Source organism: Beijerinckia sp. 28-YEA-48, assembly GCF_900104955.1.
Taxonomy (GTDB): domain Bacteria; phylum Pseudomonadota; class Alphaproteobacteria; order Rhizobiales; family Beijerinckiaceae; genus Terripilifer.
Window position 1 is genome coordinate 276541 of sequence record NZ_FNSI01000001.1, and the last position, 57671, is coordinate 334211.

General features: G+C 60.8%; 44 protein-coding genes, 1 tRNA gene and 1 pseudogene (2 of these 46 only partly in view). 22 read left to right on the plus strand and 24 right to left on the minus strand.

What is annotated here, in order from left to right; genetic code table 11:
• A protein-coding gene (gene gltB, locus BLW50_RS01265; RefSeq protein ID WP_090696401.1) for a glutamate synthase large subunit crosses the window boundary here: on the minus strand, nucleotides 1-4335 show its 5' portion. The gene continues 324 nt to the left of window position 1, outside the view; only the first 4335 of its 4659 coding nucleotides appear in the window; it begins with the start codon at nucleotides 4333-4335; the stop codon falls past the left edge of the window.
• A 564-nt stretch (nucleotides 4336-4899) separates the two neighbouring features.
• Nucleotides 4900-6366 (minus strand): sensor domain-containing diguanylate cyclase, encoded by a 1467-nt coding sequence (locus BLW50_RS01270; protein WP_090696403.1) that lies wholly within the window; start codon nucleotides 6364-6366, stop codon nucleotides 4900-4902.
• A gap of 218 nt (nucleotides 6367-6584) precedes the next feature.
• Here BLW50_RS01270 and BLW50_RS01275 point away from each other — a divergent pair, with 218 nt between their 5' ends.
• The 3 genes from BLW50_RS01275 (at nucleotide 6585) to BLW50_RS01285 (ending at nucleotide 9541) form a co-directional block, all read left to right on the plus strand.
• A complete protein-coding gene (locus BLW50_RS01275; RefSeq protein WP_244544101.1) occupies nucleotides 6585-7685 on the plus strand; it encodes a threonine aldolase family protein in 1101 nt (366 codons plus the stop codon).
• Nucleotides 7686-7854: 169 nt separating this feature from the next.
• A complete protein-coding gene (locus BLW50_RS01280) occupies nucleotides 7855-8778 on the plus strand; it encodes a hypothetical protein (protein WP_139267413.1) in 924 nt (307 codons plus the stop codon).
• Between the two features lie 223 nt (nucleotides 8779-9001).
• Nucleotides 9002-9541, plus strand: a complete 540-nt coding sequence (locus BLW50_RS01285) for a L,D-transpeptidase (RefSeq protein WP_090696410.1) — start codon at nucleotides 9002-9004, stop codon at nucleotides 9539-9541.
• 103 nt (nucleotides 9542-9644) lie between these two features.
• On the opposite strand, the gene BLW50_RS01290 is transcribed toward BLW50_RS01285, so the two are convergent.
• On the minus strand, nucleotides 9645-10946 hold the full coding sequence (locus BLW50_RS01290; protein ID WP_090696412.1) for an SAM-dependent methyltransferase: 1302 nt from the start codon (nucleotides 10944-10946) through the stop codon (nucleotides 9645-9647).
• Between the two features lie 224 nt (nucleotides 10947-11170).
• Between BLW50_RS01290 and BLW50_RS01295 the strand changes: the two genes are divergently transcribed.
• A complete protein-coding gene (locus tag BLW50_RS01295; RefSeq protein WP_139267414.1) occupies nucleotides 11171-12379 on the plus strand; it encodes an MFS transporter in 1209 nt (402 codons plus the stop codon).
• Between the two features lie 70 nt (nucleotides 12380-12449).
• Here the strand turns inward: BLW50_RS01295 and BLW50_RS01300 are convergent, their stop codons facing one another.
• From BLW50_RS01300 to BLW50_RS01325, 6 genes are all read right to left on the minus strand, one after another.
• Nucleotides 12450-13349: an ABC transporter substrate-binding protein gene (locus BLW50_RS01300; RefSeq protein WP_090696417.1), complete on the minus strand. Its 900-nt coding sequence runs from the start codon at nucleotides 13347-13349 to the stop codon at nucleotides 12450-12452.
• A complete protein-coding gene (locus tag BLW50_RS01305) occupies nucleotides 13346-14575 on the minus strand; it encodes an FAD-dependent oxidoreductase (RefSeq protein ID WP_090696419.1) in 1230 nt (409 codons plus the stop codon). The genes BLW50_RS01300 and BLW50_RS01305 overlap by 4 nt, the downstream gene beginning before the upstream one ends.
• A complete protein-coding gene (locus BLW50_RS01310; RefSeq protein ID WP_090696422.1) occupies nucleotides 14572-15396 on the minus strand; it encodes a Bug family tripartite tricarboxylate transporter substrate binding protein in 825 nt (274 codons plus the stop codon). The genes BLW50_RS01305 and BLW50_RS01310 overlap by 4 nt, the downstream gene beginning before the upstream one ends.
• 270 nt (nucleotides 15397-15666) lie before the next feature.
• Nucleotides 15667-16053: a cupin domain-containing protein gene (locus tag BLW50_RS01315; protein ID WP_090696424.1), complete on the minus strand. Its 387-nt coding sequence runs from the start codon at nucleotides 16051-16053 to the stop codon at nucleotides 15667-15669.
• Between the two features lie 12 nt (nucleotides 16054-16065).
• Nucleotides 16066-16755 (minus strand): GntR family transcriptional regulator, encoded by a 690-nt coding sequence (locus BLW50_RS01320; RefSeq protein ID WP_210186012.1) that lies wholly within the window; start codon nucleotides 16753-16755, stop codon nucleotides 16066-16068.
• Between the two features lie 7 nt (nucleotides 16756-16762).
• The gene (locus BLW50_RS01325; protein ID WP_090696428.1) at nucleotides 16763-17446 is read right to left on the minus strand and encodes a DUF2848 domain-containing protein; all 684 of its coding nucleotides are present in this window, start codon (nucleotides 17444-17446) and stop codon (nucleotides 16763-16765) included.
• Nucleotides 17447-17503: 57 nt separating this feature from the next.
• Between BLW50_RS01325 and BLW50_RS01330 the strand changes: the two genes are divergently transcribed.
• Entirely contained in the window at nucleotides 17504-18829 is a 1326-nt protein-coding gene (locus BLW50_RS01330) for an amidase (RefSeq protein ID WP_090696430.1), read from the plus strand.
• 83 nt (nucleotides 18830-18912) lie between these two features.
• Here BLW50_RS01330 and BLW50_RS01335 read toward each other — a convergent pair whose 3' ends face one another.
• Entirely contained in the window at nucleotides 18913-19902 is a 990-nt protein-coding gene (locus BLW50_RS01335; RefSeq protein ID WP_090696432.1) for a hypothetical protein, read from the minus strand.
• Between the two features lie 419 nt (nucleotides 19903-20321).
• Between BLW50_RS01335 and BLW50_RS01340 the strand changes: the two genes are divergently transcribed.
• On the plus strand, nucleotides 20322-21911 hold the full coding sequence (locus tag BLW50_RS01340; RefSeq protein ID WP_090696434.1) for a 2-isopropylmalate synthase: 1590 nt from the start codon (nucleotides 20322-20324) through the stop codon (nucleotides 21909-21911).
• 88 nt (nucleotides 21912-21999) lie between these two features.
• Nucleotides 22000-22075 (plus strand) — tRNA-Lys (locus BLW50_RS01345).
• A gap of 709 nt (nucleotides 22076-22784) precedes the next feature.
• Here BLW50_RS01345 and BLW50_RS30565 read toward each other — a convergent pair.
• Both BLW50_RS30565 and BLW50_RS01355 read right to left on the minus strand, forming a co-directional pair.
• The gene (locus tag BLW50_RS30565; RefSeq protein ID WP_170849919.1) at nucleotides 22785-22952 is read right to left on the minus strand and encodes a hypothetical protein; all 168 of its coding nucleotides are present in this window, start codon (nucleotides 22950-22952) and stop codon (nucleotides 22785-22787) included.
• On the minus strand, nucleotides 22945-23448 hold the full coding sequence (locus BLW50_RS01355) for a transcriptional regulator (RefSeq protein WP_244544102.1): 504 nt from the start codon (nucleotides 23446-23448) through the stop codon (nucleotides 22945-22947). Before BLW50_RS01355 ends, BLW50_RS30565 begins: the two co-directional genes overlap by 8 nt.
• 325 nt (nucleotides 23449-23773) lie before the next feature.
• Here BLW50_RS01355 and BLW50_RS01360 point away from each other — a divergent pair, with 325 nt between their 5' ends.
• The 6 genes and pseudogenes from BLW50_RS01360 to BLW50_RS01385 all read left to right on the plus strand — a co-directional run bounded on the left by BLW50_RS01360 (nucleotide 23774) and on the right by BLW50_RS01385 (nucleotide 38101).
• Nucleotides 23774-23953: a hypothetical protein gene (locus BLW50_RS01360; RefSeq protein WP_090696440.1), complete on the plus strand. Its 180-nt coding sequence runs from the start codon at nucleotides 23774-23776 to the stop codon at nucleotides 23951-23953.
• A pseudogene (locus BLW50_RS01365) lies at nucleotides 23941-24324 on the plus strand (helix-turn-helix transcriptional regulator); the annotation flags it as partial. The gene BLW50_RS01360 and the pseudogene BLW50_RS01365, both read left to right, overlap by 13 nt.
• Before the next feature lie 35 nt (nucleotides 24325-24359).
• A complete protein-coding gene (locus BLW50_RS01370) occupies nucleotides 24360-25232 on the plus strand; it encodes a hypothetical protein (protein ID WP_090696442.1) in 873 nt (290 codons plus the stop codon).
• Between the two features lie 352 nt (nucleotides 25233-25584).
• A complete protein-coding gene (locus BLW50_RS01375) occupies nucleotides 25585-27384 on the plus strand; it encodes a ShlB/FhaC/HecB family hemolysin secretion/activation protein (RefSeq protein WP_244544427.1) in 1800 nt (599 codons plus the stop codon).
• A gap of 10 nt (nucleotides 27385-27394) precedes the next feature.
• Nucleotides 27395-37423: an MBG domain-containing protein gene (locus BLW50_RS01380; protein ID WP_090696445.1), complete on the plus strand. Its 10029-nt coding sequence runs from the start codon at nucleotides 27395-27397 to the stop codon at nucleotides 37421-37423.
• A 39-nt stretch (nucleotides 37424-37462) separates the two neighbouring features.
• Entirely contained in the window at nucleotides 37463-38101 is a 639-nt protein-coding gene (locus tag BLW50_RS01385; RefSeq protein WP_244544103.1) for an invasion associated locus B family protein, read from the plus strand.
• 208 nt (nucleotides 38102-38309) lie between these two features.
• Here the strand turns inward: BLW50_RS01385 and BLW50_RS01390 are convergent, their stop codons facing one another.
• The 7 genes from BLW50_RS01390 to BLW50_RS01420 all read right to left on the minus strand — a co-directional run bounded on the left by BLW50_RS01390 (nucleotide 38310) and on the right by BLW50_RS01420 (nucleotide 45025).
• The gene (locus BLW50_RS01390; RefSeq protein WP_090696448.1) at nucleotides 38310-39737 is read right to left on the minus strand and encodes an MFS transporter; all 1428 of its coding nucleotides are present in this window, start codon (nucleotides 39735-39737) and stop codon (nucleotides 38310-38312) included.
• Nucleotides 39734-40060 (minus strand): YciI family protein, encoded by a 327-nt coding sequence (locus BLW50_RS01395; RefSeq protein ID WP_090696450.1) that lies wholly within the window; start codon nucleotides 40058-40060, stop codon nucleotides 39734-39736. The genes BLW50_RS01390 and BLW50_RS01395 overlap by 4 nt, the downstream gene beginning before the upstream one ends.
• Nucleotides 40061-40138: 78 nt before the next feature.
• Nucleotides 40139-41179, minus strand: coding sequence for an aromatic ring-hydroxylating dioxygenase subunit alpha (locus BLW50_RS01400; RefSeq protein WP_170849920.1), 1041 nt, complete (start codon nucleotides 41177-41179; stop codon nucleotides 40139-40141).
• A 148-nt stretch (nucleotides 41180-41327) separates the two neighbouring features.
• The gene (locus BLW50_RS01405) at nucleotides 41328-42095 is read right to left on the minus strand and encodes a glutathione S-transferase family protein (protein ID WP_090696455.1); all 768 of its coding nucleotides are present in this window, start codon (nucleotides 42093-42095) and stop codon (nucleotides 41328-41330) included.
• 96 nt (nucleotides 42096-42191) lie between these two features.
• Nucleotides 42192-42590, minus strand: coding sequence for a YciI family protein (locus tag BLW50_RS01410; protein ID WP_090696457.1), 399 nt, complete (start codon nucleotides 42588-42590; stop codon nucleotides 42192-42194).
• Between the two features lie 213 nt (nucleotides 42591-42803).
• The gene (locus tag BLW50_RS01415; protein ID WP_090696459.1) at nucleotides 42804-44012 is read right to left on the minus strand and encodes a Rieske 2Fe-2S domain-containing protein; all 1209 of its coding nucleotides are present in this window, start codon (nucleotides 44010-44012) and stop codon (nucleotides 42804-42806) included.
• Nucleotides 44009-45025, minus strand: coding sequence for a GlcG/HbpS family heme-binding protein (locus BLW50_RS01420; protein ID WP_090696462.1), 1017 nt, complete (start codon nucleotides 45023-45025; stop codon nucleotides 44009-44011). The genes BLW50_RS01415 and BLW50_RS01420 overlap by 4 nt, the downstream gene beginning before the upstream one ends.
• A gap of 291 nt (nucleotides 45026-45316) precedes the next feature.
• On the opposite strand from BLW50_RS01420, the gene BLW50_RS01425 reads away from it, so the two are divergent.
• Nucleotides 45317-46000 carry a TetR/AcrR family transcriptional regulator gene (locus BLW50_RS01425; RefSeq protein WP_170849921.1) on the plus strand — a complete coding sequence of 228 codons (684 nt, stop codon included), beginning with the start codon at nucleotides 45317-45319 and terminating at the stop codon, nucleotides 45998-46000.
• Between the two features lie 361 nt (nucleotides 46001-46361).
• Here BLW50_RS01425 and BLW50_RS01430 read toward each other — a convergent pair whose 3' ends face one another.
• On the minus strand, nucleotides 46362-46811 hold the full coding sequence (locus BLW50_RS01430; protein ID WP_170849922.1) for a DUF3617 domain-containing protein: 450 nt from the start codon (nucleotides 46809-46811) through the stop codon (nucleotides 46362-46364).
• Between the two features lie 10 nt (nucleotides 46812-46821).
• On the minus strand, nucleotides 46822-47844 hold the full coding sequence (locus BLW50_RS01435; RefSeq protein ID WP_090696470.1) for an OmpA family protein: 1023 nt from the start codon (nucleotides 47842-47844) through the stop codon (nucleotides 46822-46824).
• Nucleotides 47845-47951: 107 nt separating this feature from the next.
• On the opposite strand from BLW50_RS01435, the gene BLW50_RS01440 reads away from it, so the two are divergent.
• From BLW50_RS01440 to BLW50_RS01475, 8 genes are all read left to right on the plus strand, one after another.
• Nucleotides 47952-49001 carry a helix-turn-helix transcriptional regulator gene (locus tag BLW50_RS01440; protein ID WP_090696473.1) on the plus strand — a complete coding sequence of 350 codons (1050 nt, stop codon included), beginning with the start codon at nucleotides 47952-47954 and terminating at the stop codon, nucleotides 48999-49001.
• Nucleotides 49002-49192: 191 nt separating this feature from the next.
• Nucleotides 49193-50071 carry a beta-keto acid cleavage family enzyme gene (locus BLW50_RS01445; RefSeq protein ID WP_090696475.1) on the plus strand — a complete coding sequence of 293 codons (879 nt, stop codon included), beginning with the start codon at nucleotides 49193-49195 and terminating at the stop codon, nucleotides 50069-50071.
• 358 nt (nucleotides 50072-50429) lie between these two features.
• Nucleotides 50430-51857, plus strand: a complete 1428-nt coding sequence (locus BLW50_RS01450; protein WP_090696478.1) for an FAD/NAD(P)-binding protein — start codon at nucleotides 50430-50432, stop codon at nucleotides 51855-51857.
• Nucleotides 51854-52351: an ureidoglycolate lyase gene (locus BLW50_RS01455; RefSeq protein WP_090696481.1), complete on the plus strand. Its 498-nt coding sequence runs from the start codon at nucleotides 51854-51856 to the stop codon at nucleotides 52349-52351. Before BLW50_RS01450 ends, BLW50_RS01455 begins: the two co-directional genes overlap by 4 nt.
• Complete coding sequence (locus BLW50_RS01460) at nucleotides 52352-53011, plus strand: amino acid ABC transporter permease (protein ID WP_090696484.1); 660 nt, start codon at nucleotides 52352-52354, stop codon at nucleotides 53009-53011.
• 161 nt (nucleotides 53012-53172) lie between these two features.
• Nucleotides 53173-54267, plus strand: coding sequence for an amidohydrolase family protein (locus BLW50_RS01465; RefSeq protein ID WP_170849923.1), 1095 nt, complete (start codon nucleotides 53173-53175; stop codon nucleotides 54265-54267).
• Nucleotides 54264-55037 (plus strand): amino acid ABC transporter ATP-binding protein, encoded by a 774-nt coding sequence (locus BLW50_RS01470; RefSeq protein ID WP_090696489.1) that lies wholly within the window; start codon nucleotides 54264-54266, stop codon nucleotides 55035-55037. Before BLW50_RS01465 ends, BLW50_RS01470 begins: the two co-directional genes overlap by 4 nt.
• 22 nt (nucleotides 55038-55059) lie before the next feature.
• Entirely contained in the window at nucleotides 55060-55839 is a 780-nt protein-coding gene (locus BLW50_RS01475) for a substrate-binding periplasmic protein (protein ID WP_090696491.1), read from the plus strand.
• A gap of 95 nt (nucleotides 55840-55934) precedes the next feature.
• Here BLW50_RS01475 and BLW50_RS30570 read toward each other — a convergent pair whose 3' ends face one another.
• From BLW50_RS30570 to BLW50_RS01490, 3 genes are all read right to left on the minus strand, one after another.
• Complete coding sequence (locus tag BLW50_RS30570; RefSeq protein ID WP_170849924.1) at nucleotides 55935-56102, minus strand: hypothetical protein; 168 nt, start codon at nucleotides 56100-56102, stop codon at nucleotides 55935-55937.
• Nucleotides 56103-56240: 138 nt separating this feature from the next.
• The gene (locus BLW50_RS01485; RefSeq protein ID WP_244544104.1) at nucleotides 56241-56948 is read right to left on the minus strand and encodes a TetR/AcrR family transcriptional regulator; all 708 of its coding nucleotides are present in this window, start codon (nucleotides 56946-56948) and stop codon (nucleotides 56241-56243) included.
• Nucleotides 56949-56989: 41 nt separating this feature from the next.
• Nucleotides 56990-57671: the end of a DHA2 family efflux MFS transporter permease subunit gene (locus tag BLW50_RS01490; protein ID WP_090696497.1), read on the minus strand. The gene runs 860 nt beyond the window's last position; only the last 682 of its 1542 coding nucleotides appear in the window; its start codon lies beyond the right edge, outside the window — the gene reads right to left on this strand; it ends in the stop codon at nucleotides 56990-56992.

Consider the following 57671-nt stretch of genomic DNA (forward strand, 5'->3'; position numbering starts at 1 on the left):
CTTGGCGAAGTTGTTGTCCTCGTCGAGCACATAGGCGATGCCACCCGACATGCCGGCGGCGAAGTTGCGACCGGTCTGGCCGATGACGACGACGATGCCGCCCGTCATATATTCGCAGCCGTGATCGCCGGTGCCCTCAACCACGGCGATGGCGCCGGAGTTGCGGACCGCGAAACGCTCGCCGGCAACGCCACGGAAGTAGCATTCACCCGCGATGGCGCCGTAGAGCACGGTATTGCCGACGATGATCGATTCATGCGGCACGATCTTCGTCGATTGCGCTGACGGGTAGATGACGATGCGTCCACCCGATAGGCCCTTGCCGACATAGTCGTTGGCCTGGCCTTCGAGTTCCAGCGTCACGCCGCGCGCCAGCCAGGAGCCGAAGCTCTGTCCGGCCGTGCCGTTCAGTTTCACATGGATCGTTTCGTCGGGCAGGCCATCGTGGCCATACTTCTTGGCGATCTCACCCGAGAGCATGGCACCGGTGGTGCGATCGACGTTGCGGATCGTCTCTTCGATGATGACCGGCTTCATCTCATCGATGGCGCCGCGCGCGGCCGCGATGAGCCGACGATCGAGCACTTTGCTGAGACCGTGATCCTGATCGACCTGCTTGTAGATGCCGTCGCCGGGTCGGGCTTCCGGCTTATGGAACAGCAGGCTGAAATCGAGGCCCTTGGTCTTCCAATGCTCGTCCATATGGGATCGATCCAGCATCTGCATCTGGCCGATCATTTCATTGAACGTGCGATAGCCGAGCGAGGCCATGATCTCGCGCACTTCCTCGGCAACGAAGAAGAAGAAGTTGATGACGTGTTCGGGCTGGCCGACGAAGCGCTTGCGCAGCACCGGGTCCTGGGTGGCGACGCCAACCGGGCAGGTGTTGAGATGGCACTTGCGCATCATGATGCAGCCGGCGGCAACCAGCGGCGCGGTGGCGAAACCGAATTCGTCTGCGCCGAGCAGGGCGCCGACGATGACGTCGCGGCCTGTGCGCAGACCACCGTCGACCTGTACCGTAATGCGCGAGCGCAGTCGGTTCAGAACCAGGGTCTGGTGGGTTTCGGCGAGGCCGATTTCCCACGGGCTGCCGGCATGCTTGATCGAGGTCAGCGGCGAAGCGCCGGTGCCGCCCTCGTAGCCGGAAATCGTGACGTGATCGGCGCGGCCCTTGGAGACGCCGGCAGCGACGGTGCCGACGCCGACTTCAGAGACCAGCTTCACCGAAACAAGTGCATCAGGATTGACGTTCTTGAGATCGTAGATGAGCTGCGCCAGATCCTCGATCGAATAGATGTCGTGGTGTGGCGGCGGCGAGATCAGGCCGACGCCCGGCGTCGAATGGCGCACTTTGGCGATGACGGCGTCGACCTTGTGGCCGGGCAATTGTCCGCCTTCGCCAGGCTTGGCGCCCTGGGCCATCTTGATCTGCATCATATCGGAGTTGACGAGATATTCCGTCGTCACGCCGAAACGGCCGGAAGCCACCTGCTTGATGGCGGAACGCATCGAATCGCCATTGGGCAGCGGCGTGAAGCGATCGGTCTCTTCACCGCCTTCACCCGTGTTCGACTTGCCGCCGATGCGGTTCATGGCAATGGCAAGCGTCGTGTGCGCTTCGCGCGAGATCGAGCCATAGGACATGGCGCCGGTGGCGAAACGCTTGACGATGTCCTTGGCCGACTCCACTTCCTCGAGCGGCACGGGCTTGCGGCCATCTTCTTCCGCCGACTTGACGCGGAACAGGCCACGGATCGTCAGCAGCCGCTCGTCCTGTTCGTTGAGCATTTTGGCATAGGCGCGATATTGATCCTGCGCATTACCGCGCACCGCATGTTGCAGCAGCGACACCGATTGCGGCGACCAGGAGTGGGCCTCGCCACGGAAGCGGAAAGCATAGTCGCCGCCGACATGCAGCATGGTGCGATAGACCGGCGAGTCGCCAAAGGCGTCGGCATGGCGCCGGACACTTTCCTGCGAGATTTCTTCAAGGCCAACGCCGCCAATGCGTGTCGCTGTGCCGGTGAAATAACGGTTGACGAACTGCTGTGACAAGCCGACGGCGTCGAAAATCTGCCCGCCGCAATAGGACTGGTAGGTCGAAATGCCCATCTTCGACATGACCTTCAGAAGGCCCTTGCCGATCGACTTGATGAAGCGCTTGACGACTTCGTCCTCGTCCACTTCCTCGGGGAAATCCTCGGCCATCGCGGCGAGGGTTTCGAAGGCGAGATAGGGGTTGATCGCCTCGGCGCCATAGCCGGCGAGACAGGCGAAGTGATGCACTTCGCGCGCTTCGCCGGTCTCGACGACGAGACCGACCGATGTGCGCAGACCCTTGCGGATCAGGTGATGGTGCACAGCCGCCGTCGCCAGCAGCGCCGGGATCGGAATGCGATCCGGACCGGTCATGCGATCGGACAGAATGATGATGTTGTAGACACCGCGCACCGCGTCTTCGGCGCGTTTGCACAGGCGCTCGAGCATGGCTTCCATCGCCTCGGCGCCGCGATCGGCGGCATAGGTGATGTCGAGCGTGCGCGTGTCGAAAGTGTCCTCAATCATGCCGATGTTGCGGATCTTCTCCAGGTCCTCGTTGGTGAGGATGGGCTGGCGCACTTCGAGACGCTTGCGCTTCGCGGTGCCTTCAAGATCGAGCAGGTTGGGGCGCGGACCGATGAAGGAGACCAGGCTCATGACGAGCTGTTCGCGGATCGGGTCGATCGGCGGGTTCGTCACCTGGGCGAAGTTCTGCTTGAAATAGGTGTAGAGCAGCTTCGACTGGTCCGACATGGCCGAAATCGGTGTGTCGGTGCCCATGGAGCCGGTGGCTTCCTCGCCGGTGATCGCCATCGGTGCGAGCAGGATGGCCAGATCTTCCTGGGTGTAGCCGAACGCCTGCTGGCGATCGAGCAGCGACACGTCGGTGCGCGGTGCGCGCGGCTCCATCGGCGCCAGGTCTTCCAGCACGATCTGGGTGCGGTCGAGCCAAGCCTTGTAAGGATGGGCGCCGGCCATGGCGGCCTTCATCTCGTCGTCGGAGATGATGGTGTGCTTTTCGAGGTCGACGAGCAGCATCTTGCCCGGCTGCAGACGCCACTTGGTGACGATCTTCTCTTCCGGGATCGGCAGCACGCCGACTTCCGATGACATGACCACGAGGCCGTCGTCGGTGACGATGTAGCGGGCCGGACGCAGGCCGTTACGGTCGAGCGTCGCGCCGATCTGGCGGCCATCGGTGAAGGCCATGGCGGCGGGGCCGTCCCACGGTTCCATCAGAGAGGCATGATATTCATAGAAAGCGCGGCGATCCTCATCCATTAGCGGATTGCCGGACCAGGCTTCTGGGATCAGCATCATCGCCGCGTGAGCGAGGGAATAGCCGCCCTGCACGAGGAATTCGAGCGCGTTGTCGAAACAGGCGGTGTCGGACTGGCCTTCGTAAGAGATCGGCCAGAGCTTCGAGATGTTGTTGCCGTAGAGCTTCGATTCGACCGAAGCTTGCCGCGCCGCCATCCAGTTGACGTTGCCGCGCAGGGTGTTGATCTCGCCGTTGTGAGCCACCATGCGATAGGGATGGGCCAGCCGCCAGGACGGGAAAGTGTTGGTGGCGAAGCGCTGGTGCACCAGCGCAAGGGCGCTGCCGTAACGCTTGTCTGTAAGGTCGGTGTAATAGCCGCCAAGCTGCGAGACCAGCACCATGCCCTTATAAACAATGGTGCGGCAGGACATCGATACCGAATAGAATTCAGCCGCGTCCGGGTCGGAGAGCGCGATCGCGACGCCGGAAATCACCTTGCGGGCAATATAGAGCTTGCGTTCGAAATCGTCGTCATCGGTCACGCTGGGACCACGGCCGACGAACACCTGGCGCATCACCGGCTCGACAGCTTTCACCGCCTCGCCAAGGTCGGAGCTGTCGACCGGCACATCGCGCCAGCCGAGCAGGGTCAGGCCTTCTTCTTCGATCGAGCGATTGACGATGGCTTCGATCTCGGTGCGCACGCTCGCATTCTGCGGCATGAAGAACTGGCCGATGCCATAGTGCTGTGCCGCCGGTAGGGTGAAGCCGAGCTTGGCGCATTCGGGCGCGAAGAACTCATGCGGGATCTGGGTGAGAATGCCGCAGCCATCGCCCAACTTCGGATCGGCGCCGACGGCGCCGCGATGGTCGATGTTGAGCAGGATCTGCAAGCCCATGGCGACGACATCGTTCGACTTGATGTTGTCGAGGCGGGCGACAAAGCCGACGCCGCAGGAATCATGTTCCTTCGATGGGTCATAGAGACCCTGGGCGCGGGGGAGGGCGGGGTCAAAGTACTGGCCGTTCATGGCGCTGCTCCGGAAACTGTGCTGGCCAGATCGTTTATCCAGATCGCTTGACAAATCGTCTGCGGGCTAAGCGCAGATCGCTTACTTGCCGGTCACCTGGAAAAATCTTGCCAACGTATAATGGGCGAAATCTGAATTAGACCAATTGCAAAGGGACGCGCGTTCGCGGTCCTCGACCGGCGGGTTTTCGCCGGACGTCGCCGAACCGTTTTCGCCACATACGCCCAATCATCCCCCGCTCCAGACCGGTGATGCCAATTGAATTCTCATTTGCCGGCGGCGGCATGCTGCCGGATGAGATCCCATAAAACCAGCGCGTCCGGCCGGCGTTCGACGCCACCCTTTTCGCCGTAATTTCAAGGGTCGATGCCCTTCTGCCTAAATGGTCAGCATAGCTGTCCTATTCAAGGCGGGCGAACATGGCAGATTTGCCCCCAGCTTACAAGTGGGGGAGGCCGTTGGCACGGGGATAATTATAGCGTCGTCTGGCCGCCAAACGGGCAAATTGGCGTCAAACGCAGCAGGGTTACAACTGGGGAGCCTGAGCGGCTCAGGCGTTCCCGTTTAGGGCGCGAGATGGTCGGAATGGCGCCGGCGGTCATTGCTCGGCTGCGTGTAACGGGTCCGTTTCGTTTCGTACATGCAGTCGTCGGCTCGTTTGATCGTCGCTTCCAGCCGTTCGCCGGGATGGCTGGTCGCGGCGCCCATCGACAGACTCAGGCGCGGCTCACCATAATATTGGTTGTTCAGCTCGACCAGCGCATGGATGTCGTCCATCAGCTTCTGGCCGACTGCTTCGTCAGCGCCCGGCAGCAGAACGGCGAATTCGTCGCCGCCGATGCGCGCCGCATGGCTGGGTTTCTCGACCAGCTTGGATAAGACTTCGCCGATGCGCGCCAGCAGCGTGTCGCCGGCGGAGTGACCCAGCTGGTCATTGATGATCTTCAGGCCATCGAGGTCGATGATGACGATGGTGACGGGCGTAGGCCCCTTGCGCTCCAGCCGGTGCAATTCATCGACATAGAAAGAGCGGTTGTAGAGTTTGGTCAGCACGTCGTGCTTGCCGAGATATTCGAGATAGGCCTCGGCCTTCTTGCGCGCGGTGATGTCGGTGAGCGCGACCTGCACCAGCGACCAGTCTTTCTCGTGACCGGGTAGCACGGAGAACTGCATATAAAAATGTATCTCGGTGCCATCGAGCGCATAGTTCAGCACTTCGCGCTGCTGGAACAGCTTGCCGTCCCACAGATCGATGAGCTGTTCGCGGAAATTCTGCCGCATGTCGTCGCGGAAGACCTCGTCGAGCCGGTGCAGCAAGGTGGTTTTGTCCGGCGCGCCGAAGAGCTGCAACGTCTGCTGATTGATGTCGACGACACGGATTTCGCTCATGCAACGCTCGACGAACTCAGGATGAACGTCGGTGAACACGCGGAAATCGGTGATGCCACGGAAGCGTACTTCTTCCAGAAGCCGGCGGATGGAGCTGAAATCCTCGACCCAGAGCGAAACCGGCGAGTGGGCGAACAGGCCCCGCGCATAGGCTTCGCTTGCGGTCAGATCGCGGCGCGCCGTTTCGCGATCGGTCACGTCTTCGATGGCCACCAGCACACGCTGCCAGCTGTTCTCATAGCCGGGCAGGACCGAACCTTTGAGTTGGATGTCGATGCGGCGGCCGGAAAGCGAATAATTGACGCTGGTGCCATAAAATTGGGGATGGCCATCCCAAAGCTGCGCCAGTTCCTCGACATGGGCGTCGAACATGTCGTCGCGGAAGACACGCTCGATATTGGCCGTCAAAGTGTCGAGATCGGGTGCCTCGAACAGGCTCAAGGTCTTGCGGTTGACTTTGATGATGCGAAGGAGCGCCGAGCAGGCGCGCACATGTTCACGGTCTTGGCGGAGATAGGCGCGTAGATCGCTGATGCCTCGGGCGCGCAAGGCATCGAAATGCAAGCGCAGCCCGGAATAGTCTTCCAGCCACAGCGAAACGGGTGCGAGATCGAACATTTCCGCATCATCGCCCCGCGACATAGTGATGTTTTCTGGCGCCGCTTCGACGTACGGCGTGGCATTTCCGGAGGTGATGTGTACGGCTCCTTTTCCAGGCAGGCGGCGGAATGGAGGTTCTGGCCGCCTTGCCTGCGTAAGGTACGGTAATCTAGCGATATCTGCTACCGGCGCCACAGGAATTCGGTGAAATCCTTCACAAGCCGTTGCTTGGACCGTTGCCTGGAACCGCAATTGTGGGCATGTCAGACGCCATGAAGACCGCCGAGACCTCGTCCCTCGATTTTGCCAGTGACAATGCCAGTGGCGCTTCCCGCAAGGTTTTGGAAGCCCTCGTGGCGGCCAATGACGGGTCGGTGCCGGCCTATGGCGCCGACCCTTTTACCCGCCGGGCCGAGGAGCGCCTGGGCGAAGTGTTCGAGCGCGATTGTATCGTATTTCTCCTTGCCACCGGGACGGCGGCCAATGCATTGGCGCTGGCGGCGCTGACGCCACCTTATGGGGCGATCTTCTGCCATGCCCATGCCCATGTGATGAACGATGAATGCGGCGCGCCGGAGTTTTTCTCCGCCGGCGCCAAGATGATTGGCATCGAAGGGGGCGCCGGCAAGATCACGCCCGCAGCCCTTGCCGCTAGTCTGGCTGCCTATCCAGCGGGTGTCGTTAAACAGGTGCAGCCGGCAGCTTTGTCACTGTCGCAGGCGAGCGAATCGGGCACGCTCTATCGCCCCACTGAGGTCGCCGAGCTGGCGGCTCTCGCCCATGGGCATGGCGTGCGGGTGCATATGGATGGGGCGCGTTTCGCCAATGCCGTGGCGGCACTCGGCTGCGCGCCCGCCGATATCACGTGGCGGGCCGGTGTCGACGTGCTGTCGCTTGGCGCCTCGAAGAATGGCGCCTTTGCCTGCGAGGCTGTGATCTTCTTCGACAAGGCGTTGGCGGCGGACTTCGCCTATCGGCGCAAGCGCGGTGGCCATACCTTATCAAAGGGACGCTTCCTGGCGGTCCAAATGCTGGCCTGGCTTGAGGACGGCCATTGGCTGGAGCTGGCGCGTCATTCCAATGCGCGCGCGGGGCGGCTGGCTGCGGCTCTCGCCGCCATTCCCGGCGTGCGCCTTCCCTGGTCTGTCGAGGCCAATGAAGTGTTTGCTATTCTGCCAAAGGTGGCCGATCTGGCGCTGAAACAGGCCGGGGCGCGCTATTATCCTTGGTCAGCCGATCGTCTGGCAGACAGCGAGAGGCCCGGGCGAGACGAGGTTTTCGTGCGTCTGGTGACCTCTTTTACCACCCGGGAGGCCGATATCGACCGTTTTGGCGGAATCGCCGCCGATGCGCGAAAATGACGGCGAAACGGCGTGGGCGCCTGTCACAGAACTCGGTAAAGCCTCTCAAAAAAGCGCCTCTGGCGTCCTATCCTTGCCGCAATCCCAATCGAAATCTCGGGGTAGGTTCACTCGTTGATGCCGTGCCCGCGATCGGCGGTGCATCGTTGTATCATCACAGGAGGCTTGAATGGCCGCTCTAAAGCGAATGCTTTCCCGCACTGCCGTTATCGGTAGCTTGGCGGCGGCGACCGCGCTGGTCGGCGCGGCGGCACCGGCGCAGGCGCAGGTTTACGGCTATTGGGGCTATGGCACCTATTCCTACCCCTCTTATCCGGTCGAGCCTTATTACAACTACGAAGCGCCGGACTATGCGCCGCGCTATAGGGCGATGGGCATGCTGTCGCCGAGTGAAATCCGCGAGAGCTTGAGCGATGACGGCTATCGCGTCATCGGCCCGATGCAGCGCAGTGGTCGGACTTACATCGTCAACGCGCAGAACCGTCGTGGGCAGCGCTTCCGGTTGGTGGTCGACGGGATCGAGGGGGACATCATCCGTTCGTCCCGGCTGAGCATGACGCCGCGCAATGAGGCGCGGGAGAACGATTATCGCGAGGGGCCGCTTGGAGGTCCGTCTCCTGGTGCTCGTGGAGCGGTCGTGCCGCCGGCCCCACATGTCGTTCCTGGCATCGGTCCGGAATCGAATACCAGGCCACAAGAACGTCCGCCTCGGGCTGCTGCTCGCCCTGACAGCGAAGGGCCGAACATGCGCCCGGGCGAAAGTAATCCGCCGGTCGCACGGCCACAGGGTCGGCCGCAAGCCACGCGTCCCGATGCAGCCCGTCCCGATGGCGTGAAGCCGGAGGTTAGGCCGGTTACGCCTAACGTGGCCAAACCTGAATTGGTCAAGCCGGAGACCGCAAAGCCGGAGACGAAGCCGACTGAGCCGGTGGCGGCTGCACCCCGCGTTGTCTATCCCGGCGGACCGGTGACCACTGCACCAACCGCACCGGCTCCGGCTGTTACGCCGACCGTGCCTGTGGCGCCGCTCGATGCGCCGCCGAGTAAACCTACGCCTGTAACGCCCGACGTTCCTGTGGCGCCGCTGGAATAAGGTTCTCTGGTCGCGATCCGATCCATTGGGGTGACGATCATCGTGCCCCAATCATGAGCGTATCCTTTCACAAACCCGTGTAGCACAGGGTTTTGTTCACCTTTCCAGGAAGGTGTTGCACCACTGCATCGAGCTCGGTGCTATAGTCCACCCCGTTCAGTCAACACTATCCGGCTTGCCGTTCTTCTCCCACGGCTGGCCGGTCACGACGGGGTTTGGGGTTATGGTCGGTCTTGTGTCCAGCGCGCTGTCGCGTCGCGGTTTTTTACAACTTGGTGGTGGCGTTGCTGCCGTGGCCGCCTTCGCAACGCCGGCGCTTGCCGCGCGTGATGTTGTGCCTTTTCCGGCCGAATATCCGCCGGGCACGATGGTGATCTCGCTGCGTCAGCGCAAACTCTTCCTGGTGGTTGGCGATGGTCAGGCGATCCGTTATCCGGTCGCCGTCGGCAAGGCCGGTAAGGCTTGGTCCGGCTGGGCCCATGTGGAAGGCAAATTCGTCAATCCGGATTGGGCGCCGCCAGCTGTCGTCAAACACGACAACCCGCGTATTCCCGATCTTATTCCCGGTGGCGCCCCCAACAATCCGATGGGTCCGCGCGCCATTACCCTCGATCGCAGCGAGATCGCTATCCACGGCACGACGCGCACTATGCGCGGCTCGGTCGGCAGCGCTGCGTCCTATGGCTGCATCCGCATGTATAATGAGGACGTGATCGACCTGTTTGATCGCGTGCGCGTTGGCATGCCGGTGGTCGCCATCTAGAGCAAACTGCGTTTCGATCGCCCCCAAATAAAAAGCCCCATCGGTTGATGGGGCTTTTTTAGTGTCGGTCCTTGGACTTGTTCCGATTCGGCGCTGACTGCGCTCACGCATACATATAAGTGCGGGTCGGCGGCATGTCGGTGGGGGTCTTCAGGCGTTTGACCGACAGGGTCTGGTAAAGGCCGCAATTGTTGCGCTCGAAAGTGATCGAGCAGGCGGCGAGATAGACGAGCCACGTGCGCGCCGTCGCTTCGCCAACTTCCTTTACCGCCGCATCCCAATTGGCGACGAGCCGGTCATGCCAGTGCCGGCAGGTGACCATGTAATGTTCGCGCCAGCATTCGACATCACGGACCTCGAAGCCATGCAGCTCGAGATTGGTGACGGTGCGGCCGATGTAATCGAGTTCGCCGCCGGGGAAGATGTAGCGGGTCAGCGCCGCGAATTCGGGGCGGCGCTTCTTGGTGCGCGCGGCTTCGCTTTTGCCGGGGCGGGTGATGGCGTGATGCAGGAACAGGCCACCGGGACGCAGGGAGCGCGCGGCGGTCTTGTAATAGGTGGGGAAGTTATCGATGCCGACATGCTCCAGCATGCCGATCGCCGCCACCTTGTCGTAGGCGCCTTCGGCCAGCGCATAATCCTTGCACTCGATGCGCACCTGATCCTGCAGGCCGAGACGTTTGATCTTTTCGTTGGCATAAGCGACCTGCTGTTCCGACAGGGTCACGCCATAGGCTTTCACGCCATAATATTTCGCCGCATGCATCGACAGGGCGCCCCAGCCGCAGCCCATGTCGAGCAGGGTCTCGCCCGGCTTGAGGCGCAGCTTCTTGCAAACCATGTCGAGCTTGTCGAACTGCGACTGGTCGATGGAGTTGTTCCAGTCGGTGAAATAAGAGCAGGTGTAGACCATCTCCTTGTCGAGCCACAGTTCGTAGAAGGCGTTCGACACGTCGTAGTGATAGGAGATGTTCTTCTTGTTTTCGCCGGCGCTGCCGTCGCTTTGCTTCTCCGTGCCCACGCTTTCCAGCGGCCAGGGGCCACCGCGCGGTACGAACAGGAATTTGGCCGCCAGTTTGGCGATCTGCATCTTGCTGAGCGATTTGACAAAGTGCTTCGTGCGCACTTTCGGCTTCTTGGCGACGAGGTCGAAAATCGTGCCATTGCGGATGTCGACGCGTGCGGCCGCCCACAGATTGGCCATGGTCTCCGGCTTGGGCTTGCGCAACATGGCGGCGACGACGCCTTCGTCGGCGATCGCTACGGCCAGGCCATCGGCCGGGTAATCCTTGGGAATGCGCGAGCCATCCCAGAGTTCAATGCCGAATTCCAGGCCCAGCTTCTGATGCGCCACCGTCAGGAACTCACGCAGGAGTTCGAGCCGCTTCTGCTTCTTCGTGTCCATTGAAAACTCCGGGCGGGACGGACTTCCGCCAATTCCGGGGCTTACATCCGGCAAAACCCCCGCTAAGTCCAGCACAGATGCCCGGTCCGGAAAGGTTGAACACCGCTTCCGGGCCCTGCATGCAGGGCAGCCCTGCGTCTAAATCGCGGGATTTCGCTGATTGAACGGTCGCCTTACTGCGGTTTAGTGGCTAATCCTTGGGCAATAATTTCTTTGGAAACACCGTGCCCAAGCCCAGTAAATTGTCCATGGCGGCCGTTCTCGTGCTCGCCGCCGGTTTCTTCGCGCTGTTCGTCAATGGCAGTGGCCGGCTGGCCGTGGGTCTGACCCTGCGTCCGATGGTTGAGGATCTGAAATGGAACCGGGCCGATATCGGCTCGGCGGTAGCTGTATTTCAGGTGGTATCGGCCATCGCCATGTTCTTTGCCGGCAAGCTGGCTGACCGGATGAGTCTGCGGTTTCTGATCGCCTCCGGCGTGGTCGTCTGCGCCTTTGGCATCGGGATGATGGGTTTTGTCACCGAGCCCTGGCATGTGCTGCTGCTGTTCGGCCTGATCTACGGCGTGGGCAATGCCGGCTGTTCGACCACCACGGTCGGTGTGATGGTGGCGCGGACTTTCCCGGGCAAAACCGGCTTTGCCAATGGTTTCGTGACTTCAGGTATGAGCCTGGGGCAACTGTTGATCGTCGCCGTGCTGGCAGCGGTACTGGTGCAGATCGGCTGGCGCTCGGTGTATTTCTGGGTGGCGGCGGCCCATCTGGCCTTGCTGCCGTTGATCTATTTCGCTGTTCCGGCCCATGCGGCCAACGGCTCGCTTATGGCCCAGGTGCCGCGCGAAGGCATGAGCTTGCGCGAGGCCATGCGCACCCGCCGTTTCTGGGTGCTGATCGGCGTGTTCGCCGTGTGTGGCCTCGATGATTTCTTCGTCACCACCCATCTCGTCGCCTATGCGGAAGATAGCGGCGTCAGCCAGCTTTTCGCCGGCAATCTTCTGGCGGTGATGGGGCTTGCTGCCTTGATCGGCGTGCTGCTGGCAGGTGCCTTCGGCGACAAGACAGGCCCGGTGATGCCGACGATCGCGTCTTTCGTTCTGCGGATCGCTTGTTTCGGCCTTGTTCTGATCGATCAGTCGACCGCATCGATCGCCATTTTCACTCTGGCGTTCGGCCTGACCTTCCTTGTCACCGCGCCTCTGACCATTCTGTTCGTGCGCGATGCCTTCGGCATGAAGCATCTGGGTGCCATCAGTGGCCTCATCACCATGGTGCATCATGCGTTCGGCGGCATCGGTGCCTATCTCGGCGCCGTCATCTTCGACAAGAACGGCTCCTATGCCATCGCTTTCGCGATCATGCTGGCATCGAGTGTCCTGGCGGTGGCCCTGATGCTGCTGTACCAGCCGCGCCCGACGCAAAGTGCCGTGGCGGCGTAGAAAAGCACAAGCTGGCAAAAGAAAAGGCCCGGTGAGAACCGGGCCTTGAGACATTTACCGCAATTGCCGCTTACTGCGCGACGACAGCTTCATAGGCGGGGTCGCCCTTGAGAATGCCGACGTCGCGACCGAAAGCGTTCATGCCACGCACGAAGTCCGGGCTGATATCGGTCGAATAATAGGGCAGGTCGCGTTCGACGATGCCAGCGATGAGGGCGGCTTGCTCGGCCGGAAAGACCTTTTGGCCAATCTCGGTAGCAAGCGCGAGATTCTGCTTCAACGTCTGATGGGCGCCCGCGATCGCCTGTTTCAACGCCATGGCTTCGTCACGGCGCTCAGCGAGGAACTTGTCGGTGACGGCAACGGACGCCATCGTGAAGTTGAACGCTTCCTTCGGGCCGTCGCCGCGCCGAATGTCGAGCACGATCTTGCCGGCGCCGCTGCGCACCGCAACTTCCGCTCCCATGCCATTGGCCCAGAAGCCGTCGATCAAACCATCCTGAAGCGCCTTGGCCGCCGTCAGGCCGAAATTGGTGCTGGGCGCACCGGTGTTGGGCACGGGCGCGATGGTGACGTTATCGCGCTTCTCGTCGATGCCGGCGGCGTGCAGCAGACCGCGCAGGCCAAGGTCAACCCAAGGCGCCGCGCCGATGGTGCGGCCCTTGACCACGCTGACGTCGCCGCGCTCGCAGGGAATGTCCGCGCGCATGACGAGGAACCAATACATGCCTTGGCCCTGAGCGCAGAGCAATTTAACGCCCTGCCACTCTGGGAAAGCATGCAACGCCGAATGGGCGGAGCCTGCCACCGCATCGACGGTGCCGTCGCGCAAGGCTTCATAGGCTTTATTGACGGGGAAGATCAGCTCGACCGTCGCGTCAATACCCTGCGCCGCCAGCATGCCGCCGTGGACCGCCGTGACTGCTGGAAAGTACGAGTTCGAGATCAAATCCGGGACGGCGATCTTCATTCTGCTGCTGCCTTTATCTTTCTGACGCTTTCGATCAGCGATGTTCTTAACAGGAAGGCCCGGTGTGCAACGGGATCGGCCGCCATCTTGCGCAGGGCTTCGAAGTTCGCTTCGCGCGCTGCCGGATCGCGTTCTTCCAGTCGCTTCTTATTGGCGATGGTCTGCTGCTGGACATATTCGATATTGGTCGGGCGGCGGATCGCGTCATAGCTCTCGAACACGCTGTCGGGACGGCTGCCGGCGAGCACGTCACCGATCAGCTCGGCCAGATGTGTCGCGTCGTGAATGCCGCTGTTGAGGCCGAGGCCGCCGATGGGATTGTTCACATGGGCGGAGTCGCCGGCCAGGAACACGCGCCCCTCGCGGAAGCGCACGGCGACGCGCTGGTGCACGCGATAAATATTGCGGTGGAAGATGTCGTAGCGGCCGGCTTTCGGGAAGAACTTCTGCAGGCGCGCTTCGCTAGCTTCGTCGCTCATCACCTCTTCGTCGGTCTGTCCCGGTACTGTCGGGAAAACGGCGCGCCAGCGGCCTTTGCCGTCGTCGCCCGCGACCTTGAACAGATTGGCCCATTCATCGGGATCGGAGAAATAGGCGCGGAAGGCGACGCCGTGTTCCGTACCGAAATCAAACGGCGTCGTCAGAACCAGGAAGCGCTCGGGGAATGTGTAACCATCGAAGGCTATGTTCAACGCCTTGCGCACCAGGGAGCGGCCGCCATCGGCGCCGACCAGATAGGAACCTACGATCCGCTCTGTGCCGCCGGCCCGCGCTACGGTGATGGCGACGCCGTCCGCATTGGCCTCGACGCTTTCGACGGGCGTGGCGAAGGAAACGCTGGCATGCGGATAAGCGGCGAGCTTATCGATGCACATTTTCACGATCTTGTGCTGCTCGCATTGCACCACATAGGGGCAGCTCGTGTCCTGCGCCAGAACCGCGTGATCGAATTCCGCCACAAGCCGGCGTGCCGGGCGATCCCAGAATTGGAATGTGCGCGCGACCAAACCCTTGGTCGTGACCTCTTCAAGCAATCCAAGGTCGGCCAGCATTTCGAGGGTCGCGGGATGCAGGGTCGAGGCGCGCGGCGCGTCGTTAATCTCGGCTTGCGCCTCGAAGACCTGCACGGGGATGCCGCGCTTTGCCAATGCCAGTGCCGTCACCACGCCAACTGGCCCTCCGCCTGCGATCAGGACGGGGCGGGTATCTGCTTTCATTTTGCTCATTGTTGTTTCACACCGGCGATATCGACAGCTTCTTTCCAGATGACCATGTCACTTGCGAGCGTGGCGGCGAATTCCGCCGGCCGTGCTGCAACTGGATCGACGCCATAGTCGGAGAGTTGCTTCCTGAAAGGTTCGTCCTTGATGGCCGCGCTCATTGTGTCGGCGATCTTGTTGATGATGGCGATGGGCGTTCCTGCCGGCGCCATCAGTCCGTTCCAGGTTAGAACGTTGAAGCCGGGATAGCCGGCTTCGGCGACAGTCGGCGCGTCGGGGGCGAGAGCGGAGCGCTCGGCGCTCGACACCGCGAGCAGGCGCACCGAGCCGCCATTGATCTGGGGCAAAGCGTCGGACAGGTTCGAGAACATGGCGGGCACGTGGCCGGCAACGATATCGGCGAGCGCCGGTGCGTTGCCGCGATAGGGTACGTGCGCCATTTGCAGGCCAGCGCGCTTCAGAAACAGCGCCATGGACAAGTGGTTGAGGCTACCCACGCCAGCCGATCCATAAGACAATTGGTCCGGACGCGCTTTGACGTAAGCGACAAACTCGGCGACCGTCTTGACTGGCAGGTCCTTGCTGATCACCAACGCGAAGGGATTGGTCGCGATATTGCTGATCGGCGCGAAGTCCTTTTGCGAGTCGTAGCGGACCTTCGACATGGCCGGAACGATGGCCATGACGGGCAGGGCGGCAATGAACAATGTGTAACCATCGGGCGGCGACTTAGCGACGAAATCAGCCGCGAGCGCGCCACCAGCACCAGGCCGGTTCTCGACATTGAATGCCATGCCATAGGCTTCGGTCATGCGTTGCGCGGCCATGCGCGCGATCCCGTCCGTGTTACCGCCTGCAGCGAAGGGGCATATGATCGTGACAGGCTTTTGTGGCCATGCCGGAGCCTGAGCGAAAGCCTTAGGTGCAAGGCCTAAAGCGGTGGCACCAACAGCGGAGCTCAGAAGGTTTCTGCGTGACAGCACGGTTCAATCTCCAACGGTCTGATTCAGAGGCCCCGTGCGGCGAGGCGGCCTGCCAAGGTCCTTCAACGATTCCTCATTTTATTTGAGGGCGGCCCCTCACGGGGCCGCGTTCTCTTATGGCTTCGAAACGCTATCTTCGTAGTAGTGGATCTCGTAGAGGACGCAGCCTTCGTTCGACTTGAACGGGCCGTGATAGACGGCCGGCGGGCGGCAGGCATAGGTCGGCGCGCCAAAGGCTTCGCCGCCATTGCCGTTCTCATCATTGCCGACGGTCAGGTCGCCGGAGACGAGGTAGACCTCTTCCCAATGATCGTGAACGAAGGGCGCGGTGGTGAAGGCGCCCGGATCGAAGCGCAGCAGGCGCGTGCGGCTGCCGGTCTTGCGCTCTTCGTCGATGTCGCTGGCCAGAATCTTCTGTTGAATGGATGACGGATATCCCGGCGGCGAGGCCCAACCCTCATTCATGTCGAGGCTGATGAACTCTTTGTGAGGCTTTGTCATGGGATAACTCCTTTATACCCGATGGATGATATTCTTTCTGAAGGACTCGATATGCACGTGCATTGCCTGGGCCGCGCCTTCGCGGTCTCGCCGTTGCAAAGCGTCAGCGATGGCTAGATGTTCATCCTGCACCGCGCGCTGATGTCCTTGCGCGGTCAGCGACAGGAACCAGAAGCGCAGGGAACGCTCGTGCAGGTTCTGCAATATGGATGCCAGGATCGGATTGCGCGCGGCCGATGCGATGGCCATATGGAATTCGCGATCAAGCAGCATCATCTGATTGGTGTCGTGAGCAGACGTGGCGACATCGGCCCGCTCAAGAATGTTGTGTAGAGCCGTCAGTTCGTTCGCATCGATGCGTTCGGCGGCAAGGGCGGCGCAATAAGGCTCGTTGATCAAGCGCACATCGATGATCTGCGCGACCGTGTCGACGCTCAAGGCCGTGACGATGATGCCCTTGCGCGGCATGATCTCAACGAGGCCATCCTGCTCAAGGCGCTCGATGGCTTGATGAACGGGCGTGCGGCCGATGCCGAGCGCCAGACTGATCTTGGCTTCGTTGAGATAGCCGCCAGGTTTGAATTCGCAGGTGATGATACGCTGCTTGATGGCGGCATAGGCCTCATCGCGCAACGGCAATCGTTCTCCGGCCTCGGAAGGCGTGGAAGGAAGCCAGGCCGCTGCGGATGAAGACGTGTTCACGGGAACCTCACGAGATGACGGGAATGACGTCGATATCGTAGGACAGAGTGAGGGTGCGCCCAAGCACCGGATCCTCGAGTTCAGCTTCAAAGCGTGTCGCCGGCCGGATGCCGCCAATGGCGCCGAGGGTGCCGCAGAACATGGCGGTGCCATCGGGCAAGGGCTTGCCGTCGTCGCGCAGCTCGACCAGGTTGCGCGGGGTGCGCAGGGCCGTGATCGGGCCGGATTGATAAAGCACGCGCTCGCCGTTGATCGTCGCATAGGAGCGCAGCAACAGCCGGTCCCAATGGGCTTCGATCTCGGCCAGACGCCAGAGGCCACGGCCGATCGGCTTGTCGCAAATCTGCTTCGAGGCGGCGACGCCGATGGCTTCCAATTCGCGGTCGGTGTGGTCGGAGCCGAGCCCAATCCAAAGTTCGCCGGCATGGCTGATGCAGACGCATTCCGCCTCGCCGCTGCTTGCCGGGCCCAGTGCCTCGATCTTCGACGCCTGGGTCAGCCGCGCCGCGGCGGCGGCATAGAAAATCGGCGTCCGCGACGGCCGCTTCACGCCGAGCTGCTCGAGTTCGACAATGTGGTGTTCCAGGGCGACCGGGTCGCGCCCGGCCCAGCCTGCGATGATCAGGCGGGAAATGGCGATGGAAGCCGCGCCGCCAGGGATTTCGAAATTGAAGGGGGTGACATCTGACATGCTTGTGATATTTCACATGTCGATTAGTGAGTCAATGGAGATCAGCAGGAGATGGCTATGTTAGGCACAGGAGCGACAATCGCCGAATTGGCTCAGAATTATCGCCAGGGCGGCCGGGCAGAAGCTGTCAAGGTTCAGCTCGCGCGTATCGCCGATCCGGCCGGAGAGGGCGTGCGCACGTTTTTCTCCACCTTCGACGAGCAGGCGCTGGCCCAGGCGCAGGCCTATGATCGCGCGTCGAACCCGCCGGCACTGGCTGGCATCACGGTGAGCATCAAGGATCTGTTTGATATTGCCGGGCAGGCCACGGCCGCCGGCTCCACCTTCCTGCGCAAGGCCCCGCCGGCGAAGCGGGATGCGCTGGTGGTGCAGCGGCTGCGCAAGGCCGGACTTATTCCGATTGGCCGCACCAATATGACCGAGTTCGCCTATTCGGGCCTCGGTATCAATCCGCATTTCGGCACGCCGGCCAATCCGTTCGATCGCGCGGCCAAGCGCATTCCGGGCGGATCTTCGTCGGGCGCCGCTGTTTCGGTCGCCGACGGCATGGCCGATGTCGGGCTTGGCACCGATACGGGCGGCTCGTGCCGCATTCCCGCTGCGCTCTGCGGTCTGGTCGGATTCAAGCCAACGGCGAGCCGCGTACCGCGTGACGGCGTTCTGCCGTTGTCGCCGACGCTCGATTCCGTCGGTCCTCTGGCTCGCTCGGTTGCGTGCTGCGCGGCTGTGGACAGCGTCCTCGCCGACGACCCGACGCCGATCGCGGAGGTGTCCGTGGCGCAGCTACGTCTCGGCGTGCCCTCAGCTTATGTGTTCGACGACGTCGATGCGACAACGGCCAAGGCTTTCGAAGCGGCGTTGTCGCGACTGTCGAAGGCCGGCGCCAAGATCGAGACGGTGGATGCCTCGGCGCTCCTCGATATTCCCAAGATCAATCACAAGGGCGGTTTCAGCGCGCGGGAGGCCTATCTCTATCACCGGGCGTGGATCGCCGAGCATGGCGCCGAGTATGATCCGCGCGTCGTGTCGCGCATTGTCAAGGGCGAGAGCCAGACGGATGAAGATGAGCGCATTCTCGTGCGCGAGCGTCAGCGGCTGATCGCCTCGGTTGCGCATTTCGATGCGTTCGACGCCCTGGTCATGCCAACGACGCCTCTGGTCGCGCCGACCATTGCGGAGCTCGCTGATGAGGCAGCGTATACGCGCGTCAACCTGCTGATGCTGCGCAATTGCACCGTCACCAATACGCTCGATCGCTGTGCCATTTCGCTGCCCTGTCACACGCCGGGCAGCGCGCCTGTCGGCTTAATGCTGATGGGCGCTCAGGGCGCCGATCGTCGTTTGCTCGGTGTGGCGCAGGCGGTTGAGAGTGCTCTCGGCTAGAGCATTTTCGAGCGAACTCGATCTGGGTTCGCGCAAAGAGAATGCGTTAAAATAGGAATTAGAGCTCGGTTCTGAGCCGAGCTCTAACGTCGCCAGCCGTGAAAGACATTGGCGGCAATGATCGCAGCTGAATAGACACAGATGCAGATTAAGGTCGGGAGTGACCACGACAGCCGCGAATCGAGCGGTTGTGCGGCGAAGACCAACACCGGCCCGAGCGCGCGAATGACTTGGCCGGTCAGATGGGGCGTGCGGGCGATGCCCGCCTGTAGGGCGAACAGGGGGATGACGATCAACGCCACGGCCGCGACAGCGATCGTGGTGAAATCGACAAGGCCGTTGATGCGCGCCAATCCGCCGCCCTGGCGAGTGTCATGCCAAGTCATCGCCGCCGCCAGCACGATGGTCACGAGATAGCGCACCGAGGTGATGCTGGCCGAGGTGGCGCCGATGTCGTGCAGGCGTTTTGAATAGAGCAGGCTCAAGGTGATCATCGAGCCGCTGACCAGCAGGGCGGCAAGGGCTGCGAGTTGGCCGGCGAAGGTTTTGCCCTGGGCTCCGGAAGCACCGCTTAGCACCACGATCCAGAGGGCTGCGAGTGATGCCGCCATCACCGCGTAACTCAACCGCTCGAGCCTGTTTGTTGCCCCCGAGCCGCCGAGCTTGATGCCGAAAGCGGCGAGCGCCAGCACCGTGAGTGGCGCCATGCCGCTGTGGATCGTGTTGACGATAGCCGGCTCGATCTGGCTGAGGGCGAAGAAGAAGCAGGACCAGGCGAGCGCCGTGGTGATATTCATCGCCACCACGGCGCGGATATCCTTGCGTAGAACGGTGATCTGTTCGGGCTCACGCAGGAGCGTCCATAGTCCGAAACCCAAGGCCGAGAGGCCGAAGGCGATCAACAGGACGGCGAAGAAATCGACGCGCTGGAAAATGAAGCCGAAATAGACATCGCGCAGCGCCTGGGAGACGGCAAAGACCAGGACGAGCAGGGGCCCCAGCAGGGACGCGCTGGCCAGGGGTTTCGCCTCGGTGGCCGTCTGGGGCTTCAGCTGGGTCGTGGGCGCGCTCATCGTTCCTCCTGGTGTGACGCCCCGTTTACGGGGGCAATCGCCGCCGAAACACCCGTTTGCTGCGATATCGAGCTCTGAGGCGGAAAATCGCCCGAAAGCAGGATTACGCAAGTAAGGGAGCTAGCCTTCGACCTTGCCAAATTAGCCGGTTTTCGCTTATTTGAATGGAGATGGCCGCTTTTGGCCGCGAATGAGGACGCCGTGGCGCAGTTTGCTGCCCCAAAGACCGTTTCTGCCGGACGCATCGCGCCGGCTGCGGTTCTGCGCGCCTCGCTGCTTGGTCTGCTTCTTCTTAGTCGCCCCTGAGGGCCGGCCGGGCCATGCCTGGGCGCTCAGGGGAGGGGTAACGAAGCAAGAGCGCCTTCGGGTCTCGCCAGCAGACCTTCGAGGCCATCAGCAGCAGATTCAGGATCAGTTCCATGTCGAACGATAACAGCAAGTCCCAATCCTCCGTTTCCAATCGCGATCGCGTGCTCATTTTCGACACGACCTTGCGCGATGGCGAGCAGTCCCCCGGCGCCACCATGACCTTCGAGGAAAAGCTCGAAGTCGCCGACATTCTCGATGCGATGGGCGTCGATATCATCGAAGCCGGTTTTCCAATCGCCTCGGAAGGTGATTTCGAAGCGGTGACGGCGGTTGCGAAGCGGGTGAAGAACGCGACGGTTGCGGGCCTTGCGCGTGCAGCGATCAATGACATTGATCGCTGTGCGGAGGCGGTGAAGCACGCGCGTCGCGCGCGCATCCACACCTTCATCTCCACTTCTCCTCTGCACATGAAATACAAGCTGCAGAAAGAGCCGCACGAAGTGCTCGAAATGGTGACGGCGCAGGTATCGCGCGCCCGTAACTTTGTTGAGGACGTGGAATGGTCGGCCGAGGACGGCACGCGCACGGAAATGGATTTCCTGTGCCGGACCGTCGAAGCGGCGATCAAGGCGGGCGCGACGACGATCAATATTCCCGATACCGTCGGCTATACGGTGCCCGAGGAATATGAGCGCATCTTCCGCACCGTGCGCGAGCGCGTGCCCAATTCCGATAAGGCGATCTTCTCGGTACATTGCCACAACGATCTTGGCCTGGCGGTTGCTAATACGCTGGCGGGTCTCGCCGGCGGCGCGCGCCAGATCGAATGCACCATCAACGGCATCGGCGAACGTGCCGGCAATGCGGCGTTGGAAGAAGTGGTGATGGCGCTGCGCACCCGCGCCGACATTCTGCCCTATCACAACCAGATCGAAGCGACGATGCTGATGCGCGCTTCGAAACTGGTTTCGGCCGTCACGTCGTTTCCGGTGCAATACAACAAGGCCATCGTTGGCCGGAATGCTTTTGCCCATGAGAGCGGCATCCATCAGGATGGCATGTTGAAGAATTCGCAGACCTACGAGATCATGACCCCGGCTTCAGTCGGCGTGTCGAAGACCTCGCTGGTGATGGGTAAACATTCGGGCCGTAATGCCTTCCGCTCGAAGTTGAAGGAACTGGGCTACGATCTCGGCGACAATGCGTTGAACGATGCGTTCAAGCGCTTCAAGGATCTCGCTGACCGCAAGAAGATCGTCTACGACGAAGATATCGAAGCCTTGGTGGACGATGAGATCGGCCACGCTGGCGAGCGCATCAAGGTCGAGGCGCTGACGGTGATCGCCGGTACCATGGGCCCGCAGACTGCGACGCTGACGCTCGATATCGACGGCAAGACGGTGACGAAACAGGCAACGGGCAATGGTCCGGTCGATGCCATTTTCAACGCCATCAAGGCGCTGGTGCCGAATGACGCGGTGCTGGAACTCTACCAGGTGCAGGCCGTGACCGAGGGCACGGATGCACAAGCGGAGGTTTCCGTGCGCCTTGCCGAGAACGGCCGCTCGGTCACCGCCAAGGGCGCCGATCCCGACACATTGGTGGCGAGCGCGCGTGCCTATGTGGCTGCGCTCAACAAGCTGATGGTCAAGCGGCTGAAGGGAAAACCGGAGCCGATGACGGCGCGGTTGAAACCTTAAATTCAGCTCTAGACAGGTCGGGCGGCCTTTGCTAAACCCCGCTCGTTCGCGTCGGCCCGGCATCGTGGCCGACGCGGTTGTTTTCGATGGGCGCATAGCTCAGTTGGTAGAGCAGCTGACTCTTAATCAGCGGGTCCCAGGTTCGAGCCCTGGTGCGCCCACCATCGGAAACAACAATTAAATCAACGCGTGGATTATATCATGCGTCAGCCGATTTGATTATGAATCGGACCCATTTTCCTAAGTTCGTTCTAGTTTCGAGCTTTATGATCGCGCTTTCCGCGAGCCTCGCGCGCTTGCCGAGATAGTGCTTGTCGAGAATCACATCGACATCCTTTGGCGATGTGCCCCGGTGATCGATGCGATCTCCAATGACGTGCAGCCTCGAGCGCGAGTCGTGAAACTGAAGCCCGCTGATCTTTGCTTTCTTGCACGCTTATTGAAGCTGGCGCGAAAACCATCGCTCGTCCATTTGTCTCCGGCAGACGAACGAAGAATCGCACCCTCTCTCTCGCGACGGATCCAGAATAACCCGCAATACCTCGGCAGCCGGGATACTGACATGGCGCCCGCTCTTGGATTGTTTCAGTCGAATTGTCTTCCCGTCGTAGGAGAAGGCATTGAGCGCGAGGACGTCGCCCTGTCGCTGTCCTGTCCATAGTGCCACCAGCACCACCTCGCGCACGTCCTTTGACGCGACCGCGAAGAGCTTCGATAGATCCGTTTCCTTCCAAATGATGTCCGTGCGGTCCACCTCGTATATACGGCCGCCTCGTTCGCACGGATTTGACAAGCTACACCGCTCGGCAGCCGCCTGCCGGATCAAAAGCCGGGGTTCTAGCACTGCATGATCGCTCGCCCTTCTCGCCATGCTCACCCTCCCGTCCGTTCGACAGTCGGGGTGAACAGCCAAAGGACGAAACCAGGTGCACCCGGGATGTAGGCCAGCGCCAAAAGCATGACCAAAAGCAAGAACACCAGCACGCACAGGATGGCGTAGAATATGAAGGCGGGGCGCCGGCTCTTTGCCGGGTCATTCATTATGAGCGCTCCTGGCCGACGATGCCTGCGGTCCATTTCTTTGACGCCGCTCTGGGCGGGAACGCGTGGCTTCATGGTTTGGCTGAGGGGGCTGTATGACAGCCAAGCTTAGCGAGGCGAGCCCCACCGCGGCCACGAGCGCGACGCCGCGACGCAGACTGAAATCGAACCGGCGTTTCACCGGTTCACTTTTTGTTTGCGGCGTGATCGGCGGATCGGCTGTGACGTCCGCCGACGGCCCGATTGCGGCTTCCCCTGGTGCAGCTGAAGCTATCGTATCCAAGGTGGTCGTATCCAAGGCGGTCGCATCCAAGACCTCGGCCTCGAACAAGTAGCCACGGCCAGATATAACGCGGATCATGGTGCGCTTATCGTCGCCCAGCGCCGCGCGGACCTCGCGGATGCATTGGAACAGGCTGTCCTCGCTGACATGGATGTTCGGCGTCGCCATTAGCTCATGCTTGCTGAGGACTCGTCCTGGGTTGGTCGCCAGCATCCGCAGAATATCGAAGCTCTTTGGCCGCAGCCTGATCGCCTCGCCATTCGGCCTCGCAGTTCGGCACGCTGCCGATCGAATTCAAATCCAGCAAACAGGAGCACTCCGCCTCCTTTCCCGGATGACGTCGCGAGAACCCCGGCATTTAGCCCAAAACCAAGTGAATCTGTTCGATAAATTGTAAATATCAGAAAAATTTCAGAATCTAGACGCCGTGGTTTCAGGACGTTTCCGGCGAACAGAGAGATAAATGGACGTGAAACGTGGAAAAGGCGGGCGGCTGGGCGCCCTGCGGGTAAGCGCGTTTCCTTCTGGGTTTGGGAAAATGTCCGCATCAACGTCTTCGGTCACGGCGCGCGGCGCCATGGGTGCTCTCCTGCATGCCGGGCTGCTGGCCTCCACCGCGCTCGTGCCGCTGATCGCCGTCCATGGGCCTGCGTTGGGGCAGAGCACGGGCGCCAATGGTGGGACCGCTCTCGATCGCGTGGGTGGGCTGTCGCGTTGAGAGGGCGGCTGACGGCAACGCCCGAAGTGCGCGCGGCGCTGCGCGCAGGCCTATACTATGCGGCACAGGAGATCATGATGCGGTCCAAGCATCAGCAGAAGCTGACGCCGGCAACAGTCGCGCTTGAGCTGGGCATTTCCGTGCGACAGCTGCATGTGGTTTTCGAAAGCGCGGAACTGACATTCGCGCGGACTCTGTCCTTGATGAGGACGGAAGAGGCCCGGCGGCTGCTGGTCGCGTTTCCGGCTTTGCCCGTTACTCAGATCGCTTATGCCTGCGGCTTCGAAAGCCTGGCCACTTTCTACCGTGTCTTCAACAACATCTATGGGATGTCGCCGGGGGAAGCCCGCGAGATGCGTTCCTTTCAGTGAGCGGCCTGGCAGACAACGTTTCCGTGCGAGACGCGATGGATTTCGCGGTGTCTCCGGGGATCGGGGCCGGCGCGTTTCGGCAGGCAACGCTGTTCCTGGCGCAGAGCTTCATCGCCATTCACCAAGCTTCCCCGCGCATCGCCGCGCTGTTCGCCACGCAACAGCGCTGGCTCCTGTGTCACGCGGGTTTGGCATATCATTTTCGCGCGGTTCAAGCGGGTCAACCCGGATTGACCCGGCGCGATATGGGTCAGCTGGCGCTTCAACACGGTATCGCCAGCCGCAATACGGCTTATGCCTTCTTCGACGAAGCGCTGAAATATGATGTCATTCGGCCGGCCGGTGGCGTCGACGATGGCCGCACCGGCCATGTTGTGCCGGCGCCCGCCATCCTCTCCATGCTGGTCCATTGGTATGGCGTCCATTTCCAGACCCTCGATCTCATGGATGGAGGGGCCAGGAGCGCCCAGTTCCTTTCGCGCTCCGACAGCTTGCTGGTCACGATTGAACCGCTCGTGGCGCAGGCCTTGTTGTCGAGCCCCGAAGTGCGCATGCCAGGACCGCTCTACACGATCTTCACCTGGGCCGATGTCGGCGGGTTGTTGATGGACCGGCTCATTGCCGGAATCGATTGGCAGACACAAGCCGATCAGGACAGAATCCTGACCGATGTGAGTACGATTTCTCTTCTGGCACAATCGTTCGGTCTGTCCCGGGCGCATGCCAGCCGGAAGCTTGCTGCGGCTGAATCGATTGGCGGTCTCGGCTGGAGCGGGCGACGGGGCCGTTCTTGCATCTGGATCTCACCAGCGTTCTACGAGGAATATGCCAGCGCGCAGAAGCGTAAGCTGCTCATTCTTGATCGCGCTTTTTCGGAAGCCTGCGATAGCCGTCGCGCCACCCGATAGGCTGGTAATTACTCGGGATATTTGAGTGGAGTGCCGTCGGACTTCGGCTGAATGATGCTTGGTTTGGCTCCAACTCGCCCTTGGCCCGCGAGGTTCGCGTGAGCAGTCAAAAATGGACGCAAACGGTTGATAGGCGTTTCCTCAGCCCGACGCTTGGAAAAATGTGCCTTAAATCACTGTATTTACTAAATTAATAATCAAAGCCCATTTCGCGAAGAGACGCCGGGCAGAGGCCGAAGTGCTTCTAACTAAAGAGATTCTGGAAGGCTTTGCGCTCAGTGAGAAGCCGAGTGCCCGCCCTCTGCTGTAAATTGTTGCGCGGTTAAGGCAGGGGTGGTGGGCTTTGCGTCAAGTGACTGGGCATGCGCAGCGGGTTGGGCTGTTCGCAGCGGCGGCGGCCGCCTTCATTTCGGCTGGACCGGTTCTGGCGCAAACCGCATCGCAGGTGACACCGCAGACATTCGAGCCGCAACTGCAAAAGCGTACGAGCGGCATCATCATTCCCGAAGGCATGGGGCCGGCGACGCCCGCCGGGGCCGAAAAGCTGCAGGTGCGCATTGCCGGCGTGACCGTTACTGGGGGACTGCCGGCTTTGACGGAGGAAGCCGCCAGGCTGAAAGCGGACCTGTCCGGCAGGACAGTGACGGCCGCCGATCTGTTCGCTGCTGCCCGTCGTCTGGAACAAGCTTATGGCGCAGCGGGCTATGGACTGGTGCGCGTCGTTCTGCCGGCGCAACGTCTGACCAATGGCGCGACCCTGCGCATCGTCATCATCGACGGTTTCATCGAAAGCATCGACACCTCTCATCTTCCCGCCAATATCCGCGATCGGGTCGCCAGCGTGCTGGCGCCGCTGGCCGGACAGAGGGGCCTGAGCAACACCCTGATCGAGCGCCGGTTGCTGCTGGCCGGCGATATGCCGGGCACAGTGCTGCGCTCGACGCTGTCGCCTGGCAAGCAGTCGGGCGCCAGCGTCTTGACCATCGAGGCTCGCTATAAGCCGGCCACCGGATCGTTGTCTTTCGACAACACCATGTCGAAGCAGCTCGGCACCTATAACGCCGGGCTTGGGGCCGAACTCAACTCCGTCTTCAGCTTCGGTGAACTCATCTATGTGAGGGCTTCCGGCGCGCCGCGTTTCGATTCCTACAACGGGTTTTTCTCGAACCATCCGCGCAATCGCACGCTGGCGGGTGGTGTCGTCGTGCCCATCGGCATCGATGGCCTGACGCTCAATCTCGAAGGCACGGTTGCGCGCACGCTGCCGGAGTCGTCGACGGGCCTCTATTTTATGTCCGACTTCACGCGCTATTCGGCGCGTCTGGCCTATCCGCTGATCCGCTCGCGCAACCTGACGGTGAACGTGACTGGAGCCTTCGATGCCCAGGATGAAACGCTAACGCTTCTCAACGGCGGCGGCTTCACGATTTCGCAGGACCGTCTGCGCATCCTGCGCGCCGGCACCAACCTCTTCTGGTATGTCACCGGCGATAGCCTGCTGACCGCAGGATTTACTGCTTCCTTCGGCATCAACGGTCTTGGCGCACGCAGCGCCGCAAAGGCGAACCTCAGCGGCACACCGTTGTCGCGCCAGGGGGCGGATGCCGATTTCCAGAAGCTTGATGTCACGCTCGGCTACCGTCAGCCGGTCTTTGAACATCTAACCTTCGATTTAAGGGCGCGGGCGCAAACCTCGTTTGGCCAACCGCTCCTCAACTCCGAACAGATCGGCCTGGTTTCGCCCACCGGTCTGTCGAGCTTCGCGCTGGGGTCGGTGCAGGGCGATTCCGGCTTTGTCGTGCGCGGCGAGGCGCAGTTCCCGTTCAGCACCGCTTTCACCCTGCCGTTCGGTGTGCCGGAGTTTCCGGGGCAGCAAGGCACGGGCTTGCCGTCAGGCAGCGAGACGAACGGCGTGGTGCTGATTTCGTCCTATCTGTTTGGCGCCTATGGCGGCGTCAAGCGTTACGACCCGACGGTTCTGGAGGCCGCTTACCTGCGTGGCGCGGCCTATGGCGTCGGTGTGCGGTTCGGCGGGGCCGCGCAATCAAGCTTCAACAATATGAATCTCAGCCTCGAATACGGCCGTGTCGAACGGTTCGGCAAAGGGCCTAACGGCAATCGCTTCACGCTGTCCGCAGCGGTCCAGTTTTAGAGCTTCATCCATGTTCCGTTCTTCTGATCGACGTTCCTACTCGCACAAGTCCCGGATCGCGGCCTTCCTGGCCTCGACGGCGCTGGTCGGTAATTCCGTTTTCGCCAATGCCGTGTTCGCCCAAGCCTTGCCGACCGGCGGCCAGGTGGCGGCCGGCAGCGCCAGCATCGGCGCGCCGTCCAACGGCGCCATGACGATCAATCAGAACAGCAACAGCGCTGTAATCAACTGGCAGAGTTTCAACATCGGCCAGAACAACAGCGTCACCTTCGTCCAGCCCGACGCTTCCTCCGCCATTCTCAACCGCGTCACCGGCTCGACCTCGACGACCATCGCCGGCCAGCTCAACGCCAACGGTCAGGTCTATCTCGTCAATCCCAACGGCATCGCCATCACCTCGACGGGCACGATCAACACCGGCGCGTTTGTGGCCTCGACCTTGGGGATTTCCGACGAAGACTTCATGTCGGGCAAGCGCACCTTCACCGGCAATGGCGCCTCCGCGCCAGTGAGCAATGCGGGCACGATCACCATCAACCGCGGCGGCTACATGGCGCTGATCGGTGGCACGGTCGCCAACTTAGGCGTTATCAACGTGCCTATGGGCAAGGCGGCGCTGGGCTCGGGCGAACAGGCGACATTAGACATTTCAGGCGATGGCTTCCTGCAGGTGGCGATCCCCACCAGGGCCGCAGGCGCCAATCCGCTCGTCAGCAACAGCGGCAGGATTTCGGCGCGGGGCGGCACGGTGCAGCTCTCGGCCGCCGCGGCGCGTGACATGGCTCGTCAGGCCATCAACATGTCGGGCACGATCGAGGCGAAGGGCGTCGCCGGCAAAAGCGGTGACATCACGCTGTTTGGCGGCGATGGTGAAGTCGCCGTGTCCGGCACGCTCAATGCGCGCAACAATAGAGGGACGGGCGGCAAGATCACGGTTACCGGCCGTCAGGTGGCGCTGACTGGCGCCAAGGTCGATGCCTCCGGCCGCACCGGCGGCGGCACCATCAACATCGGCGGCGAGCGCCAGGGCAAAGGCGCGCTGAGGCGCGCCGAAACGCTGAGCGTCGATGCCAAAACGGTCATCAAGGCCGATGCGCTTAAGAGCGGCAACGGCGGCAATATCGTCTTGTGGTCGGACAACCTGACCAATTTCGCCGGCACGATCACGGCGCGTGGTGGCGCGGACGCGGGCAACGGCGGCGAGGTCGAAGTCTCGGGCAAAGAGAAGCTCGTCTACACCGGCTTCACCGATCTGTCGGCGTCCAAGGGCTCGCTCGGCAACCTGTTGCTCGATCCCTACAATGTCATCATCTCGAACGGAACCGACACGTCAGGCTTTACCGCCAGCGGCAACGATAGCGTTATCAACGTCAACACGCTCATCACTGCGCTGTCGGCGGCGAATGTCACGGTTTCCACCGGCTCCTCCGGCACTCAGGCCGGCACCATCACCGTCGCCGATCCGCTGGCCTGGGCATCGGGTTCGACGCTGACGTTGAACGCGGCTTCCGACATCAACATCAATGCCGCGATCAATGCCCCCAGCGGCGGTCTCTCGCTTTATTCCGGTGGCACTATCTCGGCTACCGCGGGCGTCAATGTCGCCACCTTCGCGCTCAACGCCGGCAATTGGGTGCAGAACAACGCGACGCTTCCGAGCTTCTACGCCAAGGATTTCCAGATCAACGGCGGCTCCTTCCTGCGCGTGACAGGCGGCGATGGCACCAGCGGCACTCCCTACCAGCTCGCCGATATCTACGGCCTCCAGGGTGTTGGCTCCTCCCCAGCCTATCTGCAAGCCTCCTGGACACTCGCCAACGACATCGATGCTTCCGGCACGGTGATCTGGAATGCGGGAGCCGGCTTCAATCCCATCGGCAATGGATCGGTTTTCTCAGGCAATTTGGATGGCGGTGGCCATGTCATCTCAGGCCTGACGATCAACCGGCCGACCACCGATAACGTCGGTCTTATCGGCAGTCTTTCCGGTACGGCTAATCCGTCCGTCACAGGAATAGTCCGCAATATCGGTCTCTCTGGCGGCAGCATCACGGGTGGCTCGAGAGTCGGCGGTTTGGTCGGCTATGCCGAACAGGCCAGTATTTCGAATGCTTTGTCCAGCGCGCGCGTGACCGGCGCCGGCTCATCGATCGGCGGTTTGGTCGGGCAGAACTACGCGACCGCTCTCAGTAACTCTTATGCCACCGGCGCCGTAACCGGCAGCTCCAGTGTCGGTGGCCTCGTTGGCCTGAACGAGGGAACGATCAGCGGCTCTTATGCGACCGGCGCGGTTAGCGGCATGGGAGGCATTGGCGGCCTCGTTGGCGGCATGCAGACGCGAGGGCCTATGGCCGAAATCAACACCTCTTATGCGACCGGGGCTGTCGCCGTCGCCACTAACGGCTCGGGAGGTGGTTTAGCTGGCTACGTCAACAACGGGATCATTGGTCAATCCTATGCGAGCGGAGCCGTGAACGGCCTTGCCGGGGCGCATGTTGGCGGCCTGGTTGGCTTCGCTCAGAATGCGACGATCAACCAGTCCTACGCGACTGGATCGACCTCGACATCCGGAGCCGGCTATGCCGGCGGCCTGATCGGCATGGCGATTAACGCCACGATTAATCAAACCTATGCAACCGGGGCGGTTTCGGCCGCCAGCGGCTATGCGGGAGGTTTCGTCGGCTCCAGGTCAGGAGGCAGCTACGCGAACAGCTACTTCGATACTCAGACGACCGGACAAGCTGTCGCTGTTGCCATGGGCCCCTCCGATACGGTCTCGGGACTGACCACGGCACAGGCGCGCGACAAGTCCAACTATACGGGCTGGGATTTCAATTCGGTCTGGTATCAGAGCGGCGACATGCGCCCCATTCTGCGCGCGGAAGCCGCAAGCGCCGCTGCGGATGGCTATATCCCCATCTCCAATCTCAATCAGCTCGCTTTGATGGGCGCCAATCCGACCGCCAATTACAAGCTCGCCACCGATCTCAACGCCACCGCCACATCGGGCAGCAGTGCCGCGGGCATCTGGTCGACCAGCGGTTGGGTGCCGGTCGAAACCTTTTTTGGGACTCTCGACGGCCAGAACCACACGATCAGCAATCTCTACATCAATCGGCCGAGTACGGATGGCGTGGGTCTTTTCGCCAACGTGTCTGGCTGGAACACGCCTTACCCCGGCGCCATCCGCAACATCGGCCTCGTCGGCGGCAGCATCACAGGCCGCGCGAACGTGGGCGCTTTGATCGGTGTCAGCGATACGGCGGCGATCTCCAATGTCTGGTCGAGCGCGAACGTGACGGGCAACGGCAAATCGATTGGCGGCCTTGTCGGGTGGAACTATTGGACGACGATCAGCGATTCCCGTACCTCAGGAACGGTGACCGGCAATTCGGGCGCGTCGGATATCGGCGGTCTTGTCGGCCGCAATGAAGGCGTGATCAATCGCTCTTACGCCACAGGCGCAGTCAATGCGATTTCTATGGCCACCGACGGGGGTATCGGCGGCCTTGTCGGGTTCATGCAATCAAGCGGGAGCGCCGCTCAGGTCAACGCTTCCTACGCGACAGGAAACGTAACGGCGTCGGGCGGAGCGGCTGGAACCCAGGCGGGCGGATTGATCGGCCGCATGATCTCCGCGACCGTCAATCAATCCTATGCGACCGGAAACGTCTCGAGCACCGCTACGGGGTCATTGTCCAACTCCGGCGGCCTTGTCGGCCGTGCGCAAAGTTCGACGATCAATCAGTCTTATGCGACGGGATCGGCTTATTCCGCCAATGGTTTTGCCGCGGGCCTGGTCGGCTATCTCATTACGAATGGCATGGTCAACGAATCCTATGCGACAGGCTATGTCAGCGGCGGTAACGGATCTGCCGGCCTCGTCGGCTACATCGGCTTTAGCAGTACGGCTCAAAACAGCTACTTCGATGTCAACACGACCGGCCGAAGCAATGACATTAGTTACAATGTCATTTCAACGGTCACGAATGTCATCGGGCTGAACACGGCGCAGTTGCGCGACAAGGCCAACTATGCGGGCTGGGATTTCAACTCAGTCTGGTATCAGAATGGCGACATGCGCCCGATCCTGCGCGCGGAAGCAGCAATCGCCGGCGGCGACGGCACTATCGCGATCTCCAATCTGCATCAGCTTGCTTTGATGGGCGCGAACGTTGGCGGCAATTACAAGCTTGTCGCCGACATCGATGCCAGCCCCACGACGGGCGGCGCGGCGAGCGGCATCTGGTCAACGAGCGGTTGGATGCCGATCGGGGATGCGAGCGGAATGTTCACGGGCACGTTCGACGGCCAGAATCACACGATCGCCAATCTGTCGATCAATCGACCGGGCACGGATAGCGTTGGCCTGTTTGGTAAGACCTACTACAGCACGATCCGCAATGTGGGCCTCGTCGGCGGTACAGTGATCGGGTCAGTTGCCGTGGGCGCACTGGCGGGTCAGCCAGACCGCGGTTCGATTCAGAATGTCTACGCGGCCAATGTTGCCGTCAGCGGGCAGTCTCACATTGGCGGCCTCGTCGGACTCAACTACTCTTCGATTAGTGGAGCTTATGCGACGGGTAATGTCATCGGGGGGCAATACGCTGGTGGGCTGGTCGGAACAAATTTTGGCTCGATCACGAATGCCTATGCGACGGGCAATGTCTCCGGCACCACAACCGGTGGATTGGTAGGGCTCAATCAGGGGACGATTGAGAACGCCTATGCCACCGGTACCGCTTCGGGAGGCGGCCTGGTCGGCCTGAACTTGGGCGTTCTCACCAACAGCTTCTGGAACACGCAGACGAGTGGCCGAGGCAATGCTTGCGGCTCCAATATGGGGCCCCTGTGCTCGGCTACGGGTCTCAACACCGCCCAGATGAAGGATCCATTTACGTTCATCGACGCGGGCTGGGATTTCGCTTCGATCTGGGCCACGCCGAAGGCCGGCGCCGCGCCGGTGCTGCGCGGCATGACCGCCGCGCCGATCTATAATTATTATGCGCGCATCGCTGGCGATCTCTCCATCACCTACGGCGATATCGCTCCCGCCAACAACGTGCCGCTGCAGGGCGTCGGTACGAATAATCTCATCGTCAATTGGGGAAGCGCCATCAATGGCTCCACCAATGTCGGAATTTACGCCTGGAACGGCGCGAACGTTTTGTCGTTCTCTTATGCCAAGGGTTCGGCGAGCGATTATTACATCGCCTATGGCTCGGGCGGCCTGACGGTTACCCCGCGCACCATCACTGTGGTGGCGGATGCGCAGAGCAAGATCTATGGCGACGCCAATCCTAACCTGACCTATACGGTGACGGGCCTCGTCAACAACGATGGGCTCTCTGGTGCATTGTCGACCTCCGCTGGTCAGTTCTCAGGCGTCGGCACCTATGCCATCAACCAAGGCAGTCTGTCCGCCTCGAACAACTACACTATCAACTATACGGGTGCCGACCTGTCGGTGACGCCGAGGACGATTACGGTGGTGGCGGATGCGCAGATCAAGACCTATGGCGACGCCAATCCATCTCTGACTTATACGGCGACCGGTCTCGTCAATAACGACACGCTCTCTGGCGACCTCTCGACCTCCGCGGGCCATTTCTCGAGTGTGGGTGCCTATGCGATCAACCAAGGCAGCTTGGCGGCTTCGAGCAATTACACGATCGCCTATACCGGCGCCAATCTCTCGGTCATGCCAAGGACGATCACGATTGTGGCGGATGCGCAGAGCAAGGTCTACGGTAATCTCGATCCGTCGTTCACCTATACGGCGACAGGTTTGGTCAACAATGATGTTCTGATCGGTTCGCTGTCGGCCTCGACGGACCAGTACTCCGGTGTCGGTGTCTATGCCATCGGCATAGGCAGCCTTTTCGCTTCGAACAATTATACGATCAACTATACGGGTGCCGCTCTGTCGATCACGCCAAGGGCGATCTCGGTGACGGCTGATGCCCAGAGCAAGATCTATGGCGATACCAATCCGTCCCTGACTTATACGGCGACCGGTCTCTTCGGTAACGATACGCTGAGCGGTTCGTTATCGACCTCTGCTGGCCAGTTCTCGGGTGTAGGCACATACGCCATCAATCAGGGTACGCTGGCCAATCCCAACTACGCGATCAGCTATACGAGCGTCGATCTGTCGGTGACGCCGAAGGCGATCACTGTGGCGGCTGATGCCCAGAGCAAGGTCTATGGCGACGTCAATCCGGCGTTCACCTACACCGCGACAGGCCTCGTCAACAACGACACTCTGAACGGTTCGTTGTCGACAGCTGCCGGTCAGTTCTCCGGCGTCGGCGCCTATGCGATCAACCAGGGGACGCTGGCCAACGCCAACTACACGATCAACTATACGAGTGCCGATCTGTCGGTGACGCCAAAGGCGATTACCGTGGCGGCTGACGCGCAAAGCAAGGTCTATGGCGACGTCAATCCAAGCCTGACCTATGTGGCGACAGGTCTCGTCAACAACGACACTCTGAACGGTTCGCTTTCGACCTCAGCCGGCCAGTTCTCCGGCGTCGGCGTTTACGCGATCAACCGGGGCAGTCTGGAGAACGCGAACTACACGATTAGCTATACGAGCGCCGATCTGTCGATCACGCCGAAGGCGATCACGGTGGCGGCGGATGCTCAGAGCAAGATCTACGGCGACGTCAATCCGTCGTTCACTTATACGGCCACAGGGCTCGTCAATAGCGACACCTTGAACGGTTCGCTGTCGACTGTCGCCGGTCAATTTTCCGGTGTCGGCACCTACGCCATCAACCAGGGGACGCTGGCCAACGCCAACTACACGATCAACTATACGAGTGCCGATCTGTCGGTGACGCCGAAAGCGATCACGGTGGTGGCGGATGCGCAAAGTAAGATCTACGGCGACGTCAATCCAGCGTTCACCTATACCGCGACGGGCCTTGTCAATAACGACACGTTGAATGGTTCGCTATCGACTGCCGCCGGTCAATTTTCCGGTGTCGGCACCTACGCAATCAACCAGGGGACGCTGGCCAACGCCAACTACACGATCAACTATACGAGTGCCGATCTGTCGGTGACGCCGAAAGCGATCACGGTGGTGGCGGATAGCCAGAGCAAGGTCTATGGCGACATCAATCCGTCGTTCACTTATACGGCCACGGGGCTCGTCAATAGCGACACCTTGAACGGTTCGCTGTCGACTGCCGCCGGTCAATTCTCCGGTGTCGGCTCCTACGCCATCAACCAGGGAACGCTGGCCAACGCCAACTACACGATCAACTATACGAGTGCCGATCTGTCGGTTACGCCAAAAGCGATCACGGTGGTGGCGGATGCGCAAAGCAAGATCTACGGCGACGTCAATCCAGCGTTCACCTATACCGCGACGGGCCTTGTCAATAACGACACGTTGAATGGTTCGCTATCGACTGCCGCCGGTCAGTTCTCGGGCGTCGGCAGATACGCGATCAACCAAGGTTCTCTGGCGAACGTGAATTACACGATCAGCTATACGAGCGCTGATCTGTCGGTGACGCCGAAGGCGATCACTGTGGCGGCTGATGCCCAGAGCAAGGTCTATGGCGACGTCAATCCGAACTTTAGCTATGTGGCGACCGGGTTGGTCAATAACGATACGTTGAGCGGTTCGCTGTCGACCTCAGCCGGCCAGTTCTCGGGTGTCGGCGCCTATGCCATCAACCAGGGCAGCCTTGCCAACGCCAATTACGCGATCAGCTATACGAGCGCCGCTCTGTCGATCACGCCGAAGGCGATCACAGTGGCGGCGGATGCTCAGAGCAAGATCTACGGGGACGTCAATCCGAACCTGACCTATGTGGCGACGGGGTTGGTCAATAACGATACGCTGAGCGGTTCGCTGTCGACCTCAGTCGGCCAATTTTCGGGCGTCGGCGCCTACGCCATCAACCAGGGTACGCTCGCCAATGCCAATTACGCGATCAGCTATACGGGCGCCGATCTGTCGGTGACGCCGCGCACCATCACGGTGGTGGCCGATGCCCAGAGCAAGATCTACGGCGACGTCAATCCGGGGCTGATTTATACGGCGACCGGTTTGGTCAATAACGACACGCTGACGGGAGCTCTCTCGACAGGGGCCGGCCAGTTCTCCAATGTCGGCGCCTATGCGATTAACCAGGGCAGCCTCGCAAACGCCAATTATACGATTACTTATACGAGCGCCGATCTTTCGGTGACGCCGAAGGCGATCACGGTGGTGGCGGATGCGCAAAGCAAGATCTACGGCGATGTCAATCCAGCGTTCACCTATACCGCGACAGGCCTGGTCAATAACGATACCTTGAACGGTTCGCTGTCGACTGCTGCCGGTCAGTTCTCGGGCGTCGGCACATATGCGATCAACCAAGGTTCTCTGGCGAATGCCAACTACACGATCAGCTATACGAGTGCTGATCTTTCGGTAACGCCGAAGGCGATCACGGTGGTGGCGGACGCGCAGAGCAAGATCTACGGCGACGTCAACCCAGCGTTCACCTACACCGCGACAGGCCTGGTCAATAACGATATCTTGAACGGCTCGCCGTCGACCTCCGCCGGCCAGTTCTCGGGTGTTGGTAACTACGCCATCAACCAGGGTTCGTTGGCCAACGCCAACTATACGATCAGCTACTCAAGCGCCGATCTGTCGATCACGCCGAAGACGATCACGGTGGCGGCGGACGCGCAGAGCAAGATCTATGGCGACGTTAATCCCTCGTTGACTTATACGACGACAGGCCTCGTCAACAACGACACGTTGAATGGTTCGCTATCGACTGCCGTCGGTCAGTTTTCCGGTGTCGGTACCTATGCCATCAACCAAGGCACGCTGGTCGCCTCGAACAACTATACGATCAACTACACAGGCGCGGACCTGTCGGTGACGCCGAAGGCGATCACGGTGGTTGCAGATGGCGAGAGCAAGATCTACGGCGACGTCAATCCGGCGCTGACCTATACGGCCACAGGCTTGGTCAATAATGATACCTTGAACGGTTCGCTGTCGACCTCCGCTGGCCAGTTCTCTAATGTTGGCGCCTATGCGATCAACCAGGGAACGTTAGCCAACGCCAACTATGCGATTAGCTATACGGGCGCCGATTTGCTGGTGACACCGAAGGCGATCACAGTGGCGGCGGATGCTCAAAGCAAGATCTATGGCGATGCCAATCCGTCACTCACGTATATGGCGACGGGCTTGGTCAACAGCGACACCTTGAACGGGGCTCTCTCGACGGGGGCAGGCCAGTTCTCGGGGGTCGGTACCTACGCGATCAACCAGGGAACGCTGGCCAACGCCAACTATGCGATCAGCTATACGAGCGCCGATTTGCTGGTGACACCGAAGGCGATCACAGTGGCGGCGGATGCTCGAAGCAAGATCTATGGCGATCTCAATCCGTCGCTGACCTATACGGCGACCGGGTTGGTCAACGGTGATACATTAACAGGATCGCTTTCGACCGCCGCTGGCCAATACTCGAATGTCGGCAGCTATGCCATCAATCAGGGATCGATATCGGCGTCGAGCAACTATGCGATCAGCTATACAGGCGCCGACCTTGCGGTGAACCAGCGTGACATCAGTGTCTCGGCTGATTCTGTCAGTCGCCGCTTTGGGTTTGCCAATCCGGCACTCACGTATCGGGTCGGCGGTGCGGAGCTGGTGAATGGCGATACGCTCGCCGGAAGCCTCGCGACATTGGCAACGAGCTCCAGTTTACCAGGTCCTTATGCGATCACACAGGGAACGCTGATGGCGTCTAGCAATTATCGCATGAGCTTCATCCCCGGCATTCTGACCGTTGAAATGATGCTGAACATCGATTCGGACAGCCGAGCCAGTTCGGTCGCGGCGACGTTCGATACGGGCAGAGTTGTGCCGATCCAGCCTGCGTCCGCTGCCGGGGACGATGCTGATGGTCGCCGGATTCTGATGACCGATCCACGCTTCGAGGGGGCGATGCTCTGTCTCGACAACCCCGTGGGCTGCTCCACGCTCTTGTCTCAAGCTAGGCCATAACTGCTTCACCTCTCATCACATAAATAAGGACCGAATTGAATGAACGGGCACGATCTTCTCAACCTCAATGCGCCATGCGCGAACGAAAAAGGTTTTCTGACGATGAATAACAATATCCGCCGCTTTGGCCTGTCGACGGCCGCTGCCCTCGCAGTTGGCATGCTTGCAGCCTTGGTCCCAGGCAGCGTGTTGGCGCAGGCGACATCCGGCGCCGGGGCTGCGGCTGTGGCCAGTCTCCCGGGCGGCGCCTCTTCTCTCAATGAGACCTACAAGGATTGGCGTGTGGCTTGCGCCCAGCAGGCCAATTCGAAGCGCTGCGTGCTGTCTCAGGTTCAAGCACAGCAGAACGGTCAGCGCGTCTTGGCGATGGAGCTCGATGCTCCGAGTGGCAACACGGTAGCTGGCGCGTTGATCCTGCCGTTCGGCCTGGCGCTTGATTCCGGGGTGACCTTCCAGATTGACGAGAAGCCAGCGATGCAGCCGGTGCGGTTTCGTACCTGTGTGCCAGGAGGCTGTGTTGTTGCTGTCAGCTTCGATGCGCCGACACTTGCCGCTTTGCGCGCTGGCTCTGCGCTTAAGGTGAAAGCGGTTGCCGATGGCGGCACCGCCACTCCGTTCTCGATTTCGCTACAGGGCTTTGGAACCGCGCTCGACCGAGTGGGCGCGCTGTCGCGTTGAGGTTGCGACTTGAGAGGGAAGGGAACCGTCTGCTTTGGAGAAAGCGACGGTACCTTTTCGCATTCGTAAACTCGAAGAAGAACGATGCGGCCAATGCGGCCTCAAGAACGGTAAGCGGCTAAGATAGTGCGTTTGTCGTATTCTTAATTAATGGCAGACCGGGTTCGCCCAGATTTGAGGCCGGAGAGGAAACGTGCGCAATGCTCGGTCAGCCCTGGTCGAAGACCTTGCCCCTGCCGCGAGTTGGGAATCGCGACTTTGACACAGATGCAACATCGCTTGCCTTGGAGAGTTCGGAGTTCTCTCGTCGGCTAAGCGCCGATACGAACATCGCGGCGAGCAGAGGCGGTGCCGCAATGATCGCGAAGATGCCTCCTATTCCCCAGCCGAGGGCGATGAACGTTCCGCTTGCCATCGGCCCGAGCATCTGGCCGATCCGGCCCGCGGCCGCTGCTCCGCCGACGCCGGTGGATCGCAGCCTCGGGGGATAGAGCATCGCGCTCAATGCCACGATTCCAGCCACGCCGCCTCCCGCGCCGATGCCCGAGATCGTGAACAACGCTCCGGCGAACAACATCTCGGTGACGAGAAAGCCGATGGGCGCCGTCGACACCGCGCAAAGAACGAGGATGCCTGTCAGCACGCGCCTGGCGCCGTAAAGGTCGATGAGCATCCCCAGCCCCGCCATGCCGACGATGGCACCGATATTGAACAGCGCGACCATGAGGCTCGACTGCGCGATCGAGTAGCCAGCGTCGCGCAGCAGCGTCGGCGACCACAAGGGTATGAGCACGGTGAGCACGGCAGCGAAGAAGAAGGCGAGCCACAGCAGCATGGTCATGCGGAAGCGCCCTTCGCTGAACAGCGCCCGGATCGAGCTGGACGCTTGATCCGCGTGGGCGACGATCAACCGGGTGCCATCAGGCATGGGTCTCTTGGCAAGTTGCTCCAACAGCCGCGCGAGTTTGGCGCGGCCCTGTTCCGTGCGTTCAAGAAACCGCGGCGACTCCGGCAGCCAAACAGCGGCGGCTGCTGCTGCCAGCAATGGCGCCACGGCGCCAAACACGAACAGTGTTTCCCAGCCATAGCGGGGAAGCGCCACGGTGCTGACAATACCGCCCAGGATTCCTCCAAGCGGCAGGCAGGCCCAGAGCATGGTGATGGCGGCCGCGCGAAAACGCTTCGGCGCAAATTCGGACGCGAGGGCGATGAAGCAGGGCGCCGCTCCACCCAGTCCGATGCCGGCAAGGAAGCGACACGCCAACAACTGCGGGAGGTTCGTCACCCAGATCGTCAATCCGCAGAAGAACGCGAAGATCAGCGCGGATGCGATCAGCATCGGCTTGCGGCCGAAGCGGTCCGCCAGCGCCCCCAGCATAAGGCCGCCGATCGCCGCGCCCAGGAGCCCGATCGCGAACACAGGGCCAAGCGCCGACCGCGAGATGTTCAGATGATCGGCGAGTGCCGGCGCGGCAAAGCCGATGACTAGCGTGTCATAGCCGTCGAGCAGGGCGATCGCTCCGCATAAGGCTATGGTTCGCAGCTGCAGATTGCCGATCGGGGCGGTGTCGATGACGTTGGCTACGTCAATCGATTGACCGTCGGGTTGGCTGACACCGGTTTGCTGATTGATCATGGCTTGTATCCGGTCTGGTTCTCGTTGCCGATGTGACGATCCCAGCGGACAACATCGGCGCGGCCGAACAGCCCGGCGCGGGTGAACGGATCGTTGTCATGGAACCGCTGAGCGTCCGCCATGGAATCCGCTTCGACGACGAGAAAGCTGCCGACGTTCGCGGTGATGTCGTCCGTGGCGCTCATCGGTCCGCCCTGAACGACCTGAACGCCATCCTTCTTCTGGCCGACGTGCGAGCCGATGTACTCGCGATGAGTCTTTACGAGTTGCTTGCGTAAATCACCGCTGTCCTGGCCGTCGAAGCAAATCCTCAAATACAGCATGATTCTCTCCCTTCAGAAGTCGCAACCGCACGGCGGAGGTCAGGCAACCGCCGGCAGTTCATCTCGGATGTGGCTCACTCAGGCATCCGCGGTTTCGGCAGCGGCCTGCTCTTCCTGGATCAGCTTGGCCAGGCGCCGGCGAGCGCGGACGCCGCCGGCGTCATTCGCCAACAGCAACGGGCGCTCGTCCCAGAAGTCCGCCGCCATATTGGCCTCGACCGCCTCGATCATCGGTTTGTCCTCGATCTCGAAGGCCTGCTTGAACAGGGCGAGCCCTTTCGTCTTATCGACGCCGCCGACGAACGGGCCCGCGCCGGTCGGCTTGTTGGCGCTCCAGAAATAGTGGCAGGAGCCTATGTCCTGCGGCGTGATGATGTGGGCCGAGAATTGCCCCGGCAGATCGTCGCGCCGATTGTCCTTGCGGTCGGCATGAACTCCATGGGGCAGGAAGCTGACGTGGAGGCGCATCGCGCTGGGCGCCGTCCACCGCATGTCGAGGAAATGGTCCAGCCGCTCGCCTGTCGGCTGCCGTGTCATGGGATTGATGAAGGGGATGTTCGCCATCCACCAGTTGGAGTGGATCTCCGTGTTGAGATCGCGCAACTGGTATTCGCCGCGCTGGATGAGGCCGCGGCCGCCAAAGCTGTTGGCGTGCAGGAATTCCGTGTGTGACAGGTCCAGAAGGTTGTCGGTCTCGAGCTGATAGTTGGCCTGCACATGGGTGTAGCCAAACACCACCCAGTCGCCGTCGATTCCGTCCCTGTTCTGGAAGCTGAAGTCGGGGATGGTGTCCGGTGTGGCCTTGGCGGCGTCACCTGGCCAGATCCACAGCATCTGGTCCCGCTCCACGACGGTGAATTTCTCTACCGCGGCGCGGGGCGGGACCCTGCCGAAGGGATTTTCCACGCAACCACCGGCGCCGTCGAAGCGCAGCCCGTGATAGCTGCATTGCACGGTTCCATCCTTCAGCACGCCCCGGCTGAGAGGGGCGAAGCGATGCGGGCAGCGATCGCGCAAGGCCGTCGGCCGGCCTTTGGCATCCCGGAAGACGACCATGTCCATCCCGAGAATGCGGCGGGCGAGGAGAGGGGTGGCGAGCAGTTCCTCCGCCCAGGCCAAGCCGTACCAGCAGTTTCGAAGATATAGGGCTGACCCCATCTAACCCTCCCCATTTATATACGATCAAAAATGATTATAATCGATTTTATGTTCCGTAATGGCGTCCAGTGCCGGATATGAGGCCGGCGCTTGAGCGTCTGCGGTTCAATTAGGCTGTGGCGGACGCGGTCGCCGCGACCGGGACAACACTCGCCGGAGCATCAACTGACGGGGCATAGGTGCTCTTGACCGCTGGGCGGCCGCGCATCCGCTCGAGCCACGCTTCAGTCCGCGGCGTTTTGGAGCCTGGGCCGAGGATGTCGGGGAAATAAGTCGCTATCCTGTCGACGTAGGGAAGCAGATCGATGTCGGCGAGCGTATAGGCTGCGCCCATGAGCCAGGGGCCTTCCCCGATCCCGGCCTCGATCTTGCTGACAATGCGCTTGGCGGCGTCCACTGCCTTTTGGTGGTCGTCCTGGGTGAAGCTGTTGTCGCTCGCTTTTTTCCACTGTTCGCGCCGTTCATCGGTGGGCACACGCGCGATCATCCGCTCATATTCTTGCGGGCTCAGCTTGGCGATGACGGGCTGGTAGAAGGCCCAGGTGTTGGGGACCACAGCGGCCAGGCCGTAGTTGTCGGCCAGCTTCGTCCACAGTCGCATCCGCGCGAGTTCGAGCGGATTGGTCGGGCGCAGCGGCGGCGTCGGGAAAACCGTGTCGAGGTATTCGTTGATCAGCATCGACTCGAGCACGGGTTCGCCGTCGTGCACGAGCGCCGGCACCACGCCGTTGGGATTGATCGCGAGGTACTCGGGGCCGTGATGTTCGAATTTGCGCAGGTCGAGAAAGTGGCTGCGGTAGTCGAGCCCCTTCTCCGCCAGGCACAGCCTGACCTTCTTCGAGCATGTCGTCAGCCCGGCATGATACAGCTCAAGCATGGTGTTCCTCCCCACAGGCTCACTGCGTCGTCTGGTTTTCTTGGGCAGATGCGGTGCGACGACCCGCCGGTGCGGCCGGCAGATCGTCTTGGGCCGCTAGATCAGCTTGAAGCGTCCCGTGGCCAGGCCGATCTCGAGGGTCATCTTGCCTTCATTCACCAACCACGGCCGGACCTGGAAGGTGCGCGCGCCGCTCGTATGCATCGGGTCCTTGGCCGCGATCTCGCGCGCTTCTTCGATCGACGATGCGCGGTAGATGACGAGGCCATCGCCTTCCCAATCCTGTTCATTGTCCGTCCAGTGCGGGCCGGCGGCGAACATGATGCCTTCGCGCTCAAGATATTCCTGGTAGCCCAGGTGTTCTGCGAGATTTTCCATGATCGGCCCGATGCCGTTCGTCGGCCGCGTGAAGATCGCGTAGAGCTGTTTCGCCAGATAGCCGCGCGTCCGGCACTCGTTGACGATGTCGGCGGCGGGAACAGATTTTTCACTCATAGGGTCTTTCCTCCTTGGAGTTGTAATCGCAGCAGGTGCGGAACAGTTGACTGATCAGGTGTCGGCGAGTTGGCGACTTGTTGGCTCGGCCGCGATGGCGAATATCGCGCGCGGCATTGCGGCGATTAGCGACCCGCAGCCGGAGCCCTGGGGCCCCGGCATTCGCGGGCGATCATGCGCCGTCACGCTACGTCATGTCGCGCGTCCTTTGACTCAATGGTCGGCTCCTCCCTTGGGCAGAAGCCCTTCGGGTCGCTCGAACTTGCGGAGCGGTCGCCCCTCCGCCAAGGCGGTCAGTTCCTCGGTGTAGAGCCGCCGGATGGCGACGATGCCGACATCGGTGGCGCCTAAGTTCTCGATGCCGCGGCGGCGATCGGCGATCACGCCCTGGCCCACCTGCACCACCTCGTCCTGCGCCAGCGGCACGTGATGGCACATCTCGGCGATCTGGTCGTAGTGCAGTTCGCCGCGCAGAACGCGCTGGGCGACGTCGTGCGCTTCTGCTTCCGCGTTCGCGAAATCCTTCCAGCGCTTCTTGTATTCCTCGCTCGGCGGGCCATTCATGAATGTTGCGATGGTGTGAACCTGCAGATGGGTCTCGTCATCGACGGGAACCCGGTAGTCGAGGAACATCTGCCACATGGTCTCCTCGCGGGTGCTCTCCTCGCCCTGCCGCTTGATGTTGTCGGGATGTACCATGAACATGCAGACGTTGGGCATGCCAAACTGCACGATCCGTTCGTTGCCATCCTGCTTCTTGGCGACCATGCGCAGGCCCCAGGGCGTCTTTTCACAAGACAGCTTCGGCAGAGCGTTCAGGTCCAGCCCTTCTAGAGCGGAGCGCTTGTGGGTGAACCACACGTGCGCCTCGTCCTGATAGTTCTCGATGTTCTGGAACCAGTTGCAGGCGCGGGTGTCGATCTGCGGCGACACGAACGACGCCTTCTCCCACTCCGGGTAGCGGACGAATTCGGGCGGATCGCCTTCGCCAAGATACACCCAGATGAAGCCCAGATACTCCTGCGTCGGATAGCCGCCGATGCGGATGTTCTTCTTGAAGCCGGCGATCTCCATCGGCTGATCGACGCATTGCCCGTTCGGACCATAGGCCCAGCCATGATAGGGGCAGCGGATCACGTCGCCCTCGACCCAGCCCGTGCTCAGCATGGCGCCGCGGTGCGCGCAACGGTTGTCGACGCAATGGACCGCGCCTTCCTGGCTGCGGTACAGGGCGAGCTTCTGGCTCATGATGGTGAGCGGCTTTGAACGGCCGGGCTCCAGGTCACGGCTGCAGTAGATCGGATGCCAGAAGCGGCGCATATAGGTTCCTGCCAGAGTCCCGGGCCCGGTGCGGACGTAATCGACAGTTCCAGGATCGGCGAGGGGCGCCTGCTGCATGGGAATCTTCGTGTGCTCGTTCATGACTGGTCTCCTTCGAATTGGGGGGTGCTCCACTCGGCGGCTGCGCGCGCCAGGTCCTGGGCGATCTTGAGGTCTTGGCAGTGAACGCCGACGGCGCCAGCGGATGCTGGAGGTGTGCCCAGAGGATGGGCGCCCGGCAGGGCCAGCATTCGGAACGGAACGATGTCCATCAATCTGTCGAGGCTGGCGCCATACTGCGCGTGGGCCGCGATGTCGCCTGAGGGGATGGCGAAGTTGACGGCCGCGACGGCGGTCGCCTGCGCGACATCGACTCCCATCGGCGCGGCGCCGTCCATGCGATCCAACGTTATGGGATCGCCGGATGCATCGACGATCACCACGCTCACGCGCACGTCACGGGCTGCGGCAAGTTCCAGAACGTAATCCGAGAGGGCGCGCGCCCGGGTCAGGACGGGTTGCCGGGAGGCGGGGCGCGCCGGGTCCATGGCGACGCCTTTCAGTCCGGGGGGCGGAGGGGCGCCATAGGCTTCAACCCAGCGCGCCCGATCGTCGCCGTGCTGCGGATTGTAGGGCGTGTCGAGTGCATAGCTGATGAGGATGTCCTCAAGATTCGCGGGCTCGCCGTCCGCGAGGAAAGCCGTGGGATCGACGCCAGGCGACTTGATGAAGGGGCCGATCCCCAGGCCTGTCGCGATGGCGCCCGTCACCCGGTTGCCCTCCTTGATCGGCATCCCGCCACCGCCGGGGAAGGGCTGATCGCGCATGACGGCTTGGTAGACGGCGAAGACCGGCCCCCCGAACTTGGCCATCCGGGCGGCAAATTGCGCGCTGGGCTCGCCGTTTGCCGCGACACCGAAGGCCTTGGCACGCACCAAAGGCAACGCTCCGGGCGCGCACCCGTCCATCCTCACCGCGCTCACCGGAGCGCCCGACGGGTCGACCACGATGAAGGCGCCGGCCTTTTTGAACGACTCACATTTATCGACCGCCCGGCTGAGCTTGGCCCGGGCCTTCGACAGAGAGGTCGCCTTCGTAACGTCTTTCGGGTTCATTATTTCTGAACTCGCTCTTTTTTGATCGTGATCGAATATAGAGCGGCATCAGAATTCGAGTCAATGGCGGAATGGGCCTGAGATGTCTGGAGCGTTTCGCGCTTTGTCCTTGGGCGTGTCCTCGGCGCGCGACCCCCACCATGCGGGTCCCGGCCAGAGTGAGGGGGCGCATTTTAGTTCTTTGACGAGAGGACAATGGGCTATGAGTGCAACGATGCGCAGAATCGACGCCGCGGACCTTCTTCTTGCGCCGGGTCCGTGCGGCTGGCGGGAAATGGTCGGAGGCTTGCTATGAACGGTGGCGCGAAAGACGGACAACCGCCCATCGGTCTGCGGGAACGACGCAAGGCTGAAAAGCTTGCGGCCATCCGGGGCGCCGCTCGGCACCTCTTCACGACACATGGTTTTCATGAGACACCTATGCGCGAGGTCGCGCGGATCGCGGACGTCGGGTTTGGTACCGTGTCGGCCTATGCCAGCGACAAGGTTGGCCTCGCGGCGATGCTGTTCGTTGAAGATCTCGATCAGCTGAATGATCTGTTCACCACGATCGACCCCACCGGGCCGTTGCTGGATCAGGTGATCGCGAACTTCTCGCGGACCTTCCGGTTCTGGGCGACCAAACCGGAACTGAGCCGCGTCGTGCTGCCTAAGCTTGGTAATGCGGACAACCCGTATGTCGAGAAGATCATGCAGCGCCGGGCTACGATGCGCGCGGCGCTGATCGCCTGGCTGTACCAGTTCAAGCAGCACGGCGTCATCGCCAGCGGTTGCAACCTGGAACAGGCGGCGGAGCTTCTCTTCACGCTATACATTGGTTGCGTGAACGAGTGGCTGGGCGCGGGAGAAACCGTGATCGAAAGCGGCATCGAGCGTATGCGCTACCTCATGGAAATCCCTGTACTGGCGTTCCAGCATCTGGAGACCGTGTCCACCGTTCCGAACGCGCGCAAAACACGCGGGCGCGATCGATAGTCGCGTCCGATTGTTTCCTAGAAGTGTCTGGTCGACTCGGCGTTCGCGGAAGAGCTCGGCATGCAGCTCCTAATCCGTGTCAAACACCCCTGGGTGAAAAAGGGCTCTATGATCGCTCTGTTCGTCTGCGTGCGCCGACCGCTCTGTTGCGCGCAGGTGCGACGGCGTCGAACGACGTTACTTGGTGGGCGCTGCCCCGACTTTCGTACCATCGATCTTCCCGGCAACCATGAGATGCTATTCGAAGCCGAGAACGCCACCGCATTGCGCTACGCTTTTCTCACAGCGACCACGGCATAGATCGTGGCTCTACTATTATGTCTGGGGTTAGCTCCGCGGGTGTAAGGCGTATGAATGCTTCTCACGCCGCCAAGTACTGTCTGCGGATAATTTCAGCGAGCCGGAATAATACTGGAGCGTAGATAGGCACTCTTCCGCAAGCGGAGTCATAGGCCAGGGCAGGGACGGTGATCATGCCAACATAGGACGAGCCTTGATAGGTCGTTCGCGATGTCGTTGTGCTGGCATCGGCGCAGGTGGCGCTGAAGTCCACCTGGTTGCCATCGACGAGTACATCGTGAATTTGGCAGCCTTTCCAGTCGGACGACGTCTCTAGCCCCTTGCGGACGGACGCTGCCGGTCCGTTCATCGCATCGGCTTCCTGCTGGGAGATACATCGCGGGCCCGTTTGTCGGGTCGTCTTGCCGTTGATGACAGCGGTCGAGCGCCACAGGCCCGGTTCAAAGCGATCGGCAGCCCAGCCAACCTTACAACCAAGGACAAGTAGAGCCAGCACCAAGATGGGTTTCACGATCGATGCCTCAGTGCTTGACCAGTTCGACACGGCGGTTCTTCGCACGCCCGATCTCGTCACTATTAGGAGCGAGTGGAGCCGCCATGCCCGCTCCAAACGGAATCAGACGGTCGGTAGCGACACCATGCGTCTTCGCCAATACCTCGACCACGGCCCGGGCACGACGCTGCGACAACCCCAGATTATAATCGAATTCGCCCTTGCCATCGGTGTGGCCGGTCACGATCAGGCGCAAGGAAGGTTGGGCTTGTAGGAGCTTGGCGATCTCTTGCAGTGTCGGCGCAGATTCTGTTTTCACTTTCGCTTTGTCGAAGTCGAACTGAATTCCGTAGAGGGCGACGCGTCCGGCATTGTCCAGCCCTGCGCGCATCTGCCCAGCATCGATGAAGGCAATTTGGTCGCCTTGCATCGGCTTGCTCTCGACAATGCGCATCGCGATAGAGGTGGAGCCCAAACCTTTGCCGGCCATGATTGCAACATAGACATCACCGGCGGGACGGCTCAGACGGGCGAGACGGTAGGTGATCGCCTGCCCATATTGGGCATTGCGGCGTGTATCATCAAGGAAGCCGCCGAGCTGATAGAAGCCGGTATTGCCCGACAGGCATTCGCTATCGATGCAGGAGAAAAGGGTTTCGAATCCCTTGGCCTTCAGACTATCGGCAAAGTTGGCATCGATCTCCAGCGCCGAACGATCAGCGGGACCGCGATAGACGATACGGATGCTCTTGCCTTCCACGCGCAGGCGCAAATCATCAGGCAGAACAGCGGGCCATTCGAAGCGTCGCGGAATCGGCTTGGACAGAAAGTCCACACGGTCAAAATCCGAGGTCTGGTAAACGCTGATCTCCGAACCCTTGTAACGGCCGACGAGCGGGTGATCGGCTGAGCCGGGAGCATCCTTGGCCATGACCGAGTGTGCGGCAAAAGCTAATAAACTGGCGAGTAGAGTAAGCACAGGGCGGCTTTTTGCCTGTGTGAGGGAGGAGCAGACCGGCATGGGAATCCTGTGAGTGGAAGCGAGGCGCATGAACGCTTGATCTCGTTCGGCTTTACTTCACGGTTACGCTACAAAACATTCCCCTGGCGGGGAGGATTTGCTAGCCTCGCCGCTCGGCAGGCCCGCGATCGTGACCAATGGCAAGACCCAATAAGCGCAAATGGCATGAACTCGATCTTCTCTGCCGGACGGGCGCGGGGGTTGCCGCCATCGCGCCCTTAGCCTGCCGGCTGCTACGTGAACTCATTGGCGCCGATGCGGCCGCCCTATTCTGGATGGATAAGAACGGGCTACCGGAGGGGTTCTTCCACGAGGATTCTCCAGCCAGTGCGCAGGATCTCTTTCTGAACGAATTTGAACGGCTGTTTCTGGGGCCGAAGGAGCTCAATGTCGCGACCCTGGCAACGCTTGAAGGGCCTGGAATCGGGAACCTACTGGCGCCACCTACGGCTTACTATCGATCCAATACGTTCAATCTTCTCGTCCGTGCGAGCGGCCACCATCATGCGCTCGATCTGCGAATCAACCATGAGGGGCGTCCGCGCGCCATAGCCCTACTGTTTCGGGCTCGTCAGCGGCCGTTTAATGACGCCGATCTTGCGACTCTGAAGCTGGCTACGGGTCCACTCGGGCGCGCCTTCATCGGCGGTGATTTCGAGGAGCAGTGGGAGCCAACACAGCTGCGGGGCCATGTCATCGTTGGTGCATCGGGCGATAATCTCTTGTTGATGAGCGAAGCGGCCCAGCAGATTTTGCAGCGGATGAATGCGGTCGGGCAACATATCCAAGTTGGTGGGGCGATCACTATGCCACCGCGTTTTATCCGCGATCTTTGTAAAGCGATTGAGGCTGGCGGCAATGCGCCCGGGCTGATGGAAATTCCAAATGGGCGTCTCGTCATCACACCCGAACGGCTGCGAACCCCCATGGGCGAACAGCCGGCGATCCTGGTGTCTATGCACATCGAGACACCACGCAGTGTCAGGCTGATCGAGCAATTGCTCGCATTCGATTTGTCACCGAAACAGCGTAGCATCATGCTGGCTGCTGCGCTCGGACAAGATCGCGCTCAGGTTGCGGCACGGACCGGAACAAGCGCTGAAGCGCTCAAGAAACACCTCGGCGTTATCTATCAGGCAACAGGTACAGCATCTTGGGATTCCATGGCACAGTTCCTGGCGCGTTGACCGTTATTCCAAAAGAGGGCGACGGCCGATTACAGCCTGGTAAGACTTGTCATCGAGACAAGATGGCATTCCATTCAGCGAAACAGCCGGACATTCCGCGGGCAGCTGCCATCTCTCCACCGTAGAAGCTAATAGGGTGCCGCTGACGATGGCGACAGCAACAGAAAACTTTGAGGGAGTTGGAACCGCCGATGCAACCGCGCGTCCTCATCACCTGTGCCGTGACGGGCAATCAGACCACGCCGGAGATGACTCCGCATCTGCCCGTCACGCCAGAGGACATCGCCGAAGCATGTTTTGGCGCAGCCGAGGCTGGCGCGGCCGCCGTGCATATCCACGTGCGCGACCCCAAGACCGGTCGTCCCTCCATGGAGATCGACTATTATCGCGACGTGATCGATCGCATCCGCGCCAAGAACACCCAGGTCATTCTCAATCTCACGACTGGTCCGGGCGGCCGTTTCACACCGGATGCTGACGATCCGAAGGTTGCTGGTCCTGGCACTACGCTGATGAAACCCGAAAACCGAGTGGCGCACATCGCACTTCTCAAACCGGACATCTGCACCCTTGATCTTAATACCATGAATTCCGGCAAGGAAGTCGTCATCAATACGCCGGGCAACATTCGCCGCATGGCGGCGGTGATCCGCGCAGCCGGCGTGAGGCCGGAGATCGAGCTGTTCGATTCTGGCGATATTGCCCTGTGTCGCGATCTCATCAACGACGGCACGCTCGGTGGCCCGATTTTGTGTTCGATCGTCATGGGCGTAAAATACGGCTTCCAGCCGTCGCCTGAGACGGTGCTTTATGCGCGCGGGCTATTGCCGCCTGGCACGATCTGGACCGCATTCGGCACGGGCCGTATGGCCTTTCCGATGGTGGCGCAGTCCTATCTGGCTGGCGGGCATGTGCGCGTCGGGCTGGAGGATGCGGTCTACCTGGAGAAGGGCGTTCTCGCGTCGTCAAACGCGGCGATGGTTGAGAAGGCGCGCGGCATTGTCAAGTCGCTTGGCGGGGAAATCGCAACCGCGCGGCAGGCCCGCGAAATGCTCGGCCTGTCTGCTTAGGTTTGGGTTCATAAGCTAGCGATGGCTGGTTGGGCATTATGTGCGCTTTCTTTGCGAAATATGCCTAATCATTTTGCAAGAGTGCAAGGACCTAGCGAGTCTGCCCGTTGAAACGCCGTTGGAAGAGCGTGGACGGAGATGGCACACGAGTTGCTTCTCGTAAGTGATGTCGGGATTTTCTTATCGCACACCTTGTCAGCGCCGCGCGGGTCGTCCCCCGCGCGCGCATGGGCTTGCGCGTGCGCGCGGGCGGTGGCGACGAACGGCTTGACTGAAGCAAGGCTGCGCTCGGCACACGAGCGGCGGCCTTTTCTCGCTTGGCCAATTCCACGCTCATAAGCACGTCTGAAAGAACTTCATGACTCATGCCAGCTCGTCCGCACTTGATGTGCGGCTGAATGATGATCTCGTTGCAACGTCCTATCCAAATATAGACTGGGTGCGGCCGGCCTTCGGGCCCGATGGCCAACCGGCGCTCGACTGCGCGGTGATCGGCGCAGGCCAGATGGGTCTGACCATCGCCGCCGGTCTCAAGCGTGAATGTGTCGGCCGTGTTACTCTATTCGATCGAGCCGCCGCTGGGCTGGAAGGGCCGTGGCTGACTTTCGCGCGCATGCAGACACTGCGCACGCCGAAGTTCGTCACCGGGACAGACCTCGGTCTTCCATCCCTGAGCTTTCGCGCCTGGTGGATCGCACAATATAGCCAAGAGGGCTGGGACAGGCTTGGGCGCATTCCACGCACCGCGTGGATGGATTATCTCGTCTGGTATCGGCGGGCGATGGGCCTGGACGTCCGCAATGGTTACGACCTCCAAACCATCTCGCCGCTGGCCGACGGACTATTCCGCCTGCTGTTTGCAACGTCTGCGGGATCTCAAGAGGTCTATGCGCGGACGGTCGTTTTGGCGACCGGTTCGGAGGGAGGAGGAGGGCATATTGTCCCTCCCTTGATATCGAAGTCCGTTCCGCCGCACCTCTTCGCGCATACGAACGACACGGTCGACTTTGACCGTCTCATGGGGAAACGTATCGGCATCTTGGGCGCCGGTGCCTCCGCCTTCGACACGGCTGCCGCCGCCCTGGAAGCTGGCGCGGCATCCGTCGATCTCTGCTTTCGACGCGAAACCTTGCCGCAGGAAAATCCTCGTCGCTGGATGGAATCCTCCGGCTTTCTGGCGAGCTTCGGTGCTTTTTCGGACGAACTTAAGTGGCGCTATATGCACCGCCTCTACACCATCGGGCAGCCGCCGCCGTTGCCGACGTTTGAGCGAGCGGCTGCCTTTCCGTCGTTTCGGATGCATGCCGGCACACCTTGGGATGAATGCCAGACGAACAACGATACGATCGAGGTTAGGTCCGGCGATCGGACATTTGAATTTGACTTCGTTGTCGCGGGAACGGGGATCAGCGTCGATCTAGGGTTGCGGCCAGAACTTGATGAGTTGCGCCCCAAGATCGCTCTTTGGAGCGATCGGTTCAGTCCGCCATCCGAATTGCACCACGATACGCTGGCCACCTTTCCCTACCTTGGTCGACACGGTGAATTCACCGAGAAGGAGCCGGGGACAGCGTCTTACTTATCCCGGATCCATTTTCTCGCGCGACCTTCGACGCTCAGCTTGGGGCCAGTCGCAGCCAGCAATTCGGCTCTCAAATATGTCGGGCCGCGCATCATCCGGCATGTCGTGCAGACGCTCACGCTCGATCAGACCGAAGCCGACTGGTGGCAGTTCATGTCGATCAAACACTTGGAACCGCCGATTGAAACGAGGATTTCGAAATGACAACCGAACTGGCGCTACGCCCCACACAGATTTCGGTCGACGAGTTTGCTCTTTATGGCGAACTCATCGTTCCGATGGATGATGGAGTTCTTTTCGGGCCGAACGATGCGCGCCTTGATATCAAGGGTGGTATACCCCGGCTTTACATCATGCGATTGCAGCCGCGCGAGCTGCAATTCAAACGCATCACGCGTCACGCTGCCGTCACCCAATGCTTGGCTGCTTTGGGGGGACGTGAGTGGCTCATTGCGGTCGCTCCGCCTATCGTGTCAATCAATCGCAGCCTGATGCCAGATCCATCTTCTATTCGCGCTTTCAGAGTGTCTGGGAATTGCGCCATTAAACTCCACAAAGGCTGTTGGCACGCCGGCCCCTTCTTTGAAGGGAGCGAGGTCGACTTCATCAATCTCGAGCTCTCGGACACGAATGAAGTCGATCACATCAACTGCGCGCTTGATCAAGAGTTTGGCATAACCATGCGATTCGAGGTCTAAATGGATTTCGAATGGCAACTCTTCCTAGACTCTCTGCCGAGTCTCATTCACGGCGCGCGCACAACGATCGCGCTTGCCACGGCCTCCGCCATCTTCGGCCTCATCATTGGGGTAACTCTGGCGTTGCTGCACGCAACGGCATTTCCGCCTTTCGTATGGTTTGTCACGGCGTGGACAACATTGATGCGCAGCCTCCCGCTGCTCGTCACTCTGCTCTTTCTTTATTACGGGCTTCCTTCGATCGGCATCCTGTTGAACGCAGTCACGGTCGCGATCCTCGCAATGTCCATCACCACGGGAGGCTTTGTTACGGAGATCATGCGGGCAGGTATCGAAAGCATCGATCGCGGGCAGATTCGCGCTGCCAAGTCGTTGGGAATGTCATGGGCTCAGTCCATGCGCTGGGTCGTCTTGCCTCAAGCTTTTCGTCGGGTGCTGCCGCCTCTGACGAGTGAGGCCATAACGCTTCTCAAAAATACGGCGCTTGTCTCCGTCATAGCCATTCCAGATCTGCTGCGCGCAGGCACCGATATCATGACCTGGAAGGCCAATACGTTCAGCCCATTCGCTGGTGTCGCCCTCATCTATCTGTGCATGACGCTGCCGCTGGTGGCCCTCAACGCGTACCTCGGGCGCGGCATCAAACGGAGCCAACGGTAATGAAACGGGTTTTTACAGGGGCCACTTTTCTGCCGGGGGGCAAGGATTGGCAGCCACGCAGAGGACAGGACATTCTCATATCGGATGGGATTGTCTTGGAGATAGGAAGCCGGATCGCGGTTCCAAGTGACGCGCAGATTGTCGATGCATCTTCATTGCTGTTGCTGCCCGGCTTCAACAACGCCCATACTCACTCGCCGGAAATGCTCGGTCGCGGACTGGCTCCGATGGCTGAGCTGAACGAATGGCTCGGCCATGCCTACGGCAGTGGTCGAGACACGTTGGACGACGATAGTGTCTCGCGCGCGATCCACCTTTGTGCCGCCGATATCGTGCGCGGCGGCGGCGTTGCTGTCACCGATCACTTTCGGCAGGTTCCGCTTCGTCCCGATGCGGTGCGGGCTGCGGCGCGCGCTTGGGCAAAGACCAAGCTCAAAGCACGCGTCGCAATCAACTTGCGTGACCGCGCCACGGCTGGTGGTGGCCTCGTCGGCGTTCCTGAGGTCAGCGCGGCACGTCACTCGACACGTGATGTCTTGGTGCAAGCTGAGGCTCTCCTCGATGAGGGCCTGCCGGCGGCGATACTTCCTGGGCCATCCGCGCCACAACGGGTCACAGACGAGCTCCTGATTGAGACGGCTCGCTTCGCCCGTGCCCGAAGACTTTCCCTGCACATGCATAACAGCGAAAACCGCAAGGATGTTGAGGCTTGCAGAGAACTTTACGGCGAAAGCGCGATCGCCCATCTCAATCGCCTGGGCGTGCTCGGCCCAAATGTTGAACTGGTACATTGCGTGCATATCGATGACGGCGACATCGAACTCATAGCAAAAAGTGGAGCCCGTATCATTCATAGCCCGATTGCAAACCTTCGGCTCGGATCTGGTGTGGCGCCGATAGCGCGAGCGCTCAGGCAAAATGTTGATATACGGCTTTCGACCGATGGTGCTGGCAGCAACGACAGCCAAAGCATGCTGGAAGCGGCAAAATTCGCCTTGCTGGCGCCGCGCGCCGCCTTGCCGCCCAGTGAGTGGCTCACACCTGAGCAGGTTCTTTCCATGGCTACCGGCGGTGCCCAGCTGCGAGCTGGCGCGGATGCCGATCTCATCGCTTTCGATCTAGGTGCATCTGCCTTTGTCAATGTCGGCGACAATTTCGCCTCCAATGTCGTGCTCGCCGCGCGAGACGCAGATTTGGTGCATGTCATGGCGGACGGCGAATGGCTCATGCGCGACAAGGAGTTGCAGCTGTCATGACCGACATTCCCATCAAGATCAGAAATCTCTACAAGAGCTTTGGCGCCAATGAGGTGTTGCGAGGCATCGATCTCGACGTTCATCGTGGCGAAGTGGTGTGCGTCATCGGGCCATCAGGTTCGGGAAAATCGACGCTCCTTCATTGTATCAACGGGCTTGAAGCGTTCGATTCCGGCGAAGTCGTTTTCTGTTCGGAATATGTGGGATGGGGCCCTGAAAGCGGCGGTGGCCGGCGCCGGGTTCCTGAAAAAGAGATGGAGAAGCTGCGCCAGCGTATCGGCATGGTGTTTCAGCAATTCAATCTTTTTCCGCATATGACCGTGCTGAGTAATATCACCGTGGCGCCGATCCAAGTGTTGGGGGAAGAGCGGGAAAGCGCGGTTGAACGGGCGCGTTCTCTTCTGAAAAAGGTCGGTCTTGCTCATAAGTCCGATGCCTATCCAAGCCAATTGTCTGGCGGCCAACAACAGCGTGTCGCCATCGCGCGAGCTTTGGCGATGCGGCCGGAAGCTATGTTGTTCGACGAAGCGACATCGGCTTTGGATCCGGAACTTGTCGGCGAAGTGCTCGGCGTTATGCGCCGTCTGGCTGATGAGGGAATGACCATGGTCGTCGTGACCCATGAAATGACATTCGCGAGAGATGTCGCAGATCGCATCGTGTTCATGGATCAGGGCGTCATCGTGGAGCATGGGACGCCGGACGAAATTATGACGGCGCCCACCAATCCCAGAACACGTGAATTTCTTACCCGCAGCCTCGGTACCTGAAATTTTACCTAAGGAGACATCGATGAGTGCATATTCGCGTCGCGTGGTTCTGCTCGGCGGTAGCTTTGCAATGCTCGCCTCCGGACCGTTGCTGGCCCAGGCCAGCGATGCGCTGGCCAAGATTCGTTCCAAAGGAACGATTGTCATCGGTAATGGTGGTGCGTTCCCGCCGTTTGAATTCATGGAGAATGGCCAACTCACGGGCTTTGATCGCGATCTTGGCGAAGAAGTCGCGAGGCGTCTCGGTGTCCGTGCGGAATGGATCGTTTCTGATTTTGCCGGGCTCATTCCGGGGCTGACGTCCGGGCGCACCGACGTCATCATATCGGCTTTGACGCGCACACCCGAGCGGGAACAGCGGATCGCCTTTTCACGCGCGTACTATCAAACCGGCATCGCGGCTGCTTATCGGGCTGATGTCACCGTGGAGACCCCTGACGACTTGGTGGGTAAGATTGTCGGCCTCCAGACCGGCACAGCGGGAGAGAAATTCACACGGGACTCTTATGCTGACAAGGTGAAAGAGCTGAAGAACTACCCGGAGTTTCCGTTGGCCCTGCGAGACCTTGAAATTGGTCGCGTCCAGGTGGTCGTGAATACGATGCCGGTCTTGCGCTACAATCTTGCCCGCGCAAATAGAGCGGGCCTGAAGTTGTCGAATGTTTGGGACGCACGCGATATTGGTATCAACACGCGTCTTGCCGACACCGGCTTGATGGCTGAGCTTAACAAGCTGTTGGGCGATATGAGCAACGACGGCTTTTTGAAGTCTCTCGAGACGAAATGGCTTGGCACGAATTGATGGGTCTGGCGGAATGCCCGACGCGTCTGGCTCTGACGCGTCGGGCTGCCTCTGGTCTGCCTATCAGTTGCGTTCGATATTAGGGTTCAGAGTGTTTATAGTTGTGTCCCATTCATGATGGCGCTGCCATCATAGGACATTGACCATGCTGGAGGGCCGACATGCGCCGATTCTTTGCCTTTTGCCTGCTTTTCGCAGTGGCCATCGTTTTTACGGGCGAAAGCATGGCCGCGCCGAGAGTTGGTGGCGATGCCGATAGCCATGGGTGTCGCGCATCGGCGGGCTATAGCTGGTGCCCGAGGACAAAGCAGTGCGAGCGGCCGTGGGAACTGGCGCGCGCTCGCAGCTTTAAAAACTCGGCGTCGGCATTCCGGAAATTCTGCGACGTCAGATAAAGTACGTCAGCGCCGTACTTTATCTGCCTGCGTCACACCGGTCTTGAGTGCGGTCACGAACATATCGACGGCTACTTTGCGACGTTTTTCTTCGAACTCGGCGTTCAGGGGGATGCCGTAAAGGACATTGCGCTTGGTGCTCCCGACGATGAGATCGAGAAACAGGCCGGCGGCTATCTCGGGCTCGTCGACATGAATGCAGCCGCGTTCGATGGAGCGCTTGAACAGCAGACTAATGGCTTGCACCGCTCGTGCCCAGGCTTCCTTATGGGCGAGTTTGGCGAGTTCGGGAAACTGCGTGGCCTGCGCCGCAAGCATTCGTTGCACCAAGGCCGATTGTGGCTTCAAGGAGTGATCCAGCAGGTGACGGCTGATCATATGCAGCGTTGACGAGATGTCATCGGGATCATGTTCGTGGGATGGCGCGGCGGCAGCAGCCATCGGCGCCAGCCAGGTCTCGATGCGCTCACGCATGACGGCCGTGAAGAGTTCCGCCTTGTCGCGATAGCGCGCATAAATGGTCGGCTTGCCGACACCAGCTTTTTCCGCCACGGCGTCGATTGATGTGCCTTCAAACCCCCGTTCCATGAACATGGTAGCCGCGACCTCAAGCAAGCGCGCATCGCGGCGCACTGCTTCCTCCCGGGTCGGACGGCCACCGCTGCCTCGTCGGGCCTGTTCGGGTGGCGGCATAGTGAGTGTCATCTCTTTCATCGGTCTGATCCATTTTCTTGCGCTTGCGACAGCGCAGTTATTTAGTCCATCACAGCTGCGTGGTCATTTCCACCGGAATTCTGAGCCGTGCGCAGCAACAAGAGGAGGGGGGCGACTGCCAAGGTCAGGACCATCATCAGTTTGAAGTCATCGATATAGCTGATGACGGCGGCCTGCTGCTGAACCAGCTGGTCCAGAGCCGCGCGCCCGCCTGCTGTCCACGGGCTCAGGTAGTGCAACACGGTACTATTGTGGAACGCCGGATTCGTGGCGGTGACATGGGCGCCAATGGTCGCGTGATTGATCTGGTTGTTGCGCACCAGCAGATAGGAAAGAACCGATATGCCGATGCTCGAGCCGATGTTACGCGACAGATTGTAGAGGCCGGTGGCGTCGCCACGCTGCTCAGGCGAGATCGTGGCGAAAGTCACGACCGAGAGCGGGACAAAGAGAAAGCCGAGGCCGGCGCCCTGCACGAAGCCAGTTACGATCACCGTCCATTGCGAGACGGCTGGTGTCCATCCGCTCATGTCGTACATCGCCCAGGCGGTGAGCAACAGGCCGGTCAGGAGCAACAGCCTGATATCAACCTTGCCGACAAGGCGACCGACCACGAACATGCAGAGCATGGTGCCCAGGCCACGGGGGCCCATCACGAGGCCGGCGGTCACCACCGGATACCCCATGAGGGTCTGCAGATAGGGCGTCATCAGCGACATCGAG

Coding starts and splice junctions, on each gene's coding strand:
- BLW50_RS01270 (WP_090696403.1), bottom strand. CDS start 6,366: ATGTCGCGGGGCGATGATGCGGAAATGTTCGATCTCGCACCCGTTTCG.
- BLW50_RS01275 (WP_244544101.1), top strand. CDS start 6,585: ATGTCAGACGCCATGAAGACCGCCGAGACCTCGTCCCTCGATTTTGCC.
- BLW50_RS01280 (WP_139267413.1), top strand. CDS start 7,855: ATGGCCGCTCTAAAGCGAATGCTTTCCCGCACTGCCGTTATCGGTAGC.
- BLW50_RS01285 (WP_090696410.1), top strand. CDS start 9,002: ATGGTCGGTCTTGTGTCCAGCGCGCTGTCGCGTCGCGGTTTTTTACAA.
- BLW50_RS01290 (WP_090696412.1), bottom strand. CDS start 10,946: ATGGACACGAAGAAGCAGAAGCGGCTCGAACTCCTGCGTGAGTTCCTG.
- BLW50_RS01300 (WP_090696417.1), bottom strand. CDS start 13,349: ATGAAGATCGCCGTCCCGGATTTGATCTCGAACTCGTACTTTCCAGCA.
- BLW50_RS01305 (WP_090696419.1), bottom strand. CDS start 14,575: ATGAGCAAAATGAAAGCAGATACCCGCCCCGTCCTGATCGCAGGCGGA.
- BLW50_RS01310 (WP_090696422.1), bottom strand. CDS start 15,396: ATGGCCGCGCAACGCATGACCGAAGCCTATGGCATGGCATTCAATGTC.
- BLW50_RS01315 (WP_090696424.1), bottom strand. CDS start 16,053: ATGACAAAGCCTCACAAAGAGTTCATCAGCCTCGACATGAATGAGGGT.
- BLW50_RS01325 (WP_090696428.1), bottom strand. CDS start 17,446: ATGTCAGATGTCACCCCCTTCAATTTCGAAATCCCTGGCGGCGCGGCT.
- BLW50_RS01330 (WP_090696430.1), top strand. CDS start 17,504: ATGTTAGGCACAGGAGCGACAATCGCCGAATTGGCTCAGAATTATCGC.
- BLW50_RS01335 (WP_090696432.1), bottom strand. CDS start 19,902: ATGAGCGCGCCCACGACCCAGCTGAAGCCCCAGACGGCCACCGAGGCG.
- BLW50_RS01340 (WP_090696434.1), top strand. CDS start 20,322: ATGTCGAACGATAACAGCAAGTCCCAATCCTCCGTTTCCAATCGCGAT.
- BLW50_RS30565 (WP_170849919.1), bottom strand. CDS start 22,952: ATGAATGACCCGGCAAAGAGCCGGCGCCCCGCCTTCATATTCTACGCC.
- BLW50_RS01355 (WP_244544102.1), bottom strand. CDS start 23,448: ATGCTGGCGACCAACCCAGGACGAGTCCTCAGCAAGCATGAGCTAATG.
- BLW50_RS01360 (WP_090696440.1), top strand. CDS start 23,774: ATGTCCGCATCAACGTCTTCGGTCACGGCGCGCGGCGCCATGGGTGCT.
- BLW50_RS01370 (WP_090696442.1), top strand. CDS start 24,360: ATGGATTTCGCGGTGTCTCCGGGGATCGGGGCCGGCGCGTTTCGGCAG.
- BLW50_RS01380 (WP_090696445.1), top strand. CDS start 27,395: ATGTTCCGTTCTTCTGATCGACGTTCCTACTCGCACAAGTCCCGGATC.
- BLW50_RS01385 (WP_244544103.1), top strand. CDS start 37,463: ATGAACGGGCACGATCTTCTCAACCTCAATGCGCCATGCGCGAACGAA.
- BLW50_RS01390 (WP_090696448.1), bottom strand. CDS start 39,737: ATGATCAATCAGCAAACCGGTGTCAGCCAACCCGACGGTCAATCGATT.
- BLW50_RS01395 (WP_090696450.1), bottom strand. CDS start 40,060: ATGCTGTATTTGAGGATTTGCTTCGACGGCCAGGACAGCGGTGATTTA.
- BLW50_RS01405 (WP_090696455.1), bottom strand. CDS start 42,095: ATGCTTGAGCTGTATCATGCCGGGCTGACGACATGCTCGAAGAAGGTC.
- BLW50_RS01410 (WP_090696457.1), bottom strand. CDS start 42,590: ATGAGTGAAAAATCTGTTCCCGCCGCCGACATCGTCAACGAGTGCCGG.
- BLW50_RS01415 (WP_090696459.1), bottom strand. CDS start 44,012: ATGAACGAGCACACGAAGATTCCCATGCAGCAGGCGCCCCTCGCCGAT.
- BLW50_RS01420 (WP_090696462.1), bottom strand. CDS start 45,025: ATGAACCCGAAAGACGTTACGAAGGCGACCTCTCTGTCGAAGGCCCGG.
- BLW50_RS01425 (WP_170849921.1), top strand. CDS start 45,317: ATGAACGGTGGCGCGAAAGACGGACAACCGCCCATCGGTCTGCGGGAA.
- BLW50_RS01435 (WP_090696470.1), bottom strand. CDS start 47,844: ATGCGCCTCGCTTCCACTCACAGGATTCCCATGCCGGTCTGCTCCTCC.
- BLW50_RS01440 (WP_090696473.1), top strand. CDS start 47,952: ATGGCAAGACCCAATAAGCGCAAATGGCATGAACTCGATCTTCTCTGC.
- BLW50_RS01445 (WP_090696475.1), top strand. CDS start 49,193: ATGCAACCGCGCGTCCTCATCACCTGTGCCGTGACGGGCAATCAGACC.
- BLW50_RS01450 (WP_090696478.1), top strand. CDS start 50,430: ATGACTCATGCCAGCTCGTCCGCACTTGATGTGCGGCTGAATGATGAT.
- BLW50_RS01455 (WP_090696481.1), top strand. CDS start 51,854: ATGACAACCGAACTGGCGCTACGCCCCACACAGATTTCGGTCGACGAG.
- BLW50_RS01460 (WP_090696484.1), top strand. CDS start 52,352: ATGGATTTCGAATGGCAACTCTTCCTAGACTCTCTGCCGAGTCTCATT.
- BLW50_RS01470 (WP_090696489.1), top strand. CDS start 54,264: ATGACCGACATTCCCATCAAGATCAGAAATCTCTACAAGAGCTTTGGC.
- BLW50_RS01475 (WP_090696491.1), top strand. CDS start 55,060: ATGAGTGCATATTCGCGTCGCGTGGTTCTGCTCGGCGGTAGCTTTGCA.
- BLW50_RS30570 (WP_170849924.1), bottom strand. CDS start 56,102: ATGGCTATCGGCATCGCCACCAACTCTCGGCGCGGCCATGCTTTCGCC.
- BLW50_RS01485 (WP_244544104.1), bottom strand. CDS start 56,948: ATGAAAGAGATGACACTCACTATGCCGCCACCCGAACAGGCCCGACGA.